The following is a 57,671-nucleotide window of genomic DNA, read 5'->3' as shown; positions in this document are numbered from 1 at the left end:
GGTCGCGGTAGGGCAGGTCGAACAGCGGCCTGCCGTCCAGGCAGAGCAGGTCGAAGGGCATGTACGTGACGGGGTAGAGCTCCAGCACGGCCGGTTCGGGATCGGTCAGGTGCATACGATGCTGGAGCCGGACGAAACTGGGCCTGCCTCGCCGGTCCAGGGCCACGACTTCGCCGTCGATGACGGCGTTCTTAACCCCGAACCCCGAAATTTCTGGGTATCGCCGGGTGTACTCCACGCCGTGCCGTCCGGTCACCCTCAGTCCGTCGGTGAGGTGTACGAGCGCGCGGATGCCGTCCCACTTGACCTCCAGGCCGTACCGGTCACGATCGGAGGGTAGTTCCCCAGGTACGGCCAGCATTGGTTCAACCGGGTATGGCATTCCTTGCCCCATGACGGGTATGTGCCCATATGGTGAGCCCGCTACTGCTGAGGAGTGCCCATGCGCAGCATCTGGAAGGGCGCGATCTCCTTCGGGCTGGTCACCATCCCGGTGAAGCTGTACTCGGCGACCGAGCAGAAAGACGTCAGCTTCCACCAGGTCCACCGGGAGGACGGTGGCAGGATCCGCTACAAGCGCGTGTGCACCGTCGACGGCGAGGAGGTCCCGTACGCGGACATCGCCAAAGGGTACGAGCTGGCCTCGGGCGAGATGGTGGTGCTCACCGACGAGGACTTCGAGGACCTGCCGCTGAGCACGTCGCGCAGGATCGACGTCCTCCAGTTCACCCCGGCCGAGCAGATCGACCCCATCTACTTCGCCAAGTCGTACTACCTGGAGCCCGACGCCCAGGGCGCGAAGCCGTACGTGCTGTTGCGGAACGCCCTGGAGAGCTCGGGGCAGGTGGCCGTGGTCAAGGTGGCGCTGCGGCAGCGGGAGTCGCTGGCCACCCTGCGCGTACGGGACGGGGTGTTCGTCCTGGAGACCATGTTGTGGCCGGACGAGATCCGCGCCCCCGACTTCGAGTTCCTGGAGGAGGACATCGAGGTCCGGGCGCAGGAGCTCAAGATGGCCGAGTCGCTGATCACCACGATGGAGTCGGACTTCGACCCGAGCGAGTACCACGACACGTACCGCGAGGCGTTGCAGCAGGTGATCGAGGCGAAGGTGGCGGGCAAGGAGGTCGTGGCGGCGCCTGAGGAGGAAGAGGCGGGGCCGGCGGTGGACCTCATGGCGGCCCTGCGCGCCAGCGTCGAGGCGGCGAAGCGGGAGCGGACCGGGGAACCGGCCAAACCGAAGAAGGCGGCGGGCGGCAAGTCCTCCAAGGAGGCCAAGGAGGCCAAGGAGGCCAAGGAGGCCAAGGAGGCCAAGGAGGCCAAGGAGGCCAAGGAAGAGGAGAAGGCCCCACCCAAGCGCAAGGCCCGCAAGTCCGCCTGACCAGCCGTCGGCCCACCGCGAGTACGCCTGCGTTCCCCTTGCCAGTACGCCCCCAACTCACCGTGGGCACATCCGCCCGACCACCGTGAGGATCGGCGCGGTCGGCAGACCCGTCGGCGAGGGCGTGGGGTGACCGGCTGCCCAATTCCGTGAGGGCGGCACCGTCTCATGGGTGAACCCGCCGACGTCGTCTGCTCGGCGGCGTCGGGAGCTGAAGACGGCGATCACCCTCTAGGAGGGGCAGAGCGGCTGGCAAGCAGGGGCCCATCCGGCGAACACATGGCGCTTGCCCGCTGGGGGAGCCGGCAACGGCCGAGGCGAACCGGCCGGAGGACGTGTGCGGCGTCAGAAGCGGCATATAGAACCCGGGCGGTGGTGGCGGTGAGCACGGCGACGGCGGCGAGGGTCACCCGCCAGTTGAGGTGCCGGCCGATGAGGGTGCCTGTCGGCCTGGTTGGGAGAGGAGGCGGGGAGTAGGGCCGGGCCGATGGTGATCCCCGTCCTCACGCAGGATCCTGCCCTCACGCGCGATTCCCACCTTCGTGTGCAGCGTCAGCCCGCGCCGTGGTGGACGCCCGCCTGTCCGTGGGGTTGCGGAGGGCGACGGAGATCGCGACAGCGAAGGAGGCGGCCACCACCGGCACGGCGCCGACCTGCGCCGCTGGAAGGGGTCCGAGTGCTCCAGGGCTGACGTGCTGACGAGCCCCTGACCTCGGCTGCCCCCACCGCCCCCTGGCATCTACGGCCTGCGGGCTCTACGGCTTCCCAGCTTCTACGCCCCTGCAGCTTCTACAACCCAGCGGGTTCTACGGCCTTGCAGCTTCTGCGGCCCTGTGGGTTCTGCGGCCCTGCGGGTTCTACGGCTTGCGGGCGTGTTGATGCGGAGATGGGCACAGCGTCTCGGGCTCACATAACTCTCATTAGCCATAAAGCGGACATTATCTTCATATCGCAATAAGTGGCACCAATTGCCCGCCGTGAATCGGCTGGGCCTCGCCGCTGGAGAGGGGTGTCGGATTTCCGGATCCCCCCAGACTCCGCTCGGCCGACCCGTCTCCAGTGATCATGATAGATTCGGACATATCATGGCATATCAGTCAATAATTGTTTAATGCAAGCAATAAGGCTGTTAATGCATAGCAAAAAGGCGGCGGTTCTGTGTTGCCATGCCCCCGTCCAGGAAATGACATTTCACGGATGGCTCATCACAGGTCGTCCAAGGGCAGTTCCCTGGCAACCGGGGAGCGTTGAGAACGGGGCAACCAATCCTTTAGGGGGAAACGCAATGCCCAAGCTCAAGAGTATTCTCGCAGGCCTCGCCGTCAGCACGGCCATGAGCGGCGGTGTCGTCGCGCTGGGTGCGGCGACCACCATGACCAGTGCCGACGCCGCCACCAGCGCCGGTGTCGTCACGTCCACCAGCTTCCAGGCCGGCTGCTTCCGCAGGTCGCGGTGCGGCGGCTGGGGCTGGGGCGGCGGCGGTGGCTGGGGTAACTGGGGCGGTGGCGGCTGGGGCTGGCGCCGCCACGGCAACCGCGTCGGCAAGGTGAAGGTCAGCATCCACAACCGCAACTTCAACCGTAACCGGGTGACGGAGCGGGAGGACGTGAAGCCTCTCATCCGCCACCGCGACCACGACCACGACCGCGACGACTGGGGCTGACGAACGGGGAGGGAACCGTCGTCCTCATGAAGGCGGCGCCGCGCTGAATTCGACCACCGGGTACCGGGCTCGGACAACGGTCTGAATCGCGGCCGGCGCGCTGGAGGAATCGTTCTCTCCGTCCCTTCGGAAATTCTGGTGAGGGCTTCATCGGCATCGGCCGGGAAGCCCTCACCTGCGTTTCCAGCGCGACTTACCATGCAAATCTGTGCCTACCGGCAAAAGTGGACAATTGCGGTTTGCTGGCCATACATGGGGATATATCAAGGTCATGGATGGCAGGCAAGGCAAGCCATACCGTCCACGTCGTTTCCTGGGAATCCGGAAGCGTCGATCAACGGGGCATCCAAACCATTAGGGGGAAACGCAATGCCCAAGTTCAAAAGTGTTATCGCAGGCCTCGCCATGAGCACGGCGCTGAGCGGCGGAATGATCGCCCTCGGTGCGGCGACCACGGCCACCAGCGCCGAAGCCGCCACCAACGTCACCGCCGCGGCGACCACCACCACTCTGTCCGGCTGCTTCCGTCGCTCCTGGTGCGGCGGCGGCTGGGGCTGGCGCAACAACTGGCGTCGCCACCGGCTCCCTCGGATCCGCATCATCATCGTCAACCGGAACCGGAACCACGACGTGCTCGCGCGTGACGCTCGTCAGCAGGTTCGCGCTGACGACGACGTCGAGCGTGACTGGCGCTGACCAGAGGCTCTGAATCCGGGGCGCGAACCACGATCGCGCAACTGAGTGCCCGCATTCCGCCGAACCCTCGTTCCTCCTGAGAACGAGCTCTCGGCAGGGAGTGCGGGCACTCACTCGTCTCACCTTCTTGTCCGTACGGTCTCGGGACCGGGTGACGCCTCCTGTAGGGCAGGCCCTTGGGGGGGCGTCTGTAGGGCGGGGAGGGCGGGAGACAAGGTGAGTGCCCGCATCCGGGGGGTGATCCCCGCTCTCCGTCGAGAGCGGGATCGGCCGGATGCGGGCACTCCTCCGTGTCGGCGTGGTCTCACTTCTCAGGCGAGGCTCTCGCTGAGCGGGCTCTCACCGGGTGAGACCTCCCGCCTAGTTGTCGTTGTGCTCGCGGTCGTCGTGCCGCTGCACGTTGTTGTTGTTGTGGTTGCTGTTGTGGTTCGTGTTGTGGATGACGACGCGGACCCGGGGGGTGTTGTTACGACGCCAGCCCCAGCCGGCACCGCGTCCCCAGCCCCAGCCGCCGCCGCGTCCCCAGCCCCAGCCGCCGCCGCAGCGGCGGTGGCAGCCGCCACCCCAGCGGTTGCCCCAGCTGCGGCCCCAGCCGCCCCAGCCGCACCGGGTCTCCCGGAAGCAGCCGGCGAGGGTGGCCGCGGTGGCCGAGCCGGTGACGCTGGCGGCGTTGGCCCCGGTGGCGGTGGTCGCCGCGCCTACGCTGACCACACCGCCGGTCAGCGCGGTGCCCATGGCGAGCCCTGCGATAACACTTTTGAGCTTGGGCATTGTGTTTCCCCCTAAAAGGATTGATTGCCCCGTACTCGTCGCTCCGCGAAATCCGAGCCTTCTGGATTTCTGTTGGAGCGGCGTGGATGCCCGCTAGCGAACATCCATGTTAGGGATATATCCCACCGAATACCCCACAAACGGACATTGTCCTCTCTTGTCCGACACTATGGCGCATCATGGTGCATAATCGGACATTTCGGACTCGGTAGGGCGAGGGGGTGGGCGGAGCGCGCATTTGAGGGAAAACGCAGTGAGGGCTCCACCGGCAGAATGCCAGTGGAGCCCTCACCGGGAATTGCCGCGGTGACAGAAGAGAATGGGATCTCAGGCGGCCCCGCAATGTCCGGGTGCGGTCACTTCCTGGGAGCCCAGTACTCGCCGGTCGAATTCACTTCGCCGTGAAGAGCGACCATCCATGGATCACGGGCGCCATCCCCGAGCGATCAGTTCTCGCGGTTCCAACGGTTCTCGCGGTTCTCGCGCAGCTCGTTGTTGGTTCTCGTCTCGACGTTGTCGTTCGTGTTCTCGTTGAAGATCCTGACGCAGACGCCGCCGCCGCGGTGCCGGCGCCAGCCGCCACCCCAGCCGCCGCCCCAGCCCCAGCCGCCGCCGCCCCAGCCGCCGCCCCAGCCGTGGCGGTTCCTGTTGCAGCGGTGGTGGCGACGGTGCCACCAGCCGTGGCCGTCCCCATCGCCCCAGCTGAGGGTCGTCGGGCTGGTGACGTTGTTGGCGGTGCTCGCGTTGGCGGTGGTCGTCGCGCCCAGGCTGACCACGCCGCCGGTCAGCGCGGTGCTGACGGCGAGACCTGCGATAACACTTTTGAGCTTGGGCATTGCGTTTTCCCCCTAAAGGATTGGTTGCCCCGTTCTCGACGTTCCCGAGAGACCCGGAAACAGGTCTTGAACGACTAGCTGATGAGCCATCCGTGAAATGTCATTTCCGGGACAGAGCTACAACAAACAGGAGTGGCCCTATTTTGCTATGCATTAGCAATCTTATTGCTTGCATTACAGCTCTATCGAATGAAATGCCATGATATGTCCGATTATGTACATATGACGGAGTGCCCATCACATCGGGTTCCGGCAGCACCGCCCGCGCTTTTCTCATGGAATGACGGCATGGCCATACGCGCCGACAGGCGGCGGCCATGCGTGTATTGACGGCTCGCTGAAAATGCTCGCCGCGGCACACCGATGCGCCGGACATGAGAAAAGCGGGACGATGCTGTCGTCGGGATCGTTCGGGGAACGCCATGACGCTTCCCCGATGGAATTCCAGTGGCCGCGACCTTCCGATAGCTGACGGAGAGTGTCCGGTGAGTCGCGCACTGTATCCGCTTCTGATGCTTACCCGTACTGACCCCGGTAAACGGTGACAGACAGCTTTTGCCGCACACTTAAGCTGCCAAGAGATCCATTAGATCTCTATGAGCGGAAATTTCGGGGCTGGTCCCACATGTCCGCCCGCGCGGACGTGCCCACCGATGCGGCTGGAGAGGCACGACACCCGCTTGCGTCCCGTATGTCCATCGATGCTCTGATAGTCACGGAATGCAGAGCCCGCCTGAGCGCGCTGGTTATCGTGGAAGAGCGACGAGGAGGACGTAATGACAGCGGCGGAGCCGATCCCTCACTGGCCGGGACGCATGATCGGCTCGGTGTACGTGCGATCCACCCCCGAAGACGGCCCCGCCGAGCAGGCGGTGTTCGTCCACGGGCTGGCGGGCTCGGCCACCAACTGGACCGACCTCATGGACGAGCTCAAGGACACCGTCACCGGCCACGCCCTCGACCTGCCCGGCGCAGGCTTCTCACCGGCGCCGGAGGACGGTGACTACACCGTGGCCGGCCACGCCGCCGCGGTGATCGGGCTGCTGGAGCACACCGGCCCGGCCCACCTGTTCGGCAACTCGCTGGGCGGCGCGGTCGCGGTACGGGTCGCCGCGTCACGGCCCGACCTGGTCCGCTCGCTCACGCTGGTCTCGCCCGCCCTGCCCGACCTGCTCCCCAGGTACGGCCCGGTCCGCGTGGCCGCCGCCGCCGTGCCCAGGGTGGGCGAGTGGGTCGCGGGCAAGCTGCGCCTGCTCCCCGCCGAGCAGCGCATCAACGCCTCCTTCGCCATGGTCTGGGCGAACATGAACGCCGTGCACCCCGTCCGCCTGGCCGACGCCGTCGAGGAGCTGCGCCGGCGCGACGACGTCCCGTACGCGGGCGAGGCCATGATCGGTTCGGCGAGGGGCATCGTGGCCGAGTACTTCCGGCGGGGCGAGGACACCCTGTGGCGTCAGGCGGCCAAGGTCGAGGCGCCGACCCTCATCGTCCACGGCCGGCACGACCGTCTGGTGCGCCCGGCCATGGCGGCGAAGGCGGCCCGTACGTTCCGGCAGGTCAGGCTCGTGCTGCTGCCGACGGCGGGCCACGTGGCGATGATGGAGATGCCGCGAGTGGTGGCCGCGGAGGCACGCCGTCTGATCGGTGAGACGAGATTGGGGAATGCCCCACTCGCCGAGTAGGTTTCAGCTAGAGATGTGACCCCCTGAAACGGGAGCGTAGAACGTGTCGTTGCCACCGCTGGTCGAGCCGGCCACAGAGCTGACCGTAGACGAAGTGCGCCGCTACTCGCGCCACCTGATCATCCCCGATGTCGGGATGGCCGGGCAGAAGCGGCTGAAGAACGCCAAGGTGCTGTGCGTGGGCGCCGGCGGCCTGGGCTCGCCCGCCCTGATGTACCTGGCGGCGGCGGGTGTCGGCACCCTCGGCATCATCGACTTCGACGTCGTCGATGAGTCCAACCTGCAGCGCCAGATCATCCACGGCCAGTCCGACGTGGGCAGGCCGAAGGCCGAGAGCGCCGCGGCGTCGGTCCGCGAGATCAACCCGCTGGTCGAGGTCGTCGTCCACAACGCGACCCTGACCACCGAGAACGTCATGGAGATCTTCTCCGCCTACGACCTCATCGTCGACGGCACGGACAACTTCGCCACCCGCTACATGGTGAACGACGCCGCCGTGCTGCTCGGCAAGCCGTACGTGTGGGGTTCGATCTACCGCTTCGACGGTCAGGCCAGCGTGTTCTGGGCCGAGCACGGGCCCTGCTACCGCTGCCTCTACCCCGAGCCCCCGCCTCCCGGCATGGTGCCGTCGTGCGCCGAGGGCGGCGTGCTCGGCGTGCTGTGCGCGTCGATCGGCTCGATCCAGGTCAACGAGGCCATCAAGCTGCTGACGGGCATCGGCGACCCGCTGGTCGGCCGGCTGATGATCTACGACGCCCTGGAGATGAAGTACCGGGACGTCAAGGTCCGCAAGGACCCCGAGTGCGTGCTGTGCGGCAAGAACCCGACGGTCACCGAGCTGCTCGAGGACTACGAGGCGTTCTGCGGCGCGATCTCCGACGAGGCCGCGCAGGCCGCCAGCGGCTCCACGATCACCGCGCAGGAGCTCAAGTCCATGATGGACAAGGGCGACAACATCTACGTGGTCGACGTCCGCGAGATCAACGAGTACGAGATCGTCTCCATCCCGGGCGCCACGCTGATCCCCAAGGGCGAGTTCCTCAACGGCTCGGCCCTGGAGAAGCTGCCCCAGGACAAGCGCATCGTGCTCCACTGCAAGTCGGGCGCCCGCTCGGCCGAGGCGCTCGCGATCGTCAAGAACGCGGGCTTCTCCGACGCGGTGCACGTCGGCGGCGGGGTGCTGAGCTGGGTCAAGACCGTCGACCCCAGCCTGCCCAGCTACTGAGGCGTTTTCCGGGGAACCGTCCGCCGAGGCGCTTAAGGTCGGTGTCGTGAACCACGCCCGCCCCTGGCCCACTCTGGTGGTGTCCTCCGCGCTGACCCTGGTCTGCGCGGTGGCCGCCGGGGTGGCCGGGAGCGCGGCGGGCACCGAGCTGACCCGCGGGCCGAGCGCGTCCGAGCTGCGGGCCGCCGCCACGCGGGAGGTCGCCGAACGCTGGCGCGCCTGGCCCGCCGGGCGCGTCTTCCCGGCGGCCCTGCCGTACGCGGCCGAGCAGGGCGGGCAGGAACGGGCCGAGCGCATCGGCATCTCGCCGCACACCGGCTGCGGCGCGGAGTCCCTCGACGTGAAGGCGGTCAGGACGTTGCGCGAGGCGGGATGCAGAGGCGTGCTGCGGGCCACCTACATCGACGCGCTGCGCGGGGTGCTCGTCACCGTCGGCGTGGTCGCGCTGCCCGACGAGTCGCGCGCCGTCCGGGCCAGGAGCGCGTTCGCCGACAACGGCAAGCCCGTGCCAGGGGTGCGGCCGCTGGCCTTCAGGGGCACGGTCGCCGAACGGTTCACGTCGTCCATGCGGCAGGCCGGGTCGGTGCGGCAGGCGGGGCCGTACGTGGTGCTGACCACGGCGGGCCAGGTGGACGGCCGGCCCGCGAGCACGGCCGGCGAGTCACGACCGGCCATCTTCGCCTTCGCCACCGAGCTGTCCGAACGCGTGCTGCTCGACCTGAGCACCCCCAGGATGCCCGACTGCGCGGCCGAGGAGTGGCGGTGCTGAGGCGCGGCGCGGCGACGGCGCTGGCCGGGGTGGTGGTCTCCGCAACCCCCGCCGTCCTGCCCGCCTTCGCCGACGACGACGTGCGCGGCGGCCAGCGGGCGGTCATCGAGACGCTCGACCTGCCCGCGGCCTGGCGCACCAGCAAGGGCGCGGGGGTCACCGTGGCCGTGCTCGACTCCGGGGTCGATCCGGCCCACCGCGACCTGGCCGGCTCGGTGACCGTGGGCCGCGACCTCACCGAGGGCGCGAACCCGCCGGGGGTCGCGCCACGGCGGCTGCACGGCACGTACATGGCCTCGCTGATCGCCGGGCACGGCCACGGGCCCGGCGGAAGGCAGGGCGTCATCGGCGTCGCGCCGGAGGCCGGAATCCTGTCGGTACGCGTCATCCTGGAGGACGAGGAGCCGGGGTTCAGGGAGTTCAACTCGGCCGAGCGCTTCGAGGACGTCGTGGCCAGGGGCATCCGCTACGCGGTCGACGAGGGCGCGGACGTCATCAACATGTCGATCTCCAAGGAGCTCGCGACCAAGGAGGAACGGGCCGCCATCCGGTACGCCATCTCCCGGGGCGTCGTGCTGGTGGCCGCGGCCGGCAACGACGGCGACAGGAAGACCGGCGGGGACTTCGCGCCCTACTCCTACCCGGCGTCCTTCCCCGGCGTGGTGTCGGTGGGGGCCACCGACCGGCGGCTGCGCCGGGCGACGTTCTCCAATTGGAACTCCTCGGTGCTGGTGGCCGCGCCGGGCGTGGACATCATGGGCGCGGGGCCCGGCGACGAGTACTGGGTGGGCCGGGGCACCTCGCAGGCGACCGCGCTCGTCTCGGGGGTGGCCGCCCTCATCAAGGCGAAGTTTCCGCAGATGTCGTCGCCGCTGGTCGTCCAGGCGCTCGCCGACAGCGCCGACGACCGGCCGCCCGGCGGTTACGACACCGGCACCGGCTTCGGCGTCGTCAACGCCCGCGGAGCCCTGGCCGAGGCCGCCCGCCTGGCCACGCACACCGAGACCGCGACCGGCCCGCAGGCCCAGGACCCCGCCAAGCCCCTGGCGGGCGGCCCGGCCGGGCCCATCAAGGTCACCACCAGGGACCGCCGCCGCGTGACGATCTACGCGGCCGTCTCCGCCGGGGCCGCGGCCGGGGCGCTCGCGTCGCTGGGAGTCATATTCTTCCTGGTCAGACGCGTACGACGCGACCACGACGCACACGACGCATGATCCGCCGCCTAACGGGGACGAAATAGACACCGACCGAACGCGGGAGCGAGGCCAGGGTGGTGAAGGCACGTAGGTCGACCTCAGGGCTACCGCGCGCCGGCGAGGCCACACCGGGAGGGAGCAACCCGCTCGGGGCGTCGACCGGCCGCCGGTCACGTGTGCGTGCCTGGCCGGCGGCGAACTCCCGTACGCGCACCGCGGCCAAGGAGCGCGCCGAGCTGGCGGCCCTCCAGCAGGGCATGCGCTTTCGGCGCATCTTCGTCGTGCTGGTCGGCGCCATCGTGGCCGTGTCGGCCGTCGTGGTGCTGCTGGGCACGATCGGCCTGCTCAACGAGACGCGCTCGCGCCCGCTGACCCCGGCCGAGCAGAACCAGTACAAGCAGGAGGAGATCGCCAGGCGCTGGCAGGCGTGGCCGGCCACGGGCGTCTTCCCCGAGGAGGTCAAGTACCTCGGGCTCGACCGCGCCCAGCAGTACGCCAGACGGGTCGGCATCGCCCCCGAGACCGAGTGCGGCAAGGGCGTGGACGCCTCCGTCGCCGGGGTCCTCGACAGCCACGGGTGCGTCACGATGCTGCGCGCCACGTACGTCGACCAGACCTCCACCTTCGTCATCACCGTCGGCGTGGCCGTGCTGAAGGACGAGGAGTCCAGGGTGTCGGCGAGCGAGCAACTGGGCCAGGACGACCGGGTGGGCGTGCTGCCCGTGGCCTTCCCCGGCACCGTGACCGAACGTTTCGGCACCGAGCAGCGCCAGCGCACCGGCTGGGTGGGCGCCGGGCCGTACATCGTCTTCTCCACCGCCGGGTACGCCGACGGGCGCACCAGGGCCGCCATCCCCCCGGAGGAGATCCTGCACAGTGAGCTCTGGCCGGCGGCCAAGTCCGTCGGCAACCAGATCGCCTACTTCCTGGCGGATCCCCCCAAGGTCCCGCCGTGCACCCAGGGGAACGTGTGCTGACCGCCGTACGGGCGCTCACGGCCACGCTGCTCGTCCTCCTCGGGCCCACGGCCGCCCCGGTCAGGGACCAGCAGCAATGGGTGCTGGACGCGCTCAACGTCGAGCAGGCGTGGAACGTGACCAAGGGCAAGGGCGTCACGGTCGCCGTCGTGGACAGCGCGGTGGACACCGGGATCAAGGAGCTGAAGGACCGGGTGACGACCGGGCCCGACATGAGCCCGGGCGCGGTGGCCCGCGAGGTGCGCCCGGGGCGGCACGGCACGGCCATGGCCGCGCTGATCGCCGGTTCCGGCGCCGACGACGGGCTGATCGGCGTCGCGCCCGAGTCGCGCATCCTGTCGCTGCCCCTGGTCACCGACGACGAGCCGGACTTCGACCTGCTCCCGCCCACGGACGCCCTGTCGCCCGAGAGCTCGCTGGCCCGCGCCCTGCGGTACGCGGCCAACCACGGCGTCCAGGTGGTCAGCATGTCGATCGGCTCCTACGGCCCGGTCAGGTCCGAGCGGGAGGCGGTGTCGTACGCGCTGAGCAAGGGCGTCGTGCTGGTGGCCGCCGTGGGCAACGACGGCCAGACGCCGTACGCCAAGGAGAAGGGCACCTCGTTCTGGAGCTTCCCGGCCGGCTACTCGGGCGTGATCGGCGTCGCCGCGACCGACAGGCAGGGCAGGAAGGCCACGTTCAGCAGCGACAACCTGTCGGTCCTCGTCGGCGCGCCGGGCGTGCAGGTGCCCGTGGTCAAGCGGCCCAGCGGCTACGAGCTGTCCGACGGCACCAGCTCGGCCGCCGCGCTCGTGGCCGGCGTGGCCGCGCTGATCAAGTCGCGCTACCCCGCCCTGCCGCCCGAGCAGGTGGCCCAGGCGCTGGCCTCCAGCGCGCGGGGCCGTCCGGCCGCGGGCTACGACGACAACACCGGGTTCGGCGTGGTGGACGCGGGGGCCGCGCTCAACGCCGCCGAGCGCCTGGCCGGGCAGCAGCGCAGCGTCGCGGCCGCCGGCAAGGACCATTTCGGCCGGGGCGAGGACTCCCCGGTGCCCAGCCGTCCCGGGGCCGATCCGTGGCGGTTGTGGCTGTACGGAGGCGGTGTCCTGGTCGCGCTGGTGACGTTCTGCGGGGCGATCATCGTTCTCAATCAGCGCAAGGAGTGATGAACCGCTCGTACTTCGTCCGCGTGGAGGGTAAAGATCCGCTATGGTCGCGCGTCATGGGATACGAGCTGCGGGTGGTGCGCGAGTCGCCACTCGCCTTCGCGGAGCTCGCGAAGGCCATCGCGCCGGCCGGTTTCGAGCTGCGCGGATCTGAGGAGATCGTGGCCGGCCACGACGGCGGCCGGCACGCGGTGGCGCGCTGGCAGGGCCAGGTCGTGGGCGAGCCCGGCTCCGACTGGCAGGTGGCCCAGCTCCTGCGGCTGTCGGCCGCACTCGGCGCCCGCCTGGTGGGCGAGGACGGCGAGGTCTACGCGCTGCGCGACGGCGTGATCGAGGTACTGTCCGGCGGGACGGTGATGGAGATCGGCAAGTTCGAGGAGATCATCGACGCGGGCCCGGCCGCATGGACCCCCTGAACCCCTTCGCCGAGCGGGTGCTCGACCTGGTCGAGCGCATCCCGCCCGGCAAGGTCATGGCCTACGGCGACATCGCCGAATACCTGGGCGAGGGCGGCCCCCGCCAGGTGGGCAAGGTGATGTCCACCTTGGGCGGCGGCGTCCCGTGGTGGCGGGTCGTGCACGCCGACGGCAGCGGCGCCGCCCCCGACCACCTGCGACGATGCCTGGCCCACTGGCAGGAGGAGGGCACCCCGCTGCGCGGCGAACGCGTCGACATGAGGCGGGCCCGCTGGGACGGGCGTTCAGCGGATTTTCAGTAAGGGGTCTGACCTGCGGTTTCGCTGTTGAGGCGATTCTGTGACATGTGACTCCCATTACCATGGGCTGAACACTGACAGGCCCGAAAGGCGGTGCCTCCACGATGGCCACCGGCGTCACAGCCCAGCGCCACAGCGGCGACACGCTCGCCGACCGCCTCAAGGCTGTCCAGGATCTCTGCGATCGTGGCGAGCCTCTTGAGGCGGTCATGCGTGCCGCCGGGCCCGGCGGCCGCGACGCGGCGTTCGACACCGAGCTGCTCAGCGGGCCCCTGGGGTCGCGCATCGACCTCGCGGTCAAGCGCGGCCCGGCGCGGCGCCGCGAGCTGCTCACCCTGATCCGCCCCTACCTGGCCGGCGTGTCCGCGGAGGTCAAGCGCGACCTGCCCGTCGCCCGCCGCGTCATCTGCCACCTGATCGAGCACCGTCCCGACGACGAGCTGATCGACGGCGAGACGCTGGTCAAGGTCGTCACCGCGGCCGCCGAGCCGTCCAAGCGCATCCGCAAGGGCCTGAGCTGGTACGCCGACCTGCCCCTCCGCGACGAGCTGCCGCCCGACCTCTACCGGCTGCGCCGCGCCGACATGGTGCCGGTGACCCACATCGACGACATCGTGTGGGTCGACGGCAAACTGCGCGTCACCGGTTTCGCCTACCTGGCCGGGCTGTCCGTCCGGAGCCGCAGGTTCAACTGGGCGACCGTGGTGCTGCGCGGGCCGCGCTGGCTGCCGCCGATCCGCATGCGGACCAGGCGGGTGCTCGCGCCCGAGGCCACCCACGGGGCCCGCGAGCCCGGCTGCAACTACGACTGGTCCGGCTTCACCGCCGAGCTGAGCCCCTGGCCGCTGCGCTGGCGCGGGGCCGTGCGCGGCATGGTGCACGCGGTGCGGCGGCGGTTGCGCCACCGTCCGGGGGTGCCCGACGCGACGACCTGGCGGGCCGAGATCGTCTTCTGGAGCCGTGGCGCGCGGGCGATCGGCCTGCTGCGCGGCTCGGCCATCGGCAGGCCCGAGCGCCCGGCGGGGCTCAAGCTGCGGCCCGGCTGGTGGGTCCGTCCGGTCTGGACGTCCGACCGCGCGCTCCAGGTCGTGCTCCAGCCCAACAGGGCCGAGCTCACCGGCGTGTCCGTCCAGGACGAACGCCTCGAACTCAAGATCTTCCTGCCCGGCCGCAGCGTGACCAAGGGCCACGCCAGGCTGGGCGGCCACCGCATCGCGGCCGACTTCACGCCGTCCGGCGGCGGCACCGAGGTGCTGATCGGGCTGGCCGTGCCCGCGCTGCTCCAGGAGAAGGACGGGCGGCGTCTCTGGGTCGAGCCCAAGGGCGATCCGGCGGCCTCCGTCATGCTCGCCGACCTGGTCGAGACGCGCACCCCGGTGGGCGACCGGGAGATCACCGTGCTCGGCGACCGGCGCGATCGTGTCGTGGTCTCCGCCCACCGCATCCGGCCCGTGATCACCTCCGCGGTCTGGGAGGGCTCCACGCTGGTCCTGCGCGGCAACTACCCCGACGCGCCCGGCCCCCGGGTGCTGACGCTGCGCCACCGGTCGGGGCTGATGTACTCGCTGCCCATGGAGCGGTCGGGCGACGACTTCTCCGTACGCGTGACGCCCTCGTCCATGGACCGCTTCGGCGAGTCCGTGCCACTGGCGGCGGGTAGCTGGAACATGTCCTTCCGGCACCCGTCGGGCGAGATCGTGCCGTTCCGGATGGACCACGCCGCCCTGCCGGGGCTCGACGAGGAGCCGCGTACGGCCGACGGCCGGGCGTACCGGATGATCTCCACCCGGTTCGACGTGCCGGTGATCACGGTCGAGGAGGAGCGTCCCAACGACGAGCGGGGCGTGGCCGGCACCCACGTGCTGCGCCGCGTCTTCTACCCGGCCCAGCGCACCGAGCCGCTGCACGACGCGACCGTCTACGTCGTCAACGACGGCCGGCTCTACGCCGACAGCGTGCGCGCCATCTACGAGGAGCGGCTGCGCAGGGGCGACGACCGCGAGCACATCTGGATCGTCAAGGACGCCGCGTTCGTGCCGCCGGGCGGCGCGCGGGCCGTGCGGGCGGGCAGCCGCGAGCACCACGCCGCGCTGGCCCGCTCCAGCCACATCGTCACCAACTCGTTCCTGCCCGCCTGGTTCCGCGCCCGCGAGGACCAGGTCGTGCTGCAGACCTGGCACGGCACCCCGGCCAAGCGCATCGGCAACGACCAGCCGCACATGGCCCGCGACCCCCGGCCGCCGATCTGGCACCGGCAGGCGGCCGAGGTGCGCGGCTGGGACGTGCTGCTGTCGCAGTCGCCGTGGGCCACCACCGTGCTGCGCAGGGCCTTCGGCTACAAGGGCGAGATCCTCGAGAGCGGCCTGCCCAGGAACGACGTGCTCAACTCGCCCGAGCGCGAGGCCAGGGCCGCCGCCGTCCGCGAGCGGCTCGGGCTGGTCGAGGGCAAGCGGGTGGTGCTCTACGCGCCGACCTGGCGCGACTACGACCGCAAGAACGCCATGGTCAAGCTCGACCTGGCCAAGGCCCGCGAGGCCCTGGGCGCCGACCACGAGATCCTGGTACGCGCCCACCCGATGCAGGCCATGCCCGCCGTCCCCGACATCGCTCACGACGTCACGACTTATCCGGACATGGCGGATCTGCTGCTGGTGACCGACGTCCTCGTGACCGACTACTCCTCGGTCATGTTCGACTTCGCCGCCACCGGCCGGCCGATCGTCTTCTACGGCTACGACCTGGCGAAGTACTCCTCCAAGCGGGGGCTCTACCTCGACCTGCCCGAACAGGCGCCCGGCCCGGTGCTGCCGACGTCGGCCGAGGTGATCGACGCGCTGCGCTCCATCGACGAGGTGGCCGCCGCGCACGCCGACCGCTACGACGCCTTCCGGGCCACGTTCGCGCCCAAGGACGACGGCAAGGCGACGGCCCGCGTGGTCGACCACCTGTTCTCCTGAGGGCGGCTCAGAGGTCGATCGGCAGGTCCGAGAGCATGAAGGGCTTGCCGGCGTCGTACCCGAAGGGGGGCTGCGGGGCGGGAAGGTGCTCGACGAGCAGGTAGAGCAGCGCTGACAGGGTCGTGGCGCACACGATCTCGCCGGCCTCGACCAGGCGGCGGATGCCCGACAGGTGCACCCACTCGATCCGCTCGGCCTCCCACGGGTCGCTGGGCGGGCCGATGTGGGTGGCCGAGTCGGCCCGGTAGATGTGGTTGAGGCTGTCGGTGAAGCCGTTGGTGGGCTGGACGGACATCAGCGGGCGCAGCGGCCCCGGACGCCAGCCGGTCTCCTCCTCGACCTCGCGGGCGGCCGCCACCATCGGCATCTCGCCCTCGTCGACCTGGCCGAGCGGGACCTCCCAGCCCCAGCTGTCGGTGATGAAGCGGTGGCGCCAGATCAGCAGCACCCGGTCCTGCTCGTCGGTGACGACCGCGCCCGCGCCCGGTGCGGTGCGGACGAGCCGGTGATCGAGGTGCCGCCCGTCGGGCAGCTCCACATCCGCGATCCGGATGTCCAGCCACTGGTCGGCGTAGAGCGACGTTTCGGAGTGGACCTGCCAGCGCATGTGACCAACCCCCCAGCAGAGGCACGGGTATCAACCCAACGTTACAAGAGACAACGCTGCGTGTGTGGGGCAATCGTGCTGATCGTTGCATCGTCCGAGGCCGCGGGACGCTCACGGCGAAACCCCGGCCTCGGCGTGTCGCACGATATTCGGATATTTGCCTCGATACGGTGGGCGGATCGCGGGGGAGGCCGGGCAAGACGGCACGATCTGTCCCTGTGGTCTGGTGGAATCTAGTGCTGTGAGTGGTCAGACCTGGCGGTTGGTGCGGCGTGGCAGCGGGAGCCCTGTTGGGCCTCCTGCGCTGGATGAACACCAGCGTGCCGTGGTCGAGCACCGGAGCGGCCCGCTTCTCGTCCTTGCGGGGCCCGGCACGGGCAAGACGACGACGATCGTCGAGAGCGTGGTCGAGCGTATCGAACGGCGCGGGGTCGACCCCGAGCGGGTGCTCATCCTGACCTTCAGCCGCAAGGCCGCCGAGGAGCTGCGCCAGCGCGTCACCGGCCGGCTGCGGCGCACCACCCGCTCGCCCCTGGCGCTGACCTTCCACTCCTACGCCTACGCGCTCCTGCGCCGCGAGTCCGTGCTGGAGGGCAAGGCGCCGCCGCGCCTGCTGACCGGCCCCGAGCAGCTTCTGGAGATCCGGCGGCTGCTCCACGGCGAGCTGGAGACCGGCGCGCTCGACTGGCCGCCGTCGCTGCGCGAGGCGCTCAAGACGCGCGGCTTCGCCGAGGAGGTGCGCGACTTCCTGTCCAGGGCCGCCGAGCGCGGCCTCGACGCCGAGCGGCTGGTCGCGCTCGGCCGGCGGCACGGCAGGAGCGACTGGATCGCCACCGGCCGCTTCTACGAGCGCTACCAGGACCGCTTCGACCTCGACCCCGAGGAGACCTACGACTACGCCGAGCTGATCGGGGCCGCCTCGGCGCTGCTGACCAGGCCCGAGGTGCGCGAGCGCGAGCGGGCCGCCCACGACGTGCTGTTCGTGGACGAGTACCAGGACACCGACCCGGCGCAGGAGCACCTGCTCGGCCAGCTCGCCGGCGACGGGCGCGACCTCGTCGCGGTGGGCGACCCCGACCAGTCGATCTACGGGTTCCGGGGCGCCGACGTCCACGGGATCATGAAGTTCCCCGAGCGGTTCAGGACGCTCGACGGGCGCGAGGCGCCGGTGCTGGCGCTGCGCGTCTGCCGCAGGAGCGGGGCCGACCTGCTGGAGGCGTCCCGCCGGGTCGCCGCCCGCCTGCCGATCGCCCCGGCCCCCGACCACGACCAGCGGCACGGCCACCGTGACCTGGTCCCGACGGCCGACGCCGACCTCGGCGACGTGCGCGTCCTGCTGGCCGACAGCACCAGCCAGGAGGCCGCGATCGTCGCCGACACGCTGCGGCGGGCGCACCTGATCGAGGGGGTGCCCTGGAACCGCATGGCGGTGCTGGTGCGTTCGGCCAAGCGCCAGGTGCCGCTGCTGCGGCGGGCGCTGGTCAACGCCGGGGTGCCGACGATGATCGCCGGCGACGAGGTGCCGATCGCCCAGGAGCCGGGGGTGCGGCCGCTGCTCACGATGTTGCGGGTGGCGCTCGACCCGGCGCAGCTCGACGAGGGGGTGGCCGAGGAGCTGCTGACGGGCCCGCTCGGCGGCACGGACATGATCGGCGTACGCCGCCTGCGCCGGGCGCTCAAGATAGCCGAGAACGAGGCCGTGGCCGCCGAGGGGGCCGCCGAAGACGCCGCCGAGGAGACCGGCGAGGAGCCTGCCGAGGCGCGGTCGTCCGGCGAGCTGCTGGTGGCGGCCCTCCAGGACGTCCGGGAGCTCACCCGGGTCGAGCCGCACGTCGCCGTCCCCGCCGAACGCGTCGCCAAGCTGCTCGCCGCCGCCCGCGAGGCCGCCGCGCAGGAGGGCACCGCGGAAGACCTCCTGTGGGCCGTGTGGCACGCCAGCGGCCTGGGCCGGCGCTGGTCCGACCAGAGCCTGTCCGGCGGCTCCCGCGGCGCGCAGGCCGACCGCGACCTCGACGCGGTGGTGGCGCTGTTCGACCACGCCGCCAAGTTCGTCGACCGCATGCCCAAGGCGGGCCCCGAGGTGTTCCTCGACAACCTGGCCGCCCAGGAGATCCCGGGCGACACGCTGGCCGACCGCGCGCCCGACGGCGACGCCGTACGGGTGCTGACGGCCCACCGGTCCAAGGGCCTCGAATGGGACATCGTGGTCGTGGCGGGCGTCCAGGAGGGGGTCTGGCCCGACCTGCGGCTGCGCGGGTCGCTGCTGGGCGCCGACGACCTGGTGGAGGTGGTCGAGGGGGCCGAGCCGAGCGCCGCGTCGCTGGCCTCCAAGCTGCTGGCCGAGGAGCGCCGGCTGTTCTACGTCGCCGCCACGCGGGCCAGGCGGCGGCTGGTGGTCACGGCGGTCGGCGGCGAGGACACCGACGAGCGGCCCTCCCGGTTCCTGTCGGAGCTGATGCCGGGCGAGGTCGAGTCGGCGACGGTCGACGACCGGGCGCGCTGGCTGACCATGTCGGCGCTGGTGGCCGACCTGCGCAGCGCGGTGACCGACCCCACCAGACCGGCCAAGGTCCGGCGCCGCGCCGCGCGGCAGCTCGCCCGCCTGGCCGCAGCCGGGGTCCAGGGCGCCCACCCCAACGACTGGTACGCCCTCACCCCCATCACCGACGACCGCCCGCTGAGCTGGCCGGACGACATCGTCAACATCTCCCCGTCCGCGGTCGAGAGCTTCACCAAGTGCGGCCTGCGCTGGCTCCTGGAGACGGCGGTCGGCGCCGCGGGCACCAGCACCGCCCAGGGCCTCGGCAACGTCATCCACGCGCTGGCCATGCTGGCCGCCACCGAGCTGCCCGGCGAGGACGTGCTGAGCGAGCGGCTCGACCAGGTCTGGAACGAGCTCGACTTCGGCGGCGTCTGGTACAACCGCAAGCAGCGCCAGGTCGCCGAGCAGATGATCGGCAAGTTCCTGCGCTGGCAGAAGGACAACCCGCGCGAGCTGGTCGCCATCGAGGAGTCGTTCGTCGCGATGGTCTCCGAGGGCGTGCAGATCAAGGGCCGGGTCGACCGGGTCGAGCGCGACGACGACGGCCGGGCGGTGATCATCGACCTGAAGACGGGCGGCTCGAAGCCCAAGGCCGGCGAGCTCGACCGTCATCCGCAGCTCGGCGTCTACCAGCTCGCCGCGCTGCTCGGCGCGTTCGCCCGGCACGGCATGACCGAGCCCGGCGGCGCCGCGCTGGTCCAGCTCGGCAAGGCGGCCGGCAAGAACGCCGCCACCGAGCAGCGGCAGGGCGCGCTGGCCGACGACAGGAACCCCGGCTGGGCCGCCGACCTGGTCGACACGGTCGCCACGGGCATGTCGGGCCCGTTCTTCCAGGCCAAGGTGAACGACGGCTGCCGCACGTGCGCGGCGCGGGCGAGCTGCCCGGTCAACGACAACGGGGGCCAGGTGTGCTGAACCCGGTCGAACTGGCCGACAAGCTCGGCATCCTGCCGCCGACGAGCGAGCAGGCCGCGGTCATCGAGGCGCCGCTCGAACCGATGGTCGTCATGGCCGGCGCGGGCTCGGGCAAGAGCGAGACGATGGCCGGGCGGGTGGTCTGGCTGGTGGCCAACGGCCTGGTCAAACCGGAGAACGTGCTGGGGCTGACGTTCACCCGCAAGGCGGCGGCCGAGCTGGCCGTCCGGGTCAGGGAGCGCCTGACCGGGCTCGCCGAGGCGGGCCTGGTCGCGCCCGGCGCGCTCGACAACGAGCCGACCGTCTCCACCTACCACGCCTACGCCGCCCGGCTGGTCACCGACCACGCCCTGCGCGAGGCGCTCGAACCCACCATGCGCCTGGTCACCCCGGCGGTGTCGTGGCAGCTCGCCTCGCGGGTGGTGGCCCTGTACGACGGGCCGATGGACAAGATCGAGCTGGGCCCGCCCTCGGTCACCGCCGCCCTGCTCGAACTCGCCGGCGAGCTGTCGGAGCACCTGCGCACCGCGGCCGACGTACGGCGGATGGGGGAGTGGCTGGAGGCCCGGCTGGGCGCGCTGCCCGGCCGTACGACCCTGGCCCAGCGCAAGCCGGTCGGCGTGCAGGCGGCCAGGGAGCAGCTGCTGCCGCTGGTGGAGGCGTACGAACGGCTCAAGCGCCGCCGCGAGGTCATCGACTACGGCGACCAGATGTCGCTGGCCGCCCGGATCGCCGCCAACCACAAGGAAGTGGGCGAGATCGAACGGTCCCGCTACTCCGTGGTCCTGCTCGACGAGTACCAGGACACCAGCCACGCCCAGCTCGTCCTGCTGCGCTCGCTCTACGGCGGCGGCCATCCGGTCACCGCCGTCGGCGACCCCTGCCAGTCCATCTACGGCTGGCGCGGCGCCTCGGCGGGCAACCTGCGCCGCTTCCCCCGCGACTTCCGCACCGGCGCCGGTGAGCAGGCGCCGGTCCGCCAGCTCAGCGTCAGCTTCCGCAACGGCGACCGGGTGCTCGACGTCGCCGCCCGCGTCCAGCTCCCGCTGCGCATGGAGGCCCGCGAGGTCCCCGTGCTGGTACCGGGGCCCAACCGGGTCGATCGGGGCCGCGTCACCTGCGCCTTCCACGAGACCGCCGAGGACGAGGCGAAGTGGATCGCCGACGGCGTGGCCAGGATCCTCGGCCAGGAGACCGCGCCCGACGGCCTGCCCTGGGGCGAGCGGGAGCGCAAGAAGACGCTCGCCGTCCAGCCCCAGGACGTCGCGATCCTGGCCCGCAAGCGCTCGCAGTTCCCCGCGCTGCGCAAGGCGCTCGAAGACCGCGACATCCCGGTCGAGGTGGTCGGGCTCGGCGGCCTGCTGACCGTGCCCGAGGTCAACGACATCGTGGCGACCCTGCGCGTGCTCTACGACGCGACCGCCGGCGACGCGCTGGCCAGACTGATGGCCGGGCCGCGTTGGCGGGTGGGCCCGGCCGACCTGCGGGTGCTGGGGGAGCACGCCAGGGAGCTGGCCCGCGAGCTGAGCGAGAGCCACCGCGCCGACGACCCGCTCGACCAGGTGGTGGCCGACCTGGCCGAGGAGCGCGGCAGCCTGGTCGACGCGCTCGACGAGCTGCCCGACCGGCCCGAGTGGCTGGAGTCGTTCTCGCCGTTGGCCCGTACGCGGCTGGTCGCGCTCGCCCAGGAGTTGCGCCAGCTGCGCGGCCACACCGCCCAGCCGCTGCCCGACCTGGTCACCGAGGTCGAACGCAGGCTCGGCCTGGACATCGAGGTGGCCGCCCGCAGCGGCACGGTCTCGGCGTTCGCCGCGCGGGCCGACCTCGACGCCTTCATCGACGCGGCCGCCAGGTTCGCCGGCGACGCCGAGGACCCGACGCTGGGCGCGTTCCTGGCCTATCTCCAGGCGGCCGAGAGCGAGGAGTTCGGGCTTGAGGCCGGCCGGGTGGGTGAGAGCAACAGCGTCAAGCTGATGACCGTCCACGCGTCCAAGGGGCTGGAGTGGCCGATCGTGGTCGTGCCCGGCCTGTCGCAGCTCGTCAGCTCGAAGGGCACGATCGCGACGGGCAGCGTGTTCCCGGCCACGCCGGTGATGAACAGCCGCTGGACCGACAACCCGCGCAAACTGCCCTACCCGCTGCGCGGCGACGCCGCCGACCTGCCCCGGCTGGGCGGGCTGAGCAAGGAGGAGCTGGCCGCGTTCGACGAGCAGTGCCGCGAGCGCGACCTGATGGAGGAGCGGCGGCTGGCGTACGTGGCCGTCACCCGGGCCCACTACCACCTCATCGCCTCCGGCTACCGCTGGGGCACCGCCACCAAGCCGCTGGAGCCGTCGGAGTTCCTGCTGGAGATCCGCGACACGGCCGACCGGGTGTCCTACTGGGCGGGCGACCTCGCCGAGGGCGCCACGAACCCGCTGCTCGCCGAGCCCGCCGAGGCCGTCTGGCCGGTCACCCCCGAGGGCCTGCGCTACGAGTCGGTGCTCGACGGGGCCCGGCTGATCGAGGACGCCCTGGCCGGCAACCTGGGCGAGGACGACGACGAGCCGCTGCGCCCGTTCGAGGAGGAACGCCTGCGCGCCTGGGAGCGCGACACCGACCTGCTGCTGCGCGAGCGCGAGCTGAACCGGCGCAGACCGGCCACCACCGTCGAGCTGCCGGCCAAGCTGACGGTGTCGTCGCTGGTCACGCTGGCCACCGACCCCCGCGAGCTGGCCCGCAGGATCCGCCGCCCGGTGCCGCGCAAGCCGGCGCCGCTGGCCCGCCGGGGCACGTCGTTCCACAAGTGGCTGGAGGGCCGCTGGGACCAGCAGCGGCTGATCGACGACTTCGACCTCGACCCGCTGGACGAGCTGGAGGAGGCCGACGTGCGGCTGGCCGAGCTGCAGGAGCGGTTCGAGGAGAGCGAGTGGGCCGACCGGCGGCCGGTCGACCTGGAGGTGCCGTTCGAGACCATGATCGCCGACCGGCTGGTGCGCGGGCGGATGGACGCCGTGTTCGAGCTGCCCGACGGCGGTTACGAGGTGGTCGACTGGAAGACCGGCGTCCCGCCCAGGGGCAAGGCGGCCCGGACGGCGTCGGTGCAGCTGGCCGCGTACCGGCTGGCGTGGTCGCACCTGGCCGGGGTGCCGCTGGAGAAGGTGGGCGCGGCCTTCCACTACGTCCGGGCCAACAGGACCGTGCGGCCGGTGAACCTGCTCGACGCCGCCGGGCTGGTCGCGCTCATCGAGGCGGTCCCGGCGGCGGAGCCGGTCTCAGAGTCCTAGGTGGTGGAAGGCGGGCTCGGGGTGCATGAGGAAGTCGTGGTGGGAGATGTTCCAGGCGTAGGCCCCGGCCATGCCGAACACCACCCTGTTCCCCACCCGCACCGAGGTCACGACGTCCCGGGCGAAGACGTCCTTGGGGGTGCAGAGCTGGCCCGCGAACGTCACGGGCTCGTCGGTGACCCCCGGCCCGCGGCCGCCCGTGGGCAGGATCGTGAACGGCTGGTCGTGGCCCTTGGTCACCGGCGTGCGCAGGTGGTGCGTCCCGCCCAGGACGATCGCGTACGCCCGCCCGCGCACCCGCTTCACGTCCACGACCTCGGTGACGTAGTGGCCGCAGTAGGCGGTGAGCGACCGGCCCGGCTCGACGCGCAGCCGCCGTCCGGCCCGCAGCGCGGCCAGCCCCTCGCCGTACGCCGCCCAGTCGAACCGCTCGCCCGACGTGTACGACACCCCCATCCCCCCGCCCAGGTTCACCTCCGGATGCCCGGTCTCCAGCAGGGCCTCGGCCAGCCGGAGGAGCTGGGCGGCGGCCAGTCCGCTGGCCAGGTGGGCGTGCAGGCCGCGCAGCCGTACCCGGTCGGTGAACAGCGGCAGGCACTCGGCCAGGCCCGCCTCGTCCATGCCGAACGGCCCGCTCATCGTCAGCGCGGCCCCCTCGACCGGCAGGTCCGGGTTGGCCCGCAGCAGCACGTCCGCCTCCAGCCCGGTCGCCAGCAGACGGCGCAGCTCGTACGGCGACTCGACGTGCAGCCGGTGATGCGGCAGCCGCAGCTCGGCGTCGGTCTTGCCGGGCCCGCCGAGCGCCAGCCGCGCGCCCGGGAACAGCGCCGAGACATGCGCGTGCTCGCCCGCCGACGACACCTCGAACCCGTCCACGTGCGCTGACAGCACCCGCAGCAGCTCGGCGTCGGGATTGGCCTTGACCGCGTAGAACAGCTCGACCTCGCCCAGCGCCGCGCGCACCGACGCGGCGTGCTCGTCGAGCGCGGGCAGGTCGTAGAGGTAGGCGGGCAGCGCGGGCAGCCGGGCCGCGGCCTCCAGGACGCGGTCCGGGCGAGCGGGCTCGCGCTCCAGGACGCCGTTCACGCGAGCGGGTTCGCGATCGGGACGTAACCGGCGCCGCGGTCGGCCGCCCTGGCCCACCGCACCCGCAGGTTCGCCTTGGCGGGCAGCGGCGCCCCGGCCAGCAGGTCGCGCAGCGGGAGCGGCCGACCGAGCTCGGCGGCCTGCCGGTCGAGCAGGTCGCGGGCGGCCCGCCACAACGCCCGCAGCAGCCCGTCGTCGCGGCCCGCCAGGGCGGCGGCGATCTCGGTGAGGTGGTTGACGAACAGGCAGTAGACGACGCGGGCCCAGCCGCGCGCCGGGTCGTGGGTGAGGGCGGAGGCCACGGCCGGGTGCAGTCCGCCGAGGTCGTGGCGGCCCGCGACGAGCTTGACGCCCTCCAGGTCGCGGAAGATCGCCTGGACGGGCGTCCCGGCGGCGTCCAGGCCGACGAGCACGTTCTGAAGGTGAGGCTCCAGGACGACGCCGTGGGTGAAGTACAGGTCCACGACCGGGAGCGCGACCGCCGACACGTACGCCGTCCACCAGGCCAGGGGGTCCGCCGGGGCGGCGTCCAGGGCGAGGGCGGCGGCGAGCACCGGGGTGACGCCGGGGTCGCAGACGGTCCACGGGCTCGCCCTGACGATCACGCCCAGGCCCTCGCGCTGCCCGAGTGCCGTGCGGTAGCCGGGCTCGGGGAGCCAGCGGGCGGCCGGGTGACGCGTGGCCACCGCGGCCAGGACCGGGGCCAGCCGGGAGGTGAGCTCGACGGCTCCGGCCAGCTCGTACCAGGCGTTCTTGCGCACGCAGTTCGTGATCCGCACGTCCAGGGAGAACTTCAGGCACACCTCCGCGTCCGGGACGTACACCGTCCGGACCGACGAAGTCGGCACCGCGACCGGTCCCGGCCCCAGATCGACCAGCTCGGGACCGTACGCGGGACGCAGCAGGGCGAGCTGCCACGGATGGGCGGGCAGCAGCCGGTAGCCCCCGGGCGCCGGTCCCAGCGCGTCGAGGGCCGTCAGGTCGCCTTCCTCGGCGAGCGCGTCGTGGCGTACCGCGAGGAGCCGGAGGGGGAAGGCGGCGTGGGCCTCGGGCGCGTAGCGCAGCCAGTCGGCGCCGTCGCGGGCCTTGGGGGTGGGGTGGAAGGGGTGGCCGTACACGAGCGCCTGCTCCGAGGCCAGCCAGGGATCGGCGGGCGGCTCGGCCGCCGGCCTGGCCGCCAGGATCGCCGCGATGGCGTCCCGGCTGGCGGCCACCTGGCCGGCGAACTCGCCGTTGGGTTCGACGGGGAGGTGCGCCGGACCGGCTCCCAGCCCTTGGCGCGCGTGCTCGTCCTGCCGGTCGGCCAGGTCGGCTTCGGCCAGCCGGACCAGCTCGGTGACCGTCAGCGGCCGCCAGGAGCCGCCCTCCAGGCGTTCGGGCGGGCCGTCCAGGCGCAGCGCGGCCCCGCCGTGGGTACGGGCGCGCAGCAGCGTCCCGGCCACCCGCAGCAGCACGTACGGCGGCGCCGGCCAGACCAGTCCCCTGGGCCCGGCCACCTCGCGCACGCAGCACCGCAGCAGGGCCGCCAGCGTCGCCTCCTCGGCCGGCGCCCCGATGGCCAGGACGTCCATTCACGCTCTCCTCAGGTAGTTGGGCCCGCTGATGCCGTAGAACTTGTTCACGTCCCGCGCCCCGGACCGCTCCTTGGCCACGAGCGTCCCGGCGGTGACCATGGACTTGCCGGTGAGCCTGGCCGCGCCGAGCGTCCTGGCGCGCAGGAGCCGGGCCATGGGGTGGTCGCCGTGCTCGTCCAGCGCCGCGGCGAGCGTGTCGCGCACCAGGGCCGCCGCCCGCGCCGGCGGCAGCACCGCGAACGCCACCGCCGCCGCGGCCAGGTGCAGCGTGATCGTGACGAACACGTCGGCCAGCGCGTGCGGGTCGTCGGTGAGCATGCGACCGTCGGAGAAGTCGGGCACCTCGATCCCGGCCGCAGCCAGCCTGGCCGGCGAGGCCAGCAGGCCGTCGTTGTCCTTGACCAGCAGCCGCAGGTCGCCGTCCCGCAGGACGAGGGCCAGGTTCTGCTGGTGGGCCTCCAGCGCGACGCCGTACCGGACGAACAGCCGCACGTTCCAGCGCAGCAGCAGGCGCAGGTAGCGGGGCAGCACGTCCGGCCCGAGCCCGTCCAGCACGCCGGGCACCGCCAGCGCCGCGACCGGCACGATCGTGCCCTCCGGCAGCCGCCTGACCATCCACGCCAGGTACTCGTGGCCCGCGTGCGCGTGGGTCTGCTCGTCGGCCAGCAGCACGCCGGGATCGGCCAGCCGGCGCAGCAGCAGCTCGGCCCTGGCGCCGTCCTCCAGGGTGCCCGGCCTGATCGAGCGCCGGTTGCGCACGCCGAGCGTGCTCACCGGCAGCGGCAGCTTGAGGTGCGTACGCGGCCCCACCTCGACGGTCCGCATGGACAGGGTGGGCCGTACGGTGACCGCCTCCTCGTCCAGCACCCGTACCCCGTCGATCTTCGCCACCTCCTCGACGGCCATCGGGTGCACCGGGAACAGCACGCCCTCGCCCGCCGGCCGCGGCACGTCCGCCGGCAGGCCCGTCGCCGCGTGCGGGACGACCGCCCACCGCAACGCGAACGAGGGCGCGAACTCCGGCGCGTACGCCAGCAGGTCCCGGTCCGAGGCGCCGATCCTGGCCCGCGAGGTGGGATAGACGGGATGGTCGGCGAACGCCGCCAGCGACTCGTACGACGGCCCGCGCCGCAGCACCTCCTCGGCGTGCGCGTCGTGCAGCTCCAGCGCGGACAGGGCGGTCAGGCACTCGTCGAAGAAGGCCGCCACCCCCTCGGCGTCGGCCGGGTCGGCCACCTCCACGAGCGTCTCCAGCACCTGCTCCAGCCCCAGCCGCTCGTCCGGCGCCACCACGAAGTCCTGGAACGGCGATCCCGGGACCAGCCGGACCCACCGCCCGTCGGCCAGCAGCAGCCCGGCCCCGGCCCTGGTCCGGTCGAGACGGGCGGCCAGCCCGCCGTAGTCCTCGCGGACCAGCGCGTCCAGCACCCGGGCGGCCAGGTACGCCTCCCGCGACCTCACCCGACCACCCACGGCCGGGCCGCCCGGTACCGCTCGACGGCGGCGTCCACGCGGGCCCGGTCCGGTCCCACGGCCCGGATGACGCCCAGGTAGTCCCGGTTCGTGTGGGTCAGCTCGACGACGTCCCCGATCGCCCGCAGCGGCCGGTGCCACAGCCGTACGCCGCCGTCCTCGACGTCCTCCTGCGGCGGCGCCTCCCGGACGACGCCCGGCCGGTCGGCGACCACGCTGACCGCGCAGCCGTGCCGGGACGAAGGCGGCGGCCCGGGCACCGGCTCCCCGAGATGGGTGCGCAGGATCCACTCGAACAGCGGCACGCCCAGCACGTCGGCCAGCAGGAAGTCGCAGTGGTCGCCGATCGCCCGGTAGTTCACCTCGACGATCCGGGGCCCGGCGGCCGTCAGGACGTACTCGGTGTGGCAGGCGCCGAAGCCCACGCCGAGGGCCCGCAGCGCGGCGAGCACGTGCGCGTCGGCGTCGGGCGCCCAGTCGAGCCGCTCCTCCACGAAGTGCGGCAGCGGGCCCAGCGTGGTCGCGAACCCGCCCAGCACCCGCGTCGAGGAGCCGTCTCCGAGGGTCTCCAGGGTCCGCAGCGGGCCTTCGAGGTACTCCTCCACGACCAGCGTCTCGCCCGGACGCCGCCGTCTGGCCTCGGCCACGGCGCGGGGGAGGTCGTCCTCGACCAGCACGACGTCCTCGCTGGCCACCCCTTCGCGCGGTTTCAGCACCACGGGACAGGGCAGGCGCTCGGGCACCGGGTCGGCGGGCGCGAGCCGCACGGTACGCACGGTCTCGACGCCGGCCTCCAGCAGCCCCCGTCGCATCAGGAACTTGTTCTTGGCGGCCAGGCAGGCCCGCCAGTCCTTGCCCGGAAGCCCGAAGTACGACGCCGCGAGAGCGGTCTCCGCCTGGAGGTGATCGGAGTTGGAGAAGATCGCGTCGGGCCTGCCCAGGTGCTCGACCGCGTCGATCAGGGCCCGCGGGTCGCGGACGTCGCAGCGTACGGAGCCGGGATGCCGCTCGGGCCGGTCGGTCAGCACGATCACCTCGCACCCGAGGGCCCGCGCGGCGGGCAGGAAGCCGTACGTCACCGAGTCCGTCGGCTTGAGGGCGGTCAGGTAGAGCCGCAACTAAGGCACCCCCGAGGAAGAATCAGGTAAGGCTAACCTAACTCGACGATCCTAGCCTGTCGATGATCGTTCCGGGGCCCGCACAGCCTAATCGGCGGCTAACCGCGAGGTCATAGGATGACAAGGAACTTGGGGAGGGGCGGCCAGTGGAAAAGACCGCGGAAGAGCAACTCATCGGCCCACTGCTCCTGGCACGGGGGACCATCGACAGATCGTCGGCGCTGCGCGCCGACGATCGATGGCTGGAGAAGGCGTGGGCCGACCCCGGGACCAGGGTGCTGGTGATCGACAACGGCCACACGCTGGTGCGGCGGTCCGGGGACGAGGTGCACGCGGTGCTCTACACCCCCGCCGACGCGCCGCCGGGCGAGCGTTACCTGCTCGGCGTCGAGGGCGGCACGGTCTACTTCGCGGTGTCCGCGCCGCTGCCCGGCACGCCGGCCGGCGACCTCAACGGCCGGGTGACGATGCCGATGAGCCTGTCCGACACGCCCGAGGGCCGTCCGGTGCCGGCGGGGCTGCGCCAGGTGGGCGGCCTGCTCGGCGACCGCGACGCGGGCCTGCTGGTCCACGCGGTGGCGCTGGAGGCCTGGCACGCCACCCACCAGTTCTGCCCGCGCTGTGGCGCCCGCACGGCGGTGCAGGCCGGCGGCCACGTCCGGGTGTGCCCGGAAGACGCCAGCCAGCACTTCCCGCGCGTCGACCCGGCGGTCATCATGCTGATCAGGGACGAGGACGACCGCTGCCTGCTGGCCCGCGGCCCGCAGTGGCCCGAGGGGCGGCTGTCGATCCTGGCGGGCTTCGTGGAGCCGGGCGAGTCCCTGGAGTACGCGGTGGTCCGCGAGGTCGCCGAAGAGGTCGGCGTCAACGTCGTCAACCCGCGCTACCTGGGCAGCCAGCCGTGGCCGTTCCCGCGCAGCCTCATGCTCGGCTTCTTCGCCGACGCCACCACGACCGCGCTGATCCCCGACGCCGACGAGATCGCCGAGGCGCGCTGGTTCAGCCGGGAGGAGCTGGTGGCCGCCCTGCGGTCGGGCGAGGTGCGCCTGCCGCCCCCGGTGTCGATAGCCCGCCGCCTGATCGAGACGTGGTACGGCGGCGAGCTCATCGGCGACTGGTGATCAGGCCGCGCCGAGCAGGGCCTTGACCTCCCGAGCGGAGGGATTGGTCCGGACGACCCGGCCGTGGGCGGTCTCGATCACCACGGTCGGAACGGTCTGGTTGCCGTTGTTGACGCTCATGACGAATTCGGCGGCGGCCGGGTCGCGCTCGATGTCGACCTCGTCGAACGCGATGCCCTCGCGGGCGAGTTGCGACTTGAGCCGCTTGCAGGGGCCGCACCAGGTAGTGCTGTAGACCGTGAGCGCCATGTCGGGTTGTCCCTCCAAGGTCAGGAAATCAGGCGCTCCGTGCAACAACGTGGAGGCGTCCGCTTAATCCCTACCCGAGGCGCTCTAGCCGATGCGCTCGGCGATCCACGCCTGCACCCGCTCGGCCACGCCCGGTTCCCGGTAGAGAGGAGCGCTGTGATTGGTGCCCGGCGCCGTGATGATCGTCATCGGCACGCCCACCTGACCGAGCATCTGCTTGAGCAGCTGGCTCTGCGTCGGCGGCACGAACTCGTCCTCGGAGTGCACGGTGAGGATCGGGGCGTCCTTGGCGCTGGCGTGCCAGGCCACCTCCATGCTCGCCCACACGCGCGAGCACTTGCCCTTGGGCTCGCAGCCGCCGGCCAGCCGGATCGCGGCCTCGCGCAGCTTGCGCTTGTCGTGGTCGGCGGTCTTCTCGCCGTCGGCGTACGCGCGCAGCGGCGAGATGATCGGCGACAGCCCGACCACGCCCTTCAGCCCGGCGATGCCGTTGCCGTACGTGCCGACCGAGGCGGCGATGTGCCCGCCCGCCGAGAAGCCGACGACGACGTACTTGCTCGCGTCGAAGGCCCAGCGGTCGGCCTGCTTGCGTGCCAGGGCGATGGCGGCCAGCGCGTCGGTGCGCTGCGCCGGCCAGGCGGCCTCGCCGGAGAGGCGGTAGTTGAGGTTGAAGACCGTGTACCCGAGGTCGGCGTAGCTGCGGGTGATCTCCTTCATGTACTTCTTGTCGCCGCTCGACCACCAGCCGCCGTGGATCAGGAAGACGCCGGGGCGCTTCTGGCCGTCGGGCGTCCACCAGACGTCCATGTCCTGATGACGCTGGGAACCGTAGGAAAGGGTCTCCGTGGCCAGCCCGCCGAGACCGTCGGGGTCTGTGGGGTTGGTCACCACGGGCACGGGCGGCTCGGTCGCGAACGCGACGGCAGGTGTGAGCGCCACCGCAGCGAGCGCGAGCGCGCTCACCGTAACCGCTGTTCGCACGGCCTTCCTTTCCCCCATGCAGCATGGTCGGCCCCATTGTGGGGGAAGAGACCATTCCTTTGCATCTCGGTGACTATGAACATACGTCGGGCCGCATGTTGCCAGAATAAAGTGCTTCGGCGCCACTTGCGGGGAGGAAGATCGGGTGAACAGCGTGGATGACGTCCTGAGCGGCCTCGACCCGGAGCAGCGGGAGGTCGCCGAGGCCGTGCGCGGCCCCGTGTGCGTGCTGGCCGGCGCCGGCACGGGCAAGACGAGGGCGATCACCCATCGCATCGCCCACGCGGTGCGCACCGGGGTGGTCGACGCGCCGAGCGTGCTCGCGGTGACGTTCACCACCCGGGCGGCGGGGGAGTTGCGGCAGCGGCTGCGGGCGTTGGGGGCGCCGGGCGTCCAGGCCCGGACGTTCCACGCGGCCGCGTTGCGCCAGCTCACCTACTTCTGGCCCCGGGTGATCGGCGGCGAGGCCCCTTCGGTCATCGAGTCGAAGTTGCCGGTGCTGGTCGAAGCCTGCCGCCAGATCCGGAAAAATCCCGACCGGTCCGAGCTGCGGGACATCGCGGCCGAAGTCGAATGGGCCAAGGTCTCCCAGGTCGGCCCGGAAGACTACGTGGCCGCCGCCGCCAAGCACCACCGCACGCCGCCCGGCTCCCCGGAGGAGGTGGCCCGGCTCTACGAGGCGTACGAACGCATCCGCCGCGAACGCCACCTGGTCGACTTCGAGACCATCCTCGAACTGACCGCGGCCGTGATGACCGAGCACCAGGAGGTCGCGGCCCAGATCCGCCAGCAGTACCGCTACTTCGTCGTGGACGAGTTCCAGGACGTCAACCCGCTCCAGAAGCTCCTGCTCGACACCTGGCTCGGCGGCCGCGACGACATCTGCGTGGTCGGCGACCCCAACCAGACCATCTATTCGTTCACCGGCGCCAGCCCCCGCTACCTCACCAACTTCGCCGTCGAGCACCCGGGGGCCGCCGTCATCAGGCTGGTCCGCGACTACCGTTCCACCCCGCAGGTGGTGAACCTGGCCAACCTGGTCATCGCCAAGTCGAAGACCCCCAACCGCCTCGAACTCATCGCCCAGCGCCCCGACGGCCCCAAACCGGTCTTCTCCGACTACGACGACGAGCCGGCCGAGGCCGCGGGCGTCGCGCGGGCGATCAGGAAGCTGATGGACAAGGGCGTGCCCTCGCGCGAGATCGCCGTGCTGTTCCGGGTCAACTCCCAGTCGGAGTCCTACGAGGAGGCCCTGTCCAAGGCCGAGATCCCGTACGTGCTGCGCGGCGCCGAGCGTTTCTTCGAGCGTCCGGAGGTGCGTCAGGCGGTCGTGTTGCTGCGCGGCGCCGCCCGGTCGGCCGCGGGCGAGCCGCTGGCCTCGGAGGTGCACCACATCCTGGCCGGGGTCGGACTGACCCCCTCCCCGCCCGGCGGAGGCAAGGCCAGGGAGAAGTGGGAGTCGCTGAAGGCGCTGGCCGACCTGGCCGAGGACATGGCCGCCGACGGCGCCGACCTGCCCGCTTTCGTCGCCGAGCTGGAACGCCGCGCCTCCGAGCAGCACGCGCCGCCGGTGGAGGGCGTCACGCTCGCCTCGCTGCACGCCGCCAAGGGCCTGGAGTGGGACGCGGTCTTCCTCGTCGGCGTCACCGACGGCATGATGCCGATCATCTACGCCGAGACCCCCGAGCAGATCGAGGAGGAGCGCCGCCTGCTCTACGTCGGCGTCACCCGCGCCCGCGAGCACCTGTCGCTGTCCTGGGCGCTGGCCCGCGCGCCCGGCGGGCGCAAGAGCCGCCGCCCTTCCCGCTTCCTCGACGGGCTCACCGGCCGCGCCTCGACGCCGCCCCGCATGAGCACCCCGGCCGGCGAACGCCGCCAGGTCGCCGCGCCGGTGAGCTGCCGGGTCTGCGCCAAGACGCTGGTGGCCGCCGCCGAGCAGAAGCTCGGCCGCTGCGCGACCTGCCCGGCCGACTACGACGAGGCCCTGCTCGAACGCCTCAAGGTCTGGCGCACGGCCACCGCCAAGGAGGCCAAGATCCCGCCGTACGTCGTCTTCACCGACGTCACCCTCCAGGCCATCGCCGAACGCGCGCCGGCCACCGAGCAGGAGCTGCTGTCGATCGCCGGCATCGGCCGGGGCAAGGTCGACCGCTACGGCGAGGCCGTCCTCGGCCTGTGCCGCGGGTGAGATCCCTCACGTACGGCCGGGCCCCTCACGCGTGTGACGTCCTTCGCCACCGGCCGAAACGATGGCCAGGCGGTTTTCCGGCAAGGCAGGGCGGGTTTGGGGGAACAGGCGGGGCACGTCAGACTTGTCCGTGGAATGTTCGTCTGTGAGGGGGCCCTGTGAACGAGGCGCTGAAGGAGCTGCTCGACCTGCTCGACCTTGAGCAGATCGAGCTGGACATCTTCCGGGGCAGAAGCCCGGAGGAGCGCATCCAGCGCGTCTTCGGCGGCCAGGTGGCCGCGCAGGCCCTCGTGGCGGCCGGCCGCACCGTCCCCAAGGACCGGCACGTCCACTCGCTGCACGCCTACTTCATCAGGCCGGGCGACCCGTCCATCCCCATCGTCTACAACGTCGAGCGCCTGCGCGACGGCCGGTCGTTCACCACCCGCCGGATCGTCGCCGTCCAGCACGGCAAGGCGATCTTCACGATGTCGGCCTCGTTCCACATCTTCGAGGAGGGCGTGGAGCACCAGGCGTCGGTGGCGCCGGTCGTGCCCGCCCCCGAGACGTTGCCGACGTTCCAGAACAGGATGTCGGAGGTGCTGGGCGACCACCCCGAGCTGCGGGAATGGCTCTCGCGCCCGCGGCCCGTGGACGCCCGCTACGTCTCGCCGCTGACGTGGGAGGCGCACCTGAACCCCGAGCTGCGCAGCGCCCAGACCAACGTGTGGTTCCGCTACGATGCCGATCTGCCGGACGACCCGCTGCTGCACGTCGTCCTGGCCGCCTACGCCTCCGACTTCACCCTCGTGGACACGATCCTGCTGGCCCACGGGATGGCCTGGGGAGCCTCGAACGTCATCGGCGCGTCCCTCGACCACGCGATGTGGTTCCACCGCCCGTTCCGGGCCGACGACTGGCTCCTGTACGCCCAGGAGGCCCCCTGGTCGGCGGGCGCCCGGGGCCTGGCGCGCGGCGAGATGTTCACCGCGTCGGGCGAGCTGGTGGTCTCCGTCGTCCAGGAGGCGATGATCCGCGTGGCGAAGTAGTCGCGTCACAGCGGGTTGTGACACCGTGGTTGTGTCACAAAATCGCAGGTAGAAAATATGTTGCCCCTTCCCGGCTTCCCGGTTTAGGGTCATGGACAAGCGAGTCGGACACTCCTGTTTCCGACGATCAAATGAGTGGAGGTGAGCCCCGGTGATGAGCATCAAGATGTCGGCCACGCAGTGGCTCGCTTCCGCACGCCGTGACTCGGTGAGGCTCGCCGATGGGCCGGCCAAGCTGCGGCAGGAGAAGTCTGCCCGTATCCAGGCCCCCGCCTTCCGCGCGAGGGCTCACGCGGGTGTCGCCGCTCCGCAAGGCGTTCCTGTCTATGGCGCAGGTATCGCTGCCCCGACCAACCAGCTCACCAAGGGTGGACTGTGCGGTCCGCAACCCTGGAGGGATGCTCCGGTCATAACCTGACCGGCACATAGCAGCCCCCAGGCCGCGGATCCGCACACAGGATCCGCGGCCTCTTTGTTTTTCCGCGATCCCCGACCACCCCCGAGGTGCCCGACCAAGATCAAAAAGCTCGATCAAAAGGAGAAGCAGATGGGGGCGAAGACGATCATGGACCTGATCGACGAAGCCAAGATCCCCTGTCGTACCGACCCTGACCTGTGGTTCGCAGAGTCACCCGAGGACGTCGAGTTCGCCAAGGCTCTCTGTGGCGGCTGCCCGATCCAGCAGGCCTGCCTGGCCCGCGCGCTGGAGCGCGAGGAGCCCTGGGGAGTCTGGGGCGGCGAACTGATCCTCAGGGGAACGGTTGTTCCCCGCAAGCGTCCGCGCGGGCGTCCCCGCAAGCACCCGGTCGCTGCCTGACCACCTTCCGGCCCTACGAACGAGAAAGAACCAGAACACCGATGAACACTTCTTCCACCAGGAGCCTGGCCGTGCCGTATCTGTTTCATGACTTGGTGAACGACCGAATACAAACTCTCCACCGAGAGGCGGAGGAGCAGCGTCTCATCCTGCGCGTAAGCCGCGTACAGCGGGCGCGACGCGAGGTCAAGCGGGCCAACGACCGCTTGCGAAGGGCGCTGGGTCAGCAGATGTGATCGCGGAGGTCCTGCCGCCGGCGCAGGATCTCCTGATCTTCACCTGCACCAGAAGAGCCGGGCGCACCCAGCGCCCGGCTCTTTCCATGTGACCGCTTCTGCACCGACCTCTGTCACGCGCCGGTGCAGGGCGATTCCTTCAAGACCTCCGCCTCTGTCACGCGTCTTTCCGAGCGCCTCTCTGTACCGGCCTCCGTCACGCGCCGTCTGGCCGCCGGGCTTCACCCCGAGCCGCAACCCAGGGCCTTGGCGCGTTTGTGATCCCGTTGGGCGGCCTTCTTGAGGGGCGGCAACCGGGCCTTCCGGCTTTGGGGGCCCCATCGTCCTTGTGCGGGGCTGAAGGGGCACGGGCCCGCTGTGAGCTGGGAGTCCTGCGGCGCGTCCCGCCCTCCGAGCGACGTACGATGGCGCATGTGACCAGCAGACCCGCCGAAGCGCAGCACCTGCGTGACCTCGCCCTGCTGCGCCGCGTCCGCGACCGCATCGACCGCGACTACGCCCAACCGCTCGACGTCGAGGCCCTGGCCCGCGGCGTGAACATGTCGGCCGGCCACCTGAGCCGCGAGTTCCGCCGCGCGTACGGCGAGGCCCCGTACGGCTACCTGATGACCCGCCGCATCGAACGCGCGATGGCGCTCCTGCGCCGCGGCGACATGAGCGTCACCGAGGTCTGTTTCGCGGTCGGCTGTTCCTCGCTGGGCAGCTTCAGCACCCGCTTCGCCGAACTGGTCGGCGTACCCCCCAGCGTCTACCGCCGCCGCGCGGCGAGCGCGACCGCGGGCATGCCGTCGTGCGTGGCAAAACAGGTGACCAGACCCGTCAGGAACCGAGAGACCGCGCTTACCTGACCCCAATTAGCGTGACTTCCATGGACATCACCATCCACTCCAGCTTCCTCCCACAGACCGACCCGGAAGCCTCCCTGACTTTCTACCGCGACGTCCTCGGCTTCGAGGTCCGCAACGACGTCGGCTACAAGGGGATGCGCTGGCTCACCGTCGGCCCGGCCGGACAGCCGGACACCTCTATCGTCCTGCAACCACCGGTCGCGAACGGCTACGGCATCACCGACGACGAACGCCGCACCATCACCGAGATGATGGCCAAGGGCACCTTCGCCGGCGTGAACCTCGCCACCACCGACCTCGACGCCACGTTCCAACGACTGAAGGCCAACGGCGCCGAGATCGTCCAGGAACCGATGGACCAGCCGTACGGCGTTCGCGACTGCGCCGTACGCGATCCTTCCGGCAACCTGATCCGCATCCAGGAACGCCACCCCTGACCCGCACTCGTCGCCGTCGCCCCGGTCGCGTCCTTGGGTCGTCCCCTGACCCACGTGCAGGAACGTCACCCCTAGCGATGGCCTCGCCGCGCGCAACACCCTTCCGAGGCTCCGCCACCTCAGCGACCTCCGTGCCCCAACCCGTACGGACCTCACAAGGACCAGCCGAGCCCGGACGAACGGCCACCCCTGCCTCTGCCCATGACACGATGGCGACATGATCCTTATCCGAAGGGACGATGCCGCGTAGGTCACCAGGCGTCGTGCGCGCCATGCATCGTCCAGGGGCTCAGGCCCCGAAGCCCGGCGGCCACCTTGACGCCACTGGTCCCGGAGCGAGGACGTCCGGAGGCGATGGACTCCGTCGACCGCCCGGGCGCTTGAGCGTCATGACGAGTTCCTGCGCGGTTGCTGCTTCCGCGCAGAGCGGCATTTGGGTGCCTGGTGGTGACGGAGGCCGCACGAACAGACCTGAACGGCCGATCACAGACGGCCTGCCGTGGACCTAGGCATGCCGCCACGCGCGGTGACCGGCGAACCCGACGAAGATGGGCTGCCGTATGGCCCTCGACCGGTCCCAGAAGTAGGCGCGTCAAACGCCCTTCAGAACACGATCAAGTGCCGCCCGGCCCGCAGGTCCCCAGTGCGGCTTGCCGCCGGGAAGGCCCCGATCTCCGTTCTGTCCCATGAGCACCAGGAAGAGGCTCTTCATGGCGGCCAGCCCGCGGGCGCGCCGGATCGCCGCCTCGTCCGCACGCCCGTACCTGTCGAAGAACCGTGAGGCCGTGCCCGCGGGCAGCAGCACCCATGCGGCGGCGAGATCCCACGCCGGATCACCGGCGAACATGGCACCGAAGTCGATGACGCCCGAGAGCGTTCCGTCCGAGACGACGACGTTCGCGGGATGAAGGTCGCCATGCACCCACACCGGCGGACCCTCCCACGCGTGGGCCGCAACGGCGTCGGCCCAGACGGCCCGGACGTCGGCAGCGATGTCGTCGAGGGCAACGGCCTGGAGGAAGTTCTCGAAACCGTCCGTGCAGTCCCTGGGATGGGCGCCGAGGTCCGTACTGATCGGCGCCTCGGCGGGCGCCTCCACATGGAGTGCCTTGAGGAAGTCCGCCAGTGTGTCGGCCGCGTGGGCGCCGCGGCTGATCGAGCCGTGGTCCAGCGGCTCGCCGGGAACCCACGTCATCACGGTCCAGTGCTTGGGGAAGCGCTCGGACGGTTCGCCGAACCGTACCGGATTCGGCACCGGGAGCGGCAGGCGCGGGGCCAGTACGGGCAACCACCGCCGCTCGTTGAGCTGGAGCTCCGGGGTGGGGTCCATACGCTGCATGCGCACGACCAACTCGTCGCCGAGGCGCCACATCTGGTTGCCCCAACCGCCCACCACCTCGCGGATGGCCAGCCCCGCAAGGTCTGGATGTTGCTCCTGCAGCAAGTCGCGGACCAAATCTGCGGTGATCTCGATCTCAGTGTCGGTCATGCGAAGTCACAGTACCGAGGCGTCAGGCGGACCGGCTCTCGCTCAGGAGAAGCAGACATGTGCAAGTCGGCAAGGGTCACGTGCATGCCGCAGGAGCCGGGCTCGCCCCGACGACCGTCGAAGTGCTCCACGAACTCCTGCCCGGCGGTGCGTCGGTTCCTTGACGCATCCCCAACAAGCCCCAGCAAGACGGCCGGTCGGAGTCCTTCGAAGCACACTCCACCCAACAGAGCACCTCACTCTCCCCAGACCGAGAGCGCCGTCCAGGTCAGCCGATCGCCAGAGCCTCGTCGTTCGGGTCGTCGGCGAAGCCCGGGACCCAGCGGATCACCTCGTCACGGAAGCGGGCCGTCGTGCCCAGCTGGCAGAGGACGCCGACGCCGGCCGCATGCACCCGGTGGATGAGCACGTACGACGGCGGCAGGTTGAGCTGGCGGACCACGTTCGTCGGCCGGAGATCCGCGACGCTGGCGGCCTGGGCCTGCAGCCACTCCCGGCTGAAGGTGAACTCCTCCACCGCCGTCGGCTCCACGTACGGTGCCAGGAAACCACGCAGGGCGTCGGCATCGATGTCGATGTCCTCGCGGATGAAGCCCTCCTCGCGCAGACCCGTCATCACCGTGCCCATGTCGCCCTGGTTGAAGATGCGCGTGAGCTGCCCGAAGACCTTCGGATACCCCTCAGGCAGACGGTTGACCGCGCCGAAGTCGAGGACGCCGAGCTTGCCGTTGGCCAGGACGCGGAAGTTACCCGGATGAGGATCGGCGTGCAGCATGCCGACCCGGGCGGGGGAGCAGAACAGGAACCGGACGAACAGCAGCCCCGCGTGATCACGCTCCTCCTTGCTGCCCTCGGTGATCACCCGCGACAGGGGAGTGCCGTCCATCCACTCGCTGACCAGCACCATCTCGTTGGCCGCCACCACGTCAGGGACGTGGAAGTCGGGATCGCCGTTGAACTCCAGCGCGAAGGCGTGCTGGGCCTCGGCCTCGCGAAGGTAGTCGAGCTCCTCGGCGATCCGCTCGCGCAGCTCGGCCAGCAGCGCCTTCATGTCAAGGCCCGGCAGCAGCGCCCCGAACATCTTGCCCAGCCGGGCCAGCTGGGTGAAGTCGCCGAGCAGCGCCTTGCCCGCCCCCGGGTACTGGATCTTGACGGCCACCTCGCGCCCGTCGTTCCAGACGGCCTTGTGCACCTGGCCGATCGAGGCGGCGGCCGTGGGCCGGTCGTCGAACGAGAGGAAGTGCTTGCGCCAATCGTCCCCCAGCTGCTCGGTGAGTACCTTGTGGACGGTGGCGACCGGAAGCGGAGGGGCGGCGTCCTGGAGTTTCGTCAAGGTCGCCCGGTAGGGACCGACGATCTCCGGCGGAAGCGCCGCCTCGAAGATCGACAATGCCTGCCCGAGCTTCATCGCCCCGCCCTTGAGCTCGCCGAGCACCTTGAAAATCTGCTCGGCAGTACGCTGCTGAACCTCCTGGGCCACGATTTCTGCTGATTTGCCGCCGATGCGCTTGCCCAGGCCGAGGGCGGCCCGCCCGGCGAACCCGAGCGGAAGGGTGGCCAACTTGGCAGAGCGGGTGACTGCCCGGCGCGGAAGATCGCTCACACTCATGCGCGGAACCTCTCCCGAGATGCCGCTTCCCCCCTTCGTGGTCGTCCCCTGAGCACGTCAGTCGCTGGTAGGTGACATGTCCATTGTTAGCGAATAAGGATTGTTTCGCATACAACGACATTGCGGATGACTGCTCCACGACCGCGTTTTCCAGCACCAATCAGGCATTACGTCCATTGTGCCGTTCGTCACAGAGGACGCGCGGCCTTCGAGATGAGCAAGCGCATGGCCGGTCGCCGCGGCCGCGACGAGCGTGGCGAGAGTCGTGTCGCAGGCGATCTCCCCGGGCGGATAGCCCCCCAGCCGGGCGGTGACGATCGGCCAGGCGGGGTCGTGATCCCGGCGCGTGAGGTCGAGACAGTGCAGGCACGTCGTCTCCCCCGGAAGCACCAGCGGGCCGACGGACCCGTGCCCCTCGAAGGCCGACGCCAGCAGATGCGGGATGCCGAAGTCGGCCAGCTCGTTGACCAGCACCCCGTCAAGAGGCCCGACGGGCGCCAGGACGACGAGATCGGGACGCGCGGTCCCGTCCCCCAGATGAGGAGCGCCGGCCAGGACGTTCGAGGACGGGACGACATCCTGACCCACCTCAGGCACGCCTCGCTCCTCCACCCCCGGCGAGGAGGGCGGCCCAGCAGGGGAGACACGGGCGCCGCCGGTACGAGGCGACGCGCCGTCCGAGCGCGTCGGCCGAGCAGCGGCAGTGCCGGCCGCCGCGACACCCGGCCGCCTGGGCTGGCCGCCGACGCCCCCGGACGGCGCAGGAACCTTGCGCACAGGTCGGCCCCCACCGGACGGCGCCGCGCTCCGAACCGTTGGCTGTGAGGACGAGGTGCGACTTCGTGCCCGGCCCCCGCCCCCGGCCCCAGACCCGGCCCCAGACCCGGCCCCAGACCCGGCCCCGGGACCGGGAGAGGGAGCGGCAGTGGCAGCGGCGTTCTTCGGCGGGGGAGCGAGGAGCCGTCTGGCGACCGCCGCCGCGCCCTCCTCCCGTGACAGCCCCACCTCGGCCCACGTCAGGCCCCCCGGCGTGATGTCACCCGGACGGACCGGCCCGGGATCGATCACCCGGATGTCGCCCACCCCACCCGCCGCCAGCAGGGCAACGATCTGCGCCCCCACGCGCCCGGCCCCGTAGACCCGGACCTTGGCCTCCCGGCGGCGTCGCAGCAGCTCGACGCCGCCCTCGGGGCCGTTGGAGGCGAGGTCGAGCGCGTCGAGGTCCGGTTTCAGCCGATCTCTCTCGGCGAGGGAGAGCTCCCGCAGCGGCTCAGGGAACGGACCGGCGTCGTGAAGGGCACCCCGCGTGGCAAGGTAGTCGAGCAACGCCTGAGCACACGGCTCGTCGAGACCGGCCGCCGCCGCGTCGCGCAGCACCCGCCGCAGGTCGCGGGTGCCGTCGAGCCCCTCGATCCACTGACGCACCGATCTCGTCAGGCCGGTCAGCGTGATGGCCCGGAGGGGATGCACGCCGTACTGCAAGGTGTGCTCGTCGCGGAGGATGCGCCGGAGGGCCGGCTTCACACGTGGCCTCATGGCCGGAAGGTTCGCACGTCCGACCAAGATCCCGAGCCGCTTCCGCGCGGCCTGTGGACAACCTCCGACCGCGCCGCCTGCCCTGTGGAAAACCCGCCCCACCGTAGAACGCAGCGCCCGCCCGAAACCGCACCCGACCGCCGACGGCCGGGCTCCGCATCCAACGCCCTGCGGTGCCGGGGGACTGGATCCAATGCCCAGCGGTGACCAGGGACCGCATCCGATGTTGCTGGGGACCGGATCCAATGCCCTGCGACGGCCGAGCTCCGCATCCAACGCCCCGGGGTGGCCAGGGACCGCATCCAACGCCCTGCGGCGGCCGCGAACCGCATCCGGCCGCCGCAGGGCGTTACGCTTCGCCGCATGAGCGAGCTCTTGGTCGACCGCCAAGACGACGGAGTCGTCTTCCTCACCCTCAACCGCCCAGACCTGCGCAACGCCATGACCGACACCATGACGGCCGAATGGCGCGAAACCATGACCACCCTGGCCGCCGACCGTGACCTGCGCTGTGTCGTCGTCACCGGCGCGGGCAGCGCGTTCTCCTCCGGCGGCGATCTGTCGTGGATCGGCGAGCGGGGCGCCGAGGCCGTGCCGCCGCTGCGCGACCGCATGCTGGCCTTCTACCGCACCTGGCTCATGATCGCCGGTCTGGAGGTCCCGACCGTCGCCGCCGTCAACGGCCCGGCCGTCGGCGCGGGCCTGTGCGTGGCCCTGGCCTGCGACCTCGTCTACGCCGCCGACGACGCGAAACTGCTGGCCCCCTTCACCCGGCTCGGCCTGCATCCGGGCATGGCCGCCACCTATCTGCTGCCCAGAAGAGGCGGCGCCGGACTGGCCCGGGAGATGCTCCTGACCGGCCGCGCGCTTACGGGTACGGAAGCGGCAGATAAAGGCTTGGTAAATCAATCTTTCCCGAAGAATGACCTTCTCGACGAGGTTTCGGTCATCGCCAAGAAGATCGCAGAGATGGCTCCAGTTGCCACCCGCCTCACAAAGGTCGCGCTGAACCAAGACCATCAAGACCTGGAAGCCGCTCTGAGGTGGGAATCCTTGGCCCAGCCCGTGACCATGGCATCATCGGACCTGCTGGAGGGCCTGTCGGCGCATCGGGAAAGGCGCATGCCCAAATTCACCGGCTCTTAATCATCTGACCAGCAGAAACAACGTCCACCCTCTGTGGAATTTCGTCAGTCTCGGCTAACGTGCTTATGTGCCCCCCGAGACAGTCGAGGTCCGTCGCAGTTCTCGTCGCCGGCGTACGGTCTCCGCCTACCGCGACGGCGACAAGACGATCGTGCTCCTGCCAGCCTGGCTGAGCGGCGAAGACGCGGATGAATGGGTGAGCCGGATGCTCGACCGGCTGGCCGCCAAGGAAGAACGAAGAAGGCCGACCGACGAGGCCCTGCTCGAACGGGCGAGGGAACTGTCGGTGAAGTACCTCGACGGCCGGCCCGACCCCGTGAGCGTCCGATGGGTCGACAACCAGCAGCACCGCTGGGGCTCCTGCACCCCGGAGAACGGGACGATCAGGATCTCGACCCGGCTCAAGGGCCTGCCCGAGTGGGTCATCAACTACGTCATCATCCACGAGCTCGCGCACCTGATCGTGCCGAGCCATGGCCCCAGGTTCTGGGCGCTGGTAGAACAGTATCCGAAGGCGGAGCGGGCACGCGGCTTCCTCGAAGGATTCTCCGCGGCGGCCCCCACGGCACCGGAGGAGTGTTGACGCGCATCGTCGCCGTCCTGGTACGCGGCCACATGGCCGAAGCGGCGCCCCCCGGCGTCGATCCACGGCAGTTCCTGGAGGCCGTGGCCGAGGACACCTACGAGATGGTCGCCGGCCTGGAGTTCGTGACCCCGGTCCTGATCACCGCAGTCCCCGGCCTCGACGACCTCGTCTGGCCCGGCACGGAGATCGTCACGATCGCGGAGGACGAGCCGCTGCGCGCGGTCCTCGGCCGGCTGTCCGGCGACCAGGCCGCCGTGATCAACGCCGACGCGCCCGACCTGCCTTCGCTGCTGGTCGGCAAGCTGTTCAGGGAGCTGGGCCGGGCCGAGATCACCGTCTGCCCGGCGGCGGGCGGCGGCGCGGTGGCGCTGGCCTGCTCGCTCCCGCTTCCCGGCTGGGCCGATCCCGACCTCGACGCCCCCGACGTCGTCGCCACCCTCCGCGCCCAGGCGCCGGGCCCGCGCAGGGTCGCCACCATCTCGGGCTGGCATCGGCTGCGCACCCTCGACGACGTCGAACGCCTCGACCCCGGTCTCGAAGGCTGGGACAACACCCGGGCCCTGATCACGAGCCGCTGACCACGCCTCAGGGCACGGTGAGCTCGGCCAGCACGGCCCGGTGATCGGTGCCCGGCACGTCGCGCACGCTGACCTCCCTGACCCCCACCCGCTCGTCCACCAGCACGTGGTCGATGGTGATGATCGGCGGCACCCGCTTGTTGGCCGGCCACGTGGGGATCAGCCCCGCGCCCACCTGATCGGCCGCGTCCTTGTACCCCCGGGCCAGCAGCCTGCGCAGTGAGGCGTGATCGAGCGAGGCGTTGAAGTCGCCGGCGAGGATCCGCACGGTTTCGCGGCTGGCGGAAGGCAGCTTGGAGAGCGCCTCGTTCCAGTTGACCACGTTGGGGCCGAGCGGCGGGTAGGGGTGGACGTCCACGAACTCGATCGGCTTCCCGCCCGGCAGCGACACCATGGCGGCGGGCATCTTGTGCCCCACGGGTGGGACCAGGTCCGGGAGCGGCTGGAGCGGATGCCTGGAGTAGAGGCCGCTTCCGCCGGCGTCCCATTCGTCCTCAAGTACGCGGTGAGGCATGAGCTCCTTAAGGCCCGCCGCGTCCATGTCGGCCACGGCGGCCGGCGTCAGCTCCTGCGTGCTCAGCACGTCGGGCCGGAACTCGCGGACCAGATTCACGATCACCTGCGCGTCGGCCCTGCCGAACAGCATGTTGATGGTCATGACCTTGAACGGCCTGCCGGTCGTGGCCTCGGCCGTGCCCAGCGCGCGGGGCAGGACGCTGAACCCGAGCGCGGTCGTGGTGAGCAGCGCGACGGCCGTCGCGGCCCGCTTGCGCCCGACCGCGGCGATCAGGAGGGGGACCAGGGACCCGGCCGCCGCGTACGGCGTCGCGGTCATGAGCTGCGTGGGCAGCGAACCTCGTTCCAGCCCGGCCACCCGGGCCACGGCCCAGGCCGCGAAGGGTGTCACGGCCAGCCAGGTCAGGACGTTGCCGGGCAGCTTGCGCGGCTTGCGGCCAGGCGTCACGATCGTGCCGCCAACGGCGGAAGTCTCCACGCGGCCCCCCTTGGAACGATGCGAAGGACTCTAGCCCAGCGAACGGGAGCGCGAGCCGAGAGCGGCGCGTCCGCGTGCGGCCAGCCGGCGCGTGGCCTCGTCGGTCGGTTCGGGGATCTCGTCGACGGGGAACCAGCGCAGGTCGAGCGATTCGTCGCTCATGACGGCCTCGGCGCCGGGAGGGGCCACGGCCGCGTACTCGACGTCGAGGTGCCAGCTGCGCGGCGGGTGGCACCAGACCTCGTGCTTGTCCACGGCCAGCGGCCCGGGCAGCAGCTCAAGTCCGGAGATTCCCGACTCTTCGGTGGCCTCGCGCAGCGCCACCGCCTCAAGCGTGGCGTCGAAGTCCTCGCAGTGGCCGCCCATGGGCAGCCAGCGCCCGGCCTTCGGGTGCAGCGTGAGCAGCACCTGGGCGCCGTCGTGACTGAGCACGGCGGTCGTGGCCGTCAGGTGGCCGGGCGCGCACGCGCGCCACATGGCGTCGCCGTACGTCCGCAGATGGCCGAGGAACTCGGCGCGCAGCGCCTCCTCCCCGGAGGTCGGCGCGGTCCATGAGGACAGCACCGCCACCGCGTCGTCGTGCAGGGTCACCGGCCGCCGTCCTGGTCGCCGTTCTCGCCGCCGTTCTCGTTGTCGGGCTTGGCCTCCAGCTGGGAGATGTCCCAGGCCGCCTCGCCGCGGACGAACGCGTCGGGGTCGTCGAGGTCCTCGGCCGTCGGCATGAGGTCGGGGTGGCCCCACAGGGCGTCGCGGCCGTCGACGCCGCGCTCGGTCTCCAGCGCGCGCCACAGCGCCGCCGCCTCGCGCAACCGCCGGGGCCGCAGCTCCAGCCCGACCAGTGTGCCGAACGTCAGCTCCGCGGGCCCGCCGGTCGCCCGGCGCCTGCGTACGGTCTCGGCCAGCGCGACGGCCGAGGGCAGCTTGCCGTCGGCGGCGCGGTCGACCACCGTCGCCACCCACCCCTCGACCAGGGCGAGCATTGTCTCCAGACGGGCCAGGGCGGCCTTCTGCCGCTCGGTCTCCTCGGGCTTGAGCAGGCCGCCGCCGCTCAGCGCCTCCTGGATCGCCTCGGGATTGTTGATGTCGAGCCCGCGGATCTGCTCCTCCAGCGCGGAGGTGTCCACGGTGATGCCCTTGGCGTATTCCTCGACGGCCCCGAGCAGGTGCGAGCGCAGCCACGGGACGTGCTGGAACAGCCGGTGATGCGCGGCCTCGCGCAACGCCAGATAGAGCCTGATCTCGTCGGCGGGGATCTCAAGGCCCTCGCTGAAGGAGGCGATGCCGCCGGGCAGCAGCGCCGCCGTGCCGGACAGCGGCAGGCCGATGTCGGTCGTGCCGATGACCTCGCGCGCCAGCGAGCCGAGCGCCTGGCCGATCTGCTGACCGACCATCATGCCGCCCATCTGCTTGAGCATGCCCATCAGCGGCCCGGCCATCTGCTGGGCCTCGGGCGGCAGCCCGGAGCCGCCGAGAGCGCCGCCCATGGTCTCGACCATGCGTTCGGCAACGGGCTCGCAAAGCTTCCGCCAGACCGGGACCGTGTTCTCGATCCACTCGGACCGGCTCCAGGCCTGCGGGTTGGACACGCCGCTCGGCAGTGTCGTCGCCTCGTTCAGCCACAGGTCGGCCAGGCTCAGCGCCTCCACGATCTGGCGGCGCTCGCCTTCCATGACGCTCGGATCGCCTTGGGCGACCACGGCGTGTCGTGCGATGTTCTTGGCCATGTCCCAGTTGACAGGGCCTGAACCCTGAGGCGCCGACAACATGTCGGCGAACTGGCGCATCGCCTGAGCCATTTGCTCAGGGTTGCCGAACATGGCGAACGGGTTCTCGTTAGGGTCGTTTTCGCGACCTGGCAGGTCAGTCACCGCTCTACCTCGTGCAGGATGGAGGAGTCCACATCCGCCACGTTAGTCGTCCTACGGCGGATCAGTGCAAAGTGAGGACCTGGTGCCTACCTCGAAACGCCCGCGCCAACCCGTCGTCGCCGTCACCGGCGCGGCCTCCGGCATCGGCCGCGAGTTGCTCGTGAGGCTCGTATCCTCCGCGGATTTCCGCAGAGTGGTGGCCATCGACGAGGAGCGCGGCGACGTTCAGGAAGCCACGTGGAGAGTGATCGACGTACGGGATCCGCTCTTGGCGAACCGGATCTCCGACATCGACGTCCTGGTCCATCTGGCCGGTGACTACGCCGTCGACTCCGAGCCCGGGGCGCGGCGCGCGTACAACCTCAGAGCGGCGCAAACGGTGCTCACCGCCTGCGCCGCCGCCCGCGTGCGGCGGGTGATCCTGGTCACCAGTGCCATGGTCTACGGCGCCGCGCCCGACAACGAGGTCCCCCTGCCGGAGGACTCCCCGGTGGCCGCCGAGCCCGACACCGGCGTCGTGGGCGACTACCTGGAGATCGAGTCGCTGGTCCGCAGGTCGCTGCGCAGCCACCCGGGCCTGGACGTCACGGTGCTGCGCCCGGCGGCGGTCGTCGGCCCGGGTGTCGACACGGTCATCACCCGGCACTTCGAGTCGCCGAGGCTGCTCACGGTCAAGGGCTGCAACCCGCATTGGCAGTTCTGCCACATCGACGACCTGATCTCGGCGCTGGAACTGGCCGCCAAGGGGGTCGTCACCGGTGTGGTGGCCGTGGGCTCCGACGGCTGGCTGGAGCAGGAGCAGGTCGAGGAGCTGTCCGGAATCCGGCGGTTCGAGCTGCCGGCGGGGCTCACGTTCGGCACCGCGCAGCGCCTGCACCGGCTCGGCATCACCCCGGCCCCCGCCACCGACCTGCACTACGTCGTCTATCCGTGGGTCGTCGACTGCTCGGTGCTGCGCGAGGCGGGCTGGAAACCCACGTGGACCAACGACGCGGCCTTCCGGCAGCTCCTCGAACTCCGCGAGAACAGGACCACCGTGGTCGGCAGGCGGCTGCCGGTCAAGGAGGCCACGCTCACCGCGGCCGGCGCCACGGTCGCCGTCATCGGCACCGCGGCGATCGTCCGACAGGTGCGCAAAAAGCGTCGCCAGTAGGAGCGTGAGGTTAGGCTCTTTCCGTGGACGTCATCCGGTTGCTCGGCATTCGTGACACCCCGTTGTCCGTGGACGAGGTGCTGGCCGCGGTGGAAGACCACGCGGCGGGCGGCACCGCGATCTTCATCGGCACGGTGCGCGAACAGGACCATGGCAAGCCCGTGACCCGGCTCTCCTACTCGGCCCACCCCTCGGCGCCCGACGAGCTGCGCCGGGTCGCCGAGAAGGTCGCGGCCGACTTCCCCGTCACCGCGATCGCCGCCGTCCACCGGGTCGGCGACCTGGGGCTCGGCGACACGGCGGTGATCGTCGCCGTGGCCTCGCCACACCGCGACGAGGCGTTCAAGGCCTCGCGCAGGCTCATCGACGACCTCAAGTCAGAGGTCCCCATCTGGAAACATCAGGTGTTCGCCGATGGCGAGACCGAGTGGGTCGGCGCCTGCGAATAAGCTCATCACCATGTCACGACGCGTCCTCACCCTGCTGCTCGCGGGCTTCTTCGTGCTCGCGCTGGGCGTCGTGGGCGCGTTCCGGCCGGTGCCGTACGTCGTGCTGAGCCCCGGCCCCACAGAGAACACCATCGGCGAGATCGACAAGAAGCCGGTGATCTCGATCAGCGGTCGGCAGACCTATCCGACCAGCGGCGCGCTGAGCCTGGTCACGGTGGCCTACCAGGGTGGCCCGGCCGCCCAGATCGACCTGCTGACCGCGTTGCGCGGCTGGATCGACCCGACCGTCGCGGTGGTCCCGCAGGAGACCATCTTCCCGCCCGGCCGCGACGCGAAGAAGGTCGACGAGGAGAACGCGGTCGAGATGACCAACTCCCAAGACTCGGCCAAGGCCGCCGCGCTCAACGAGCTCAAGATCCCCTACGAGCGGGTCGTCACGGTCCTGTCCACCGAGAAGGGCAAGCCCGCCGACGGCAAGCTGCAGAAGGGCGACCAGATCAACTCGGTCGACGGCAAGCCGGCCACCGACTCCCAGCTCGTCGGGGACACCGTCAAGGCCCACAAGCCGGGCGAGACCGTGACCTTCAACGTGACCAGGGGCAGCCAGAAGCTCGACGTCTCCCTCCAGCCGATCGCCAGCAAGGACGGCAAGCCCCTCGTCGGCGTGCTCATGCAGGAGAAGTTCAAGTTCCCCTTCGACGTCGAGATCAACGTGGGCGACGTCGGCGGGCCGAGCGCCGGGCTGATGTTCTCGCTCGGCATACTCGACAAGCTGACCCCGGGCGAGATCACCGGGGGCAAGCGCATCGCCGGCACCGGCACCATCGACACCGAGGGCCAGGTGGGGCCCATCGGCGGCATCGCCCAGAAGATGGTGGGGGCCCGCGACTCGGGCGCGACCGTCTTCCTCACCCCCGCCGACAACTGCGCCGAGGCCATGAAGGCCGTCCCCGACGGCTTGCGCCTGGTCAAGGCCGACACGTTGCACGACGCGGTGCTCGCGCTCGACGCGCTGCGCACCGGAAAGGGCAATGTGCCCGCTTGTGAGGCCGGATGAAACTTCCGGCGAGCGCCGTGCGTTAGCCGTACGGCTGGCACTGCGGTGTAAGTTGCCAGACACGGACCGTTTCTTCATCACGACGAGGGGTTGGCCTTGAGCTTCCGGACCCCAGGGGCCGGCAGGGCGATGCGCTTGCCACGCCGGCCGCGGCTGCTTCTGCCTGTGGCCATCGCGCTGGTCGCGATCGTGGCCCTGTTTTTCCTTTTTTCTGGGATTTATACCGACTACCTGTGGTTTGACGCGACCAACTACACGTCGGTCTTCTCCGGGGTGCTGCTGACCGAGATCGTGCTGTTCCTCGTCGGAGCGGTGCTCATGGTCGGCATCGTGGGCGGCAACATGCTGCTGGCCTTCCGCACCCGGCCGATGTTCGGCCCCGCCGTGTTCGGCGGCGGCAGCGGAGCCGACCGCTATCGCATGGCGCTCGACCCCCACCGCAAGCTGATCTTCATCGTCGGCATGGGCCTGCTCGCGCTCTTCTCCGGCTCCTCGTTCGCGGGGCAGTGGAAGACGTGGCTGCAGTTCGTGAACGGGGCCACGTTCGACAAGAAGGACGAGATGTTCGGCATGGACATCTCCTTCTTCATGTTCGATTACCCGTTCATCAGGATGGTGCTGAACTTCCTGTTCACCGCCGTGATCATCTCGATCGTCCTGGCCACGATCACCCACTACCTCTACGGCGGCTTCCGGCTGCAGTCGCCGGGCGTGCACGCCTCCAAGGCCGCGCGGATCCACCTTTCCGTGCTGCTCGGCGTGTTCGTCCTGCTCAAGGCCGTCGCCTACTACATCGACCGGTTCGGTCTGGTCTTCTCCGACCGGGGCTACGTGCACGGCGCGTCCTACACCGACGTCAACGCGGTGCTCCCGGCCAAGAACATCCTCGCGATCATCGCGCTGATCTGTGCCGTGCTGTTCTTCGCCGGTGTCGTGCGCCCCGGCGGCATGCTGCCCGGCGTCTCGTTCGGCCTGCTCGTGCTCTCGGCGATCCTGATCGGCGGCGTCTACCCGGCGCTGGTCGAGCAGTTCCAGGTCAAGCCCAACCAGCAGGGCAAGGAAGCCCTCTACATCGACCGGAACATCCAAGCCACCCGATCAGCCTACGACGTGCAGAACGCCGAAGTGATCGACTACAACGCCCAGGCCGACCCGACCAAGGTCAGCGCCGGCGGCGACGAGTCGGTGACCGGCGTACGCCTGCTCGACCCGGCGCTGGTGTCGTCCACGTTCGAGCAGACCCAGCGCATCCGCGGCTTCTACGGCTTCCCCGACCAGCTCGACGTCGACCGCTACCCGGGCAAGGACGGCAAGCTGGTCGACCACGTGGTCGGCGTCCGCGAGCTGCTCGGCCCGCCCGCGCCCCAGAACAACTGGATCAACCGCGCGCTGGTCTACACCCACGGCTACGGCTTCGTCTCCGCGCCGGGCAACCAGGTCGACGCGGGCGGCCTGCCCGCCTACGACAGCAAGGACATGCCGGTCACCGGCGACCTCGCCGCCGCGACCGGGCTCAAGGAGTCGCGCGTCTACTTCGGTGAGAACCCCGGCTCCACCGAGTACGTCATCGCCGGCGGCAACCCCAGCAAGCCACAGGAGCTCGACTACCCGGTCTCCGGCGGCCAGACGGGCCAGCAGAACACGACCTACACCGGCAAGGGCGGCGTGCCGATCGGCTCGGCGCTCAGCCGGCTGGTCTACGCCGCCAAGTACGGCGAGATGAACATCCTGCTGTCGGGTGACATCAACGAGAACTCCAAGATCCTCTACGTGCGCAACCCGCGGGAGCGGGTGGAGAAGGTCGCGCCGTTCCTGACCCTCGACGGGAACGCCTACCCGGCGATCGTCGACGGCCGGATCACCTGGATCATCGACGGGTACACCACGTCCAACGCGTACCCGTACTCGCAGAGCGAGAGCCTCGGCGACATGACCCGCGACCTGGCCACCGACCGTCGCGTGGTCGCCCAGCAGCCGCAGGACGAGATCAACTACATCCGCAACTCGGTCAAGGCCACGGTCGACGCCTACGACGGCACGGTCACGCTCTACGCCTGGGACGGCAACGACCCGGTGCTGAAGACGTGGTCCAACGCCTTCCCCGGCACGATCAAGCCCGCCTCGCAGATGAGCCCCGAACTCCAGGCGCACGTCCGCTACCCGGAAGACCTGTTCAAGGTCCAGCGCTACATGCTGTCGCGCTACCACGTCACCAACGCGGCCGCCTTCTACAGCGCCCAGGACTTCTGGAACATCCCCAGCGACCCGTCGCAGGGCAACCAGTCGGTCAAGCAGCCGCCGTACTACCTGACGGCCACGATGCCCGACGAGTCCGAGCCGTCGTTCTCGCTGACCACGACCTTCGTCCCCAGAGAAGGCCCCAACCTGGCGGCGTTCATGGCGGCGGGCTCCACGGTCGGCAAGGACTACGGCAAGCTGCGCATCCTGCGCATGCCGTCCAACACCACGGTCCCCGGCCCCGGTCAGGCCCAGAACAACTTCCAGAACAAGTTCTCGGGCGAGCTGGGCCCCCTCGGCCTCGGCCAGGCCAACGTCAGGTACGGCAACCTGCTGACCCTGCCGTACGCGAACGGGCTGATCTACATCGAGCCCGTCTACGTGCAGACCAAGGCGGGCACCGGCCAGGAGCCGTACCCGATCCTGCGGCGGGTGCTGGTGGCGTTCGGCAACAAGGTCGGCTCGGGTGACACTCTCGACCAGGCGCTGGAGCAGGTGTTCGGCGGCGAGCAGCAACAGCAGAACACCCAGCCGCAGCAGAACACGCCCAACCAGACGAACACGTCGGCGATGAACACCGCCATCTCCAACGCCCAGAAGGCCTACGAGGACGCCCAGAAGGCCCTCCAGGCCAACCCCCCGAACTGGGACGAGTACGGCAAGGCGCAGAAGCGGCTGGAGGAGGCGCTGAAGCAGATCGAGAGCGCCAACGTCCAGCCGGCGGCGACCCCGTCGCCCTCTCCCTCGGCGTCGCCGTCGGCCTCACCATCGGCCTCACCGCCGGCAACGTCCACGCCGACGCCTACACCGTCGGGCACACAGGCCGGAGGCACGACCTAGCCCATTCGGTTTGCGCCCGCCCCGCGTCGCCGATAGGCTTGAGAAGCAAGACAACGACGCGGGGTGGAGCAGTTCGGTAGCTCGCTGGGCTCATAACCCAGAGGTCGCAGGTTCAAATCCTGCCCCCGCTACCAAGATTCGAGGTCCTGGCCGACGGCCAGGGCCTCGTTGCTTTTCACCGGCACCGCAGATCCCATACGGCGTCGTCCGTCTCCAGGAACTCGACCACGGCGGCCGCGGGATCGCCGTCGCTGAAGTACACCCGGCCACCCGCCTTGTCGTAGTAGCTCGTGAGCTCGGCCTCGGGCAGGCTGGTGAGCAACGAGAACCTGACGAGGAAGTCACAGTGGTCACCGTTGCCCTCCTGCACCCCCACCGACCCCTGCGCCCCGGAGGCGTTGAAGGAGGTGCCAGGCGGTAGCGGATGGGCGAGAACCCGATTCTCCATGTCCGCCAAGCGGAGGTCGTTGCCCCACATCGGCACCATGACGAGCAGAGCCACCGCCACGGGCACCGCCACGAGGAGACTCCTGCGACGCGGAAGAGAGCGGCGTGCCGGGAGAGGTTTCAGCAGCATGAGGCCCATGATCACGCCGCCGACGCGCCCGGACAAGGCCGACCGGGTCGAGGGACTCCGAAAGGGCGGTATAGTTGAAACAACACACCGACGCGGGGTGGAGCAGTTCGGTAGCTCGCTGGGCTCATAACCCAGAGGTCGCAGGTTCAAATCCTGTCCCCGCTACCAATCCGAAGTCCCTGGTCGCCACACGGCGACCAGGGACTTCGTCGTTTTCGACCCTAGATCGTGCCCAGGCTTGTCGTACGACCTCTGTCCTGATTACATGATTACATGACGGAAAAAGGCGTTCCGACCATCTACGAGTGGGCGGGCGGAACCGAGGCGTTCGAACGACTGACCGTGACGTTCTACCGGACCGTCCTGAAGGACGACCTCATCGGTCCGCTGTTCGCCCACATGGACCCCGACCATCCCAAATACGTTGCCATGTGGCTCAGCGAGGTCTTCGGCGGCCCCGACCGGTACACCCACGAACGCGGCGGATACTCCCACATGCTCGCCCACCACCTGGGCCGGGCGATCACCGAGCCGCAGCGCCGCCGCTGGGTGAACCTCCTCATGGACGCCGCCGACGAGGTCGGCCTGCCCGACGACCCCGAGTTCAGGGCAGCGTTCGCCGGCTACATCGAGTGGGGCACCCGGCTGGCCGTGCACAACTCCCAGCCCGGCGCGACCCCGCCACCGGAGGCCCCGGTTCCGCACTGGGGTTGGGGAGTCGCTCCGCCATACCAGCCGTAACCTGGAGGAATGGGAAGCACGTCGCGCGGGCGACTGCGGGTCTACCTGGGCGCGGCGCCCGGCGTCGGCAAGACGTACGCCATGCTCGGCGAGGCGCGACGGGCCAAGGAGCGCGGCCGTGACGTGGTCGTGGGCCATGTCGAGACCCACGGCCGCGACCAGGTCGCCCGCCTGCTCGACGGCCTGGAGATCGTGCCGGGACGCACCCTTCCCCATCGCGGCGCCACGTTCACCGAGCTCGACGCCGACGCGGTCATCGCCCGCCGCCCCAAGGTCGTGCTGGTCGACGAGCTGGCCCACACCAACGCGCCCGGCTCCCGACACGCCAAACGCTGGCAGGACGTCCAGGACATCCTGGACGCCGGCATCGACGTCGTCTCCACGCTCAACATCCAGCACCTGGAGTCCCTGCGCGACGTGGTCGAGCAGATCACCGGCCTGCCGCAGCACGAGACCGTCCCCGACGACCTCGTACGGCGGGCCGAACGGCTCGAACTCGTCGACATGTCACCCGAGGCCCTGCGCCGACGGCTCGCGCACGGCAACGTCTACCCGCCCGAACGCGTCGACGCCGCCCTCGCCAACTACTTCCGCGTCGGCAACCTGTCCGCCCTGCGGGAGCTCGCCCTGCTCTGGGTGGCGGACCGGGTAGACCGGCAACTCACCGCCTACCGGGCCGACCACGACATCGCGGGTACCTGGGAGGCCCGCGAACGCGTGGTCGTCGCCCTCACCGGCGGCCCCGAGGGCGACACCCTCGTCCGCCGCGCCGCCCGCATCACGGCCAGGACCAAGGGCGCCGACCTCCTCGCCGTGCACGTCACCCGGGCCGACGCCCTGTCCGCCGCGAGCGATCCCGCCAACCTGGTACGCCAGCGCAAACTCGTCGAGGACCTCGGCGGCACCTACCACCAGGTGGTCGGCGACGACATCCCGCGTGCGCTGATCGAGTTCGCCGACGGCGTGAACGCCTCGCAGCTCGTCCTCGGCGCCTCCCGGCGGGGACGGCTCGCGCAGCTGTTCACCCGAGGCGTGGGCATGACGACGACCACGCTGTCCGGCTCGATCGACGTGCACATGGTCCCGCACGAAGCCGTCAGGAAGGGCTCCGGCCGGCCGCCGTCCAGGGGCGCGTTGACGCGTACGCGAAGGTTGTCCGGCTGGGCGCTGACCCTGGTCGCGATGCCGTCGCTCACCGGCGTGATCGCGCCGCTGGACCTGAGCCTGCCCAGCGAGATCCTGCTCTTCCTGCTGCTGGTCGTCGGCGTCGCGCTGGTGGGCGGGATGTGGCCGGCGCTCACGGCGGCGGTGCTCGCGTTCGGCCTGCTCAACTGGTTCTTCACGCCGCCGGTGCACACCCTGACCATCTCCGAGCCGGAGAACGTGCTCTCCTTGGCCATCTTCGTCCTGGTCGCCGCCATGGTCAGCACCGTCGTGGACGTGGCCGCCCGGCGCCGCAGGGAGGCGGTCCGTTCGAGAGCGGACGCCGAGGTGCTCTCCACGCTGGCCGGACACGTCCTGCGCGGGGAGTCGGCGCTCGCTTCGTTGCTCGGACGGTTGCGCGAGACGTTCGGACTGACCGCGGTCACCCTGCTCGAACGGGACGACCCGCCGGGGGACTGGCGCATCGTCGCCACGTCCGGCGGCCCCCCGATCACCGCTCCGCCCGCCACTGCTGCGGACGGCGGGCGCGGCGTCGTCACCATCGACGACCGGCTGGTGCTCGCGACCCGCGGCCGGTTGCTCGACGCCAGCGACCGCCGCGTCCTGGAGGCGTTCGCCGCCGAGGCCGCCGTCGCCCTGCGCCAGGAACGGCTGCGCGAGGCGGCCGAGCGCGCCGAACCGCTGGCCGAGGCCGACCGCATGCGCACCGCGCTGCTCGCCGCCGTCGGCCACGACCTGCGCACCCCGCTCGCCTCCGCCATGGCCTCCGTGGAGAGCCTGCGCAACACCGACATCGCCTGGTCCGACGAAGACCGCGCCGAACTGCTGGCCACCGCCCACGAGTCCCTGATCAAACTGAACCGGCTCGTCTCGAACCTGCTCGACATGAGCCGCCTCCAGGCCGGCGTCCTGGGCGTCACCCTGCGACCCGTCGCCGTCGAGGACGTGCTGCCTCGCGCCATCGACGACCTCGGCCCGCTGCGCGACCGCGTCAAAGGGGACCTTCCGGTCGACCTGCCGGAGTTCCAGGCCGACCCGGCCCTGCTCGAACGCGTCCTGGTCAACCTGATGGCCAACGCCGTCCGCTACAGCCCCGAAGGCGAGCCCGTGCTCGTCACCGCGAGCTGGCACGGCGAACACGTCGAGATGCGCATCATCGACAGGGGGCCAGGAATCCCTCCAGAAGCACATGAAAGGGTGTTCCTGCCCTTCCAACGACTCGGCGACCGCGACAACCACACCGGCGTGGGCCTCGGTCTCGCACTCTCGCGCGGCCTCACCGAGGCGATGGGCGGCACGCTCCTCCTTGAGGACACCCCCGGAGGAGGGCTCACCATGACCGTCTCACTGAGGAGGGCCCCGTGACCCGTGTGCTCGTCGTCGATGATGAGCCCCAGATCCTGCGTGCCCTGCGCATCAACCTGGCGGCCAGGCACTATGAGGTCGCGGTCGCCCCCGACGGCGCGTCGGCGCTGCGCCAGGCCGCCGACTGGCATCCCGACCTGGTCGTCCTCGACCTCGGACTGCCCGACCTCGACGGGGTCGAGGTCATCGAGGGGCTGCGGGGCTGGACCAAGGTCCCGATCATCGTGTTGTCGGGACGTACCGACAGCACGGACAAGGTGGACGCACTCGACGCCGGCGCCGACGACTACGTCACCAAGCCGTTCGGCATCGACGAGCTGCTGGCCCGCATCCGCGCGGTGACCCGCCGCACGAACCAGCACGAAGAGGAACCCGCGACGGTGCGGCTCGGCGACCACGTGATCGACCTCGCCGACAAGACGATCTCAGGCGGCGTACGGCTGACTCCGACGGAGTGGCACTTCCTGGAGATCCTGCTCCGCAATCCCGGCAAACTGATCAGCCAGCGGCAGCTGCTGACCGAGGTGTGGGGCGCCAACTACCTGAAGGAGACGCACTACCTGCGTCAGTACATGGCCCAACTGCGCCGCAAGCTCGAACGCGACCCCGCCCACCCGGTGCACCTGCTGACCGAACCCGGCATGGGGTACCGGTTTCAGCCCTCCTGATCCCTGACCATGACGATCGCCTTGAGCACGGCCCACCCGGACAACAGGATCCCGAACAGCACCTGAGCGGCACGCACCCACACCGAAGACGTCTGATCTGCATAGATCACAACACCGATCCACATCAGACCAAATATCCCGACCAGGATGATTGCCGACCAGTTCAGCCCCCGTTGCCACATAAGTGCAGTGTTACAGCCGGGTAGCCAAGGCCGGGTATGGCCACAGTCCTCATCCGGTCGAAGCCTGCCGTACCGGGTGGAACAGCCCAGAATGATCGGTTGTGGGGGACCGCCGGCTCAGCGGGGGAGCGTCCGGTGCGCCCCGACACACCGCCGCAGTCGCATCCCGCGCACCCGCACGACCGGCGGCTGTTGCGGCTGCTGCTCCTCCTGCAGGCAGGCGAGCAGCGCCTCGGCCGTACGCGCGTCGGCCAGGATGCGCTGAACGTCCTCCTCGTCCGCGGGCAGCTGGTCGCGTTCGGCCAGCTCGCGGGTGAGGAAGGCGAGCGGGTCGGGCGCGCCGACCATGTCGGCCGCCACCGTCGCCTGCGCCGCCGTGAGCAGCCGCAGGTGGTGGGTACGCAGGACGGCCTCGCGCACACGTGCGTGTTCGAGGTCTTCGATCAGGGTTCGGGCGATCCGCAGGAGGTCTCCCGCATGAGTCGCCGGGTCGGCGAGGAAGGCACGGATGTCGTCGAACTCCGAGCGGGTCATGGCGGGCACCTCCGAGAGCGCAGTCTGCTCGTGGATACCTTCGTACCGAGGGGCGATTGCGGATGACTTGCTGACGGCTTGACTCCGGGTGTCGTACGGGCGGACATGCCCCGGGATGACCTAGGTTTGACGATCTTGTGGCCAGGGAAGGACCCTACGATTACCTGTGTGGCGCGAAGTAGGCGCGGGAGACTGCTAGAGTTGCTTCGCGCAGGGCGGCCGAGGGGCTCGCAAGAGCCTCAAGAGAAGCCCGGCAAATCCCACTTCCTCTGGTTCATTCAAGACGGTTCAGAGCGGTCTGAATGAGCTGGTAAGTTAGAGGGGTTGTCCCGGAAGCGGGGCGCGACTTAATTACCGCAGGTCGAGCAAGTCCGGTCAATTTGACAGAGACTTGAACGGCT

General features: G+C 70.6%; 49 protein-coding genes and 2 tRNA genes (1 of these 51 running past the window's edge). 32 read left to right on the top strand and 19 right to left on the bottom strand.

Annotated features, from left to right (window positions below):
- Positions 1-361, bottom strand: the start of a protein-coding gene (gene ligD / locus ABZ815_RS46810; protein ID WP_357708330.1) for a non-homologous end-joining DNA ligase. It extends 521 nt beyond the left edge of the window; only the first 361 of its 882 coding nucleotides appear in the window; its start codon is at positions 359-361; its stop codon lies off the left edge, out of view.
- An 81-nt stretch (positions 362-442) separates the two neighbouring features.
- Here ligD and ABZ815_RS46805 point away from each other — a divergent pair, with 81 nt between their 5' ends.
- The 3 genes from ABZ815_RS46805 (at position 443) to ABZ815_RS46795 (ending at position 3,737) form a co-directional block, all read left to right on the top strand.
- On the top strand, positions 443-1,378 hold the full coding sequence (locus tag ABZ815_RS46805) for a Ku protein (RefSeq protein ID WP_357708328.1): 936 nt from the start codon (positions 443-445) through the stop codon (positions 1,376-1,378).
- A 1,285-nt stretch (positions 1,379-2,663) separates the two neighbouring features.
- Entirely contained in the window at positions 2,664-3,041 is a 378-nt protein-coding gene (locus ABZ815_RS46800) for a hypothetical protein (RefSeq protein WP_357708327.1), read from the top strand.
- 369 nt (positions 3,042-3,410) lie between these two features.
- Positions 3,411-3,737, top strand: a complete 327-nt coding sequence (locus ABZ815_RS46795) for a hypothetical protein (RefSeq protein ID WP_357708325.1) — start codon at positions 3,411-3,413, stop codon at positions 3,735-3,737.
- A gap of 360 nt (positions 3,738-4,097) precedes the next feature.
- Here the strand turns inward: ABZ815_RS46795 and ABZ815_RS46790 are convergent, their stop codons facing one another.
- Both ABZ815_RS46790 and ABZ815_RS46785 read right to left on the bottom strand, forming a co-directional pair.
- Complete coding sequence (locus ABZ815_RS46790; protein ID WP_357708324.1) at positions 4,098-4,508, bottom strand: hypothetical protein; 411 nt, start codon at positions 4,506-4,508, stop codon at positions 4,098-4,100.
- A gap of 446 nt (positions 4,509-4,954) precedes the next feature.
- Positions 4,955-5,344 (bottom strand): hypothetical protein, encoded by a 390-nt coding sequence (locus ABZ815_RS46785; RefSeq protein WP_357708323.1) that lies wholly within the window; start codon positions 5,342-5,344, stop codon positions 4,955-4,957.
- Positions 5,345-6,120: 776 nt separating this feature from the next.
- On the opposite strand from ABZ815_RS46785, the gene ABZ815_RS46780 reads away from it, so the two are divergent.
- The 9 genes from ABZ815_RS46780 to ABZ815_RS46740 all read left to right on the top strand — a co-directional run bounded on the left by ABZ815_RS46780 (position 6,121) and on the right by ABZ815_RS46740 (position 16,010).
- Positions 6,121-7,026, top strand: coding sequence for an alpha/beta hydrolase (locus ABZ815_RS46780; RefSeq protein ID WP_357708322.1), 906 nt, complete (start codon positions 6,121-6,123; stop codon positions 7,024-7,026).
- A 43-nt stretch (positions 7,027-7,069) separates the two neighbouring features.
- The gene (moeZ, locus tag ABZ815_RS46775; RefSeq protein ID WP_357708321.1) at positions 7,070-8,251 is read left to right on the top strand and encodes an adenylyltransferase/sulfurtransferase MoeZ; all 1,182 of its coding nucleotides are present in this window, start codon (positions 7,070-7,072) and stop codon (positions 8,249-8,251) included.
- Between the two features lie 46 nt (positions 8,252-8,297).
- Positions 8,298-9,020 carry a hypothetical protein gene (locus tag ABZ815_RS46770; RefSeq protein ID WP_357708320.1) on the top strand — a complete coding sequence of 241 codons (723 nt, stop codon included), beginning with the start codon at positions 8,298-8,300 and terminating at the stop codon, positions 9,018-9,020.
- The gene (locus ABZ815_RS46765) at positions 9,014-10,234 is read left to right on the top strand and encodes a S8 family serine peptidase (RefSeq protein ID WP_357708319.1); all 1,221 of its coding nucleotides are present in this window, start codon (positions 9,014-9,016) and stop codon (positions 10,232-10,234) included. The genes ABZ815_RS46770 and ABZ815_RS46765 overlap by 7 nt, the downstream gene beginning before the upstream one ends.
- A 158-nt stretch (positions 10,235-10,392) precedes the next feature.
- Entirely contained in the window at positions 10,393-11,193 is an 801-nt protein-coding gene (locus tag ABZ815_RS46760) for a hypothetical protein (protein ID WP_357708317.1), read from the top strand.
- The gene (locus tag ABZ815_RS46755; protein ID WP_357708316.1) at positions 11,169-12,338 is read left to right on the top strand and encodes a S8 family serine peptidase; all 1,170 of its coding nucleotides are present in this window, start codon (positions 11,169-11,171) and stop codon (positions 12,336-12,338) included. The genes ABZ815_RS46760 and ABZ815_RS46755 overlap by 25 nt, the downstream gene beginning before the upstream one ends.
- A gap of 56 nt (positions 12,339-12,394) precedes the next feature.
- The gene (locus ABZ815_RS46750; protein WP_357708315.1) at positions 12,395-12,754 is read left to right on the top strand and encodes a hypothetical protein; all 360 of its coding nucleotides are present in this window, start codon (positions 12,395-12,397) and stop codon (positions 12,752-12,754) included.
- On the top strand, positions 12,742-13,056 hold the full coding sequence (locus ABZ815_RS46745; protein WP_357708314.1) for an MGMT family protein: 315 nt from the start codon (positions 12,742-12,744) through the stop codon (positions 13,054-13,056). Before ABZ815_RS46750 ends, ABZ815_RS46745 begins: the two co-directional genes overlap by 13 nt.
- A gap of 101 nt (positions 13,057-13,157) precedes the next feature.
- Positions 13,158-16,010 (top strand): CDP-glycerol glycerophosphotransferase family protein, encoded by a 2,853-nt coding sequence (locus ABZ815_RS46740; RefSeq protein WP_357708313.1) that lies wholly within the window; start codon positions 13,158-13,160, stop codon positions 16,008-16,010.
- A 7-nt stretch (positions 16,011-16,017) separates the two neighbouring features.
- Here the strand turns inward: ABZ815_RS46740 and ABZ815_RS46735 are convergent, their stop codons facing one another.
- Complete coding sequence (locus tag ABZ815_RS46735; protein WP_357708312.1) at positions 16,018-16,617, bottom strand: NUDIX hydrolase; 600 nt, start codon at positions 16,615-16,617, stop codon at positions 16,018-16,020.
- Between the two features lie 265 nt (positions 16,618-16,882).
- Between ABZ815_RS46735 and ABZ815_RS46730 the strand changes: the two genes are divergently transcribed.
- Together ABZ815_RS46730 and ABZ815_RS46725 are read left to right on the top strand one after the other, a co-directional pair.
- Complete coding sequence (locus tag ABZ815_RS46730; RefSeq protein ID WP_357708342.1) at positions 16,883-20,074, top strand: ATP-dependent DNA helicase; 3,192 nt, start codon at positions 16,883-16,885, stop codon at positions 20,072-20,074.
- Entirely contained in the window at positions 20,068-23,340 is a 3,273-nt protein-coding gene (locus tag ABZ815_RS46725) for an ATP-dependent DNA helicase (protein ID WP_357708310.1), read from the top strand. The genes ABZ815_RS46730 and ABZ815_RS46725 overlap by 7 nt, the downstream gene beginning before the upstream one ends.
- Here ABZ815_RS46725 and ABZ815_RS46720 read toward each other — a convergent pair.
- Genes ABZ815_RS46720 through ABZ815_RS46705 form a run of 4 tightly spaced genes read right to left on the bottom strand, consistent with a single transcriptional unit; the run spans position 23,329 to position 28,591 of the window.
- Positions 23,329-24,426 carry a type III PLP-dependent enzyme gene (locus tag ABZ815_RS46720; protein ID WP_357708309.1) on the bottom strand — a complete coding sequence of 366 codons (1,098 nt, stop codon included), beginning with the start codon at positions 24,424-24,426 and terminating at the stop codon, positions 23,329-23,331. The genes ABZ815_RS46725 and ABZ815_RS46720 overlap by 12 nt on opposite strands.
- Complete coding sequence (locus ABZ815_RS46715) at positions 24,423-25,997, bottom strand: IucA/IucC family protein (RefSeq protein ID WP_357708307.1); 1,575 nt, start codon at positions 25,995-25,997, stop codon at positions 24,423-24,425. The genes ABZ815_RS46720 and ABZ815_RS46715 overlap by 4 nt, the downstream gene beginning before the upstream one ends.
- On the bottom strand, positions 25,998-27,461 hold the full coding sequence (locus tag ABZ815_RS46710) for an IucA/IucC family protein (protein ID WP_357708306.1): 1,464 nt from the start codon (positions 27,459-27,461) through the stop codon (positions 25,998-26,000). It lies immediately after the preceding gene.
- Positions 27,458-28,591 carry a siderophore biosynthesis protein gene (locus ABZ815_RS46705; protein ID WP_357708305.1) on the bottom strand — a complete coding sequence of 378 codons (1,134 nt, stop codon included), beginning with the start codon at positions 28,589-28,591 and terminating at the stop codon, positions 27,458-27,460. The genes ABZ815_RS46710 and ABZ815_RS46705 overlap by 4 nt, the downstream gene beginning before the upstream one ends.
- 146 nt (positions 28,592-28,737) lie before the next feature.
- Here ABZ815_RS46705 and nudC point away from each other — a divergent pair, with 146 nt between their 5' ends.
- The gene (gene nudC / locus ABZ815_RS46700; RefSeq protein ID WP_357708303.1) at positions 28,738-29,712 is read left to right on the top strand and encodes an NAD(+) diphosphatase; all 975 of its coding nucleotides are present in this window, start codon (positions 28,738-28,740) and stop codon (positions 29,710-29,712) included.
- Here nudC and ABZ815_RS46695 read toward each other — a convergent pair whose 3' ends face one another.
- Positions 29,713-29,961, bottom strand: a complete 249-nt coding sequence (locus tag ABZ815_RS46695; RefSeq protein WP_357708302.1) for a mycoredoxin — start codon at positions 29,959-29,961, stop codon at positions 29,713-29,715.
- 84 nt (positions 29,962-30,045) lie between these two features.
- A complete protein-coding gene (locus ABZ815_RS46690; RefSeq protein ID WP_357708301.1) occupies positions 30,046-30,942 on the bottom strand; it encodes an alpha/beta hydrolase in 897 nt (298 codons plus the stop codon).
- A 154-nt stretch (positions 30,943-31,096) separates the two neighbouring features.
- On the opposite strand from ABZ815_RS46690, the gene ABZ815_RS46685 reads away from it, so the two are divergent.
- From ABZ815_RS46685 to ABZ815_RS46665, 5 genes are all read left to right on the top strand, one after another.
- Positions 31,097-33,130 (top strand): ATP-dependent DNA helicase UvrD2, encoded by a 2,034-nt coding sequence (locus ABZ815_RS46685; RefSeq protein ID WP_357708341.1) that lies wholly within the window; start codon positions 31,097-31,099, stop codon positions 33,128-33,130.
- Positions 33,131-33,288: 158 nt separating this feature from the next.
- Complete coding sequence (locus ABZ815_RS46680; RefSeq protein WP_189652464.1) at positions 33,289-34,158, top strand: acyl-CoA thioesterase II; 870 nt, start codon at positions 33,289-33,291, stop codon at positions 34,156-34,158.
- Between the two features lie 547 nt (positions 34,159-34,705).
- Positions 34,706-34,975, top strand: a complete 270-nt coding sequence (locus ABZ815_RS46675; RefSeq protein ID WP_125636897.1) for a WhiB family transcriptional regulator — start codon at positions 34,706-34,708, stop codon at positions 34,973-34,975.
- A 640-nt stretch (positions 34,976-35,615) separates the two neighbouring features.
- Positions 35,616-36,059 (top strand): helix-turn-helix transcriptional regulator, encoded by a 444-nt coding sequence (locus ABZ815_RS46670; RefSeq protein ID WP_357708300.1) that lies wholly within the window; start codon positions 35,616-35,618, stop codon positions 36,057-36,059.
- Between the two features lie 20 nt (positions 36,060-36,079).
- Entirely contained in the window at positions 36,080-36,496 is a 417-nt protein-coding gene (locus ABZ815_RS46665) for a VOC family protein (protein WP_357708299.1), read from the top strand.
- Between the two features lie 592 nt (positions 36,497-37,088).
- On the opposite strand, the gene ABZ815_RS46660 is transcribed toward ABZ815_RS46665, so the two are convergent.
- The 3 genes from ABZ815_RS46660 to ABZ815_RS46650 all read right to left on the bottom strand — a co-directional run bounded on the left by ABZ815_RS46660 (position 37,089) and on the right by ABZ815_RS46650 (position 41,118).
- Positions 37,089-37,985 carry an aminoglycoside phosphotransferase family protein gene (locus tag ABZ815_RS46660; protein ID WP_357708297.1) on the bottom strand — a complete coding sequence of 299 codons (897 nt, stop codon included), beginning with the start codon at positions 37,983-37,985 and terminating at the stop codon, positions 37,089-37,091.
- A gap of 268 nt (positions 37,986-38,253) precedes the next feature.
- Entirely contained in the window at positions 38,254-39,588 is a 1,335-nt protein-coding gene (locus ABZ815_RS46655; RefSeq protein WP_357708340.1) for an AarF/UbiB family protein, read from the bottom strand.
- 63 nt (positions 39,589-39,651) lie between these two features.
- Entirely contained in the window at positions 39,652-41,118 is a 1,467-nt protein-coding gene (locus ABZ815_RS46650; RefSeq protein WP_357708296.1) for a thiamine biosynthesis protein ThiF, read from the bottom strand.
- Between the two features lie 375 nt (positions 41,119-41,493).
- Here ABZ815_RS46650 and ABZ815_RS46645 point away from each other — a divergent pair, with 375 nt between their 5' ends.
- The 3 genes from ABZ815_RS46645 (at position 41,494) to ABZ815_RS46635 (ending at position 43,440) form a co-directional block, all read left to right on the top strand.
- On the top strand, positions 41,494-42,276 hold the full coding sequence (locus ABZ815_RS46645; RefSeq protein WP_357708295.1) for an enoyl-CoA hydratase-related protein: 783 nt from the start codon (positions 41,494-41,496) through the stop codon (positions 42,274-42,276).
- A gap of 67 nt (positions 42,277-42,343) precedes the next feature.
- Positions 42,344-42,859: a M48 family metallopeptidase gene (locus ABZ815_RS46640; RefSeq protein ID WP_357708293.1), complete on the top strand. Its 516-nt coding sequence runs from the start codon at positions 42,344-42,346 to the stop codon at positions 42,857-42,859.
- On the top strand, positions 42,856-43,440 hold the full coding sequence (locus tag ABZ815_RS46635) for a hypothetical protein (RefSeq protein WP_357708292.1): 585 nt from the start codon (positions 42,856-42,858) through the stop codon (positions 43,438-43,440). The genes ABZ815_RS46640 and ABZ815_RS46635 overlap by 4 nt, the downstream gene beginning before the upstream one ends.
- A gap of 7 nt (positions 43,441-43,447) precedes the next feature.
- Here the strand turns inward: ABZ815_RS46635 and ABZ815_RS46630 are convergent, their stop codons facing one another.
- The 3 genes from ABZ815_RS46630 to ABZ815_RS46620 are packed head-to-tail and all read right to left on the bottom strand — an operon-like array spanning position 43,448 to position 46,251.
- Positions 43,448-44,434, bottom strand: a complete 987-nt coding sequence (locus ABZ815_RS46630; protein ID WP_357708291.1) for an endonuclease/exonuclease/phosphatase family protein — start codon at positions 44,432-44,434, stop codon at positions 43,448-43,450.
- Between the two features lie 30 nt (positions 44,435-44,464).
- On the bottom strand, positions 44,465-45,025 hold the full coding sequence (locus ABZ815_RS46625; protein ID WP_357708290.1) for an NUDIX hydrolase: 561 nt from the start codon (positions 45,023-45,025) through the stop codon (positions 44,465-44,467).
- A complete protein-coding gene (locus ABZ815_RS46620) occupies positions 45,022-46,251 on the bottom strand; it encodes a zinc-dependent metalloprotease (RefSeq protein WP_357708289.1) in 1,230 nt (409 codons plus the stop codon). The genes ABZ815_RS46625 and ABZ815_RS46620 overlap by 4 nt, the downstream gene beginning before the upstream one ends.
- A 130-nt stretch (positions 46,252-46,381) precedes the next feature.
- On the opposite strand from ABZ815_RS46620, the gene ABZ815_RS46615 reads away from it, so the two are divergent.
- From ABZ815_RS46615 to ABZ815_RS46595, 5 genes are all read left to right on the top strand, one after another.
- Positions 46,382-47,455, top strand: a complete 1,074-nt coding sequence (locus ABZ815_RS46615) for an NAD-dependent epimerase/dehydratase family protein (protein WP_357708338.1) — start codon at positions 46,382-46,384, stop codon at positions 47,453-47,455.
- Between the two features lie 23 nt (positions 47,456-47,478).
- Positions 47,479-47,904 carry a molybdenum cofactor biosynthesis protein MoaE gene (locus ABZ815_RS46610; protein ID WP_357708288.1) on the top strand — a complete coding sequence of 142 codons (426 nt, stop codon included), beginning with the start codon at positions 47,479-47,481 and terminating at the stop codon, positions 47,902-47,904.
- 10 nt (positions 47,905-47,914) lie between these two features.
- On the top strand, positions 47,915-48,961 hold the full coding sequence (locus ABZ815_RS46605; RefSeq protein ID WP_357708287.1) for a PDZ domain-containing protein: 1,047 nt from the start codon (positions 47,915-47,917) through the stop codon (positions 48,959-48,961).
- A gap of 129 nt (positions 48,962-49,090) precedes the next feature.
- Entirely contained in the window at positions 49,091-52,039 is a 2,949-nt protein-coding gene (locus tag ABZ815_RS46600; RefSeq protein ID WP_357708286.1) for a UPF0182 family protein, read from the top strand.
- A 57-nt stretch (positions 52,040-52,096) separates the two neighbouring features.
- A tRNA-Met gene (locus ABZ815_RS46595) sits at positions 52,097-52,173 on the top strand.
- A 41-nt stretch (positions 52,174-52,214) separates the two neighbouring features.
- On the opposite strand, the gene ABZ815_RS46590 is transcribed toward ABZ815_RS46595, so the two are convergent.
- Positions 52,215-52,559 (bottom strand): hypothetical protein, encoded by a 345-nt coding sequence (locus ABZ815_RS46590; protein ID WP_357708285.1) that lies wholly within the window; start codon positions 52,557-52,559, stop codon positions 52,215-52,217.
- Between the two features lie 148 nt (positions 52,560-52,707).
- Between ABZ815_RS46590 and ABZ815_RS46585 the strand changes: the two genes are divergently transcribed.
- The 4 genes from ABZ815_RS46585 to ABZ815_RS46570 all read left to right on the top strand — a co-directional run bounded on the left by ABZ815_RS46585 (position 52,708) and on the right by ABZ815_RS46570 (position 56,554).
- Positions 52,708-52,784, top strand: a tRNA-Met gene (locus ABZ815_RS46585).
- A gap of 105 nt (positions 52,785-52,889) precedes the next feature.
- Positions 52,890-53,357 carry a group II truncated hemoglobin gene (locus tag ABZ815_RS46580; protein ID WP_357708283.1) on the top strand — a complete coding sequence of 156 codons (468 nt, stop codon included), beginning with the start codon at positions 52,890-52,892 and terminating at the stop codon, positions 53,355-53,357.
- Positions 53,358-53,366: 9 nt separating this feature from the next.
- Positions 53,367-55,886, top strand: coding sequence for a DUF4118 domain-containing protein (locus tag ABZ815_RS46575; RefSeq protein WP_357708282.1), 2,520 nt, complete (start codon positions 53,367-53,369; stop codon positions 55,884-55,886).
- Complete coding sequence (locus ABZ815_RS46570) at positions 55,883-56,554, top strand: response regulator (RefSeq protein WP_357708280.1); 672 nt, start codon at positions 55,883-55,885, stop codon at positions 56,552-56,554. Before ABZ815_RS46575 ends, ABZ815_RS46570 begins: the two co-directional genes overlap by 4 nt.
- On the opposite strand, the gene ABZ815_RS46565 is transcribed toward ABZ815_RS46570, so the two are convergent.
- Positions 56,542-56,736, bottom strand: a complete 195-nt coding sequence (locus tag ABZ815_RS46565; protein ID WP_357708279.1) for a hypothetical protein — start codon at positions 56,734-56,736, stop codon at positions 56,542-56,544. The two genes, ABZ815_RS46570 and ABZ815_RS46565, sit on opposite strands and share 13 nt — an antisense overlap.
- A gap of 117 nt (positions 56,737-56,853) precedes the next feature.
- Positions 56,854-57,270 carry a hypothetical protein gene (locus tag ABZ815_RS46560; protein WP_357708278.1) on the bottom strand — a complete coding sequence of 139 codons (417 nt, stop codon included), beginning with the start codon at positions 57,268-57,270 and terminating at the stop codon, positions 56,854-56,856.
- Positions 57,271-57,671: the final 401 nt, after the last annotated feature.

The sequence above is a fragment of the Nonomuraea sp. NPDC047529 genome (assembly GCF_040642995.1).
In the GTDB taxonomy this organism is placed as follows: Bacteria; Actinomycetota; Actinomycetes; order Streptosporangiales; family Streptosporangiaceae; genus Nonomuraea.
Note: the sequence above shows the minus strand (reverse complement) of the source record. Positions and strands in the feature narration are given on the sequence as shown.

What these genes read in the sequence shown, in the direction of transcription:
- ABZ815_RS46600 (WP_357708286.1), top strand. Translation starts at nt 49,091, where the DNA reads ATGCGCTTGCCACGCCGGCCGCGGCTGCTTCTGCCTGTGGCCATCGCG.
- ABZ815_RS46805 (WP_357708328.1), top strand. Translation starts at nt 443, where the DNA reads ATGCGCAGCATCTGGAAGGGCGCGATCTCCTTCGGGCTGGTCACCATC.
- ABZ815_RS46645 (WP_357708295.1), top strand. Translation starts at nt 41,494, where the DNA reads ATGAGCGAGCTCTTGGTCGACCGCCAAGACGACGGAGTCGTCTTCCTC.
- ABZ815_RS46695 (WP_357708302.1), bottom strand. Translation starts at nt 29,961, where the DNA reads ATGGCGCTCACGGTCTACAGCACTACCTGGTGCGGCCCCTGCAAGCGG.
- ABZ815_RS46580 (WP_357708283.1), top strand. Translation starts at nt 52,890, where the DNA reads ATGACGGAAAAAGGCGTTCCGACCATCTACGAGTGGGCGGGCGGAACC.
- ABZ815_RS46790 (WP_357708324.1), bottom strand. Translation starts at nt 4,508, where the DNA reads ATGCCCAAGCTCAAAAGTGTTATCGCAGGGCTCGCCATGGGCACCGCG.
- ABZ815_RS46785 (WP_357708323.1), bottom strand. Translation starts at nt 5,344, where the DNA reads ATGCCCAAGCTCAAAAGTGTTATCGCAGGTCTCGCCGTCAGCACCGCG.
- ABZ815_RS46795 (WP_357708325.1), top strand. Translation starts at nt 3,411, where the DNA reads ATGCCCAAGTTCAAAAGTGTTATCGCAGGCCTCGCCATGAGCACGGCG.
- ABZ815_RS46800 (WP_357708327.1), top strand. Translation starts at nt 2,664, where the DNA reads ATGCCCAAGCTCAAGAGTATTCTCGCAGGCCTCGCCGTCAGCACGGCC.
- ABZ815_RS46780 (WP_357708322.1), top strand. Translation starts at nt 6,121, where the DNA reads ATGACAGCGGCGGAGCCGATCCCTCACTGGCCGGGACGCATGATCGGC.
- ABZ815_RS46575 (WP_357708282.1), top strand. Translation starts at nt 53,367, where the DNA reads ATGGGAAGCACGTCGCGCGGGCGACTGCGGGTCTACCTGGGCGCGGCG.
- ABZ815_RS46560 (WP_357708278.1), bottom strand. Translation starts at nt 57,270, where the DNA reads ATGACCCGCTCGGAGTTCGACGACATCCGTGCCTTCCTCGCCGACCCG.
- ABZ815_RS46750 (WP_357708315.1), top strand. Translation starts at nt 12,395, where the DNA reads ATGGGATACGAGCTGCGGGTGGTGCGCGAGTCGCCACTCGCCTTCGCG.
- ABZ815_RS46665 (WP_357708299.1), top strand. Translation starts at nt 36,080, where the DNA reads ATGGACATCACCATCCACTCCAGCTTCCTCCCACAGACCGACCCGGAA.
- ABZ815_RS46745 (WP_357708314.1), top strand. Translation starts at nt 12,742, where the DNA reads ATGGACCCCCTGAACCCCTTCGCCGAGCGGGTGCTCGACCTGGTCGAG.
- ABZ815_RS46735 (WP_357708312.1), bottom strand. Translation starts at nt 16,617, where the DNA reads ATGCGCTGGCAGGTCCACTCCGAAACGTCGCTCTACGCCGACCAGTGG.
- ABZ815_RS46565 (WP_357708279.1), bottom strand. Translation starts at nt 56,736, where the DNA reads ATGTGGCAACGGGGGCTGAACTGGTCGGCAATCATCCTGGTCGGGATA.
- ABZ815_RS46660 (WP_357708297.1), bottom strand. Translation starts at nt 37,985, where the DNA reads ATGACCGACACTGAGATCGAGATCACCGCAGATTTGGTCCGCGACTTG.
- ABZ815_RS46675 (WP_125636897.1), top strand. Translation starts at nt 34,706, where the DNA reads ATGGGGGCGAAGACGATCATGGACCTGATCGACGAAGCCAAGATCCCC.
- ABZ815_RS46620 (WP_357708289.1), bottom strand. Translation starts at nt 46,251, where the DNA reads ATGTTCGGCAACCCTGAGCAAATGGCTCAGGCGATGCGCCAGTTCGCC.
- ABZ815_RS46605 (WP_357708287.1), top strand. Translation starts at nt 47,915, where the DNA reads ATGTCACGACGCGTCCTCACCCTGCTGCTCGCGGGCTTCTTCGTGCTC.
- ABZ815_RS46670 (WP_357708300.1), top strand. Translation starts at nt 35,616, where the DNA reads ATGGCGCATGTGACCAGCAGACCCGCCGAAGCGCAGCACCTGCGTGAC.
- ABZ815_RS46715 (WP_357708307.1), bottom strand. Translation starts at nt 25,997, where the DNA reads ATGGACGTCCTGGCCATCGGGGCGCCGGCCGAGGAGGCGACGCTGGCG.
- ABZ815_RS46740 (WP_357708313.1), top strand. Translation starts at nt 13,158, where the DNA reads ATGGCCACCGGCGTCACAGCCCAGCGCCACAGCGGCGACACGCTCGCC.